A 57671-nucleotide genomic window follows, 5' to 3' on the forward strand; every position below is an offset into this window, starting at 1 on the left:
CGCAAGGTGGACGCGGGGATCGCGAAGGCGATCCAGCTCGGGGGAGGATTGACGCCGACGTATTTCGCGTTCGAAGCCGCCGAATATGAAGCGGTCCTTGATGAAAAAGGCGCGCCGGTGATTAGCGGTTACGGCCTGCCGAAGGCCAAGGTGAAGAAGTTCGAGGCCCGCCCGCTTCCGCATTTCCTGGAAGGCCCGGCCCGATGGATGAAAACCCTGGAGGATCCTGCGGAGGCGAAGAAGGCCTACGAAAATATCCGCCGGAGCGATCTGTTCGACGGCAAGCTGAAGATGTACAAAACGTCGGTCAGTCTGGATCATGAATCCCATGAAATCGGCCGTATCCGCGCGTTTACGCCGGGCTGGCTGGAGCGCGAGTCGATCTTTTTGCATATGAGCTATAAATATTTGCTTGCCCTCCTGAAGAGCGGGCTGAAGGAACAATTTTTCGAGGAAATCCGCACCTCGCTCATTCCGTTCCTGGATCCGGCGGTTTACGGGCGAAGCACGCTTGAAAATTCGTCCTTCATCGCTTCGAGCGTGAATCCCGACCCGCAGGTGCACGGCAGAGGATTCGTGGCCAGACTCAGCGGTTCGACCGCGGAATTTATCAGCATGTGGATTACGATGATGGCCGGCAAAGACATTTTCCGTATCCGGGACGGTGAGCTTCGGCTTTGCCTGAACCCGTCGCTTCCGGGCTGGCTGTTTGACGAGAACGGCGAGGTGTCGTTCAAATTCCTCGGCACCACTAATGTGACTTATCATAATCCGGGGAAACGAAACACTTACGGTGAAGGAGCCGTTTCCATCGTTCGAATCACGCTGCTGATGGAGGATGGTACGAGCTTGAACATCGAAGGCCCGGTGATTCAAGGCGAGCTCGCGCATGCGGTGCGCAGCGGCCGCGTTCACGCGATTCGGGCAGAACTCGCATAAGCAAAGTTACGAGCAGGTTCCCGGAGACTCCCCCGCAAGGGGGAGCCCGGGATTATACATATGGCCTGATATGGTCGAAAAATCATACATAATGCTCGATTTTGGGCCAATATTGACCAATCTGTATGAAATATCGTACAGAAAAGGCTTCAGGATCGGTAATGCGGCCCAATAAGGTCGAAAGATCGTACACAATGCTCCATTTCGGGCGAATTACGAAGATTGTGTATGAAATATCGTACAGAAAGGGTGGCAGGATCGGTAATGTAGACTATTAGGGACCGTGAAAAGGGAGCAGCGAAAATTTCCGTAGTCCTTTCGTTTTAAAATTAGCCCGAAAATTTAGCGGTTTCGCCTTATTTAGTTAAAATATTGAAACATTTCCTTGACCTGGATGTTCGCGGGAAGTAAGAATGGAGATGTAGCAGTCGGACCGCGGCCGTCTGGAACAATTCATGTTCAACGGAGGTTATGTATGAAGAAGCTGATCTCTTGCATGCTGGCGATATTTGTCGGAATCTCTCTTTTTCCGGTTGAATTGAATGCGTTTTCAGGGGAATCCGGCACAGGGCGCGGATCCTATTCCACCGTTCTGCCACCCGGAGCCAATCCGGTTCAGTCCACGATTTACAAAACGTCCGGAGCAACGGGGAAAATGCCCACGAACGACTGGTGGAGCAGCTTGGCCTGGGTGCCTTTTTCCGAAGCGCAATATCCGCATCCCCTGGCAATGAAGCATCAGACGGACGGCATCCGGATTTATAATCCGGGGTCGCGAATTTCCGCGCAACCGGATTTTGTCGCAGGATGGATGAACGATATCCATGACTTTACGGTCGGGCACTCCGGGGTGTCCGCTTTTCCCGATGCCAAGGTGGACGGATTCAGCGATTGGTTCGTCAAAGCGTTGTATCAGCAAAACGACAAGTCGATGAGCGTAACGTACGGGCACGGGTCGCCATATGTGTATTTTACCTTCGGCGGGGGAAATCCGAAGCTGAGCTTTTACACTCCTCCCCAAGTTTGGTCCGGGGGAGCGAACAGCAGCGTGCTCGGAATCACGATCGAGGGAGCGCATTACGGGCTATTCGGCCCTTCGGGAAGCACCTGGACCGGGATCGGCACGGGCTCGCTGACGAACCTGATGAACGGCAAAAATTACTTTTCGATCGCAGTTTTGCCGGAAGCCTCGGATGCGGCACTGAATAAATTCAAACAGTATGCCTATTCGCATGTGACGGATACCAAAGCGGAATATGCGTACAACGAAAGCAACGGAGAGGTGACCACGACATTTTCGGTCAGCACCGCGGCGAAAGAGGGAAACCAGGCGGGGACGATTTTTGCGCTCTATCCGCATCAGTGGAAAAATACGCAATCCTCTTTTATGGCTTACACTTATCCATCGGTCAGAGGGACGATGAAAACGGTGGAGGGAACCTCTTTTCAAACGAAAATGAAATTTACGGGCGTGCTGCCTTCCTTGCCGGATCTCGGATCCTACGATAAAAACACGCTGAATCAATATGTGAACGAAGCCGCTTCGGAAACGTACGGAGACGCGCCCGACACGTACTGGATCGGCAAACGCCTCGGCAAGCTGGCGACGCTCGCCCCGATCGCGGACCAGTTGGGCAACACGACGGCGGCAACGAAGTTCCGGAGCGAAATCAAAAGCAGGCTGGAAGACTGGTTCAAGGCGAGCGACGGCTCCGGCAACCTGAAAAGCGGCAACGTGTTCTACTACGACAACAACTGGGGGACGATGATCGGATACCCGGACAGCTATGGTACCGCCCAGGAGTTGAACGACCACCATTTCCACTACGGTTATTTTATCAAGGCCGCGGCGGAAATCGCCAGAACGGACAAAGCCTGGGCCAGTGACGCGAATTGGGGGGCGATGGTCAAGCTGTTGATCCGCGACATCGCGAGCACCGACCGGCAGGACCCGATGTTCCCGTATTTGCGCAACTTCGATCCGTATGCCGGGCATTCCTGGGCCTCCGGGCACGCCCGTTTCGGCGACGGCAACAATAACGAGTCGTCTTCGGAGGCGATGAACGCCTGGGCCGGGATGATCTTATGGGGAGAGGCGACCGGGAACAAAGCGATCCGCGACGCGGGCATTTATTTGTACACGACCGAGATGAACGCGATCCAGGAGTACTGGTTCGACGTAACGGGGAGCAATTTCCCGCAGGGGTTTGAACGCGAGACGGCAAGCATGATCTGGGGAGGAAAAACGGTCGGCAATGCGACGTGGTGGACCGCCAATCCGACCGAAGTTCACGGGATCAACTGGCTTCCTTTCAGCTCCGCATCCCTCTATTTGACGCAATATCCGGATTATGCCGAACGGAACTACAACGCGCTCCTGAGCGAAAGCGGCGGGAACTTCAGCCCGTGGGAGGATTTGGTTTATATGTACCGCGCCATTTCCAACCCCGGGGACGCCATCGGCAAGATGAACGCTCGCATCCAGGCGTTGACGCCGGAGCAGGGGAATTCCAAGGCGAATATGTATCACTGGATTCACAATCTGAACGCGCTCGGCCATGCGGACCGCACCGTAACGGCGGATTATCCGCTCTATGCGGTATTTAACAAAAACGGGGCCAAGACATACGTTGTCTATAACATGACGGGCAGCGCCAAAGAGGTGACGTTCTCGGACGGACATCGGGTGACCGTGCAACCCGGCAGTTTTAACGTAGGGGGAGGAAGCGGCGGAAAACCGGACCCGGGCAACCCCGGAAACCCCGGAAACCCCGGCAATCCCGGCAACCCCGGTGATCCCGTAACAACGGAAGATTACACGGCAGGAGTGACTCGCATTTCTTCCAACGAGGTAAGCATTTATATTACGCCCGTCGTTCCGGCGGCTTACGTGGACGTGCATTATGTTGCGGATGGAGGCGGACAGCTCAATTACCGCATGACCAACGATAACGGGACTTGGAGGCAGACGGTAGGCGGATTAAGCGCGGGTTCGGTGATCGAATACTGGTTTACCTACGAAAAGTCCGGACCGCAGTACGATTCGCCAAGGTATTCCTATACGCAGTCCTGAGCAGGCAGACTTTCTGGAGCGTCGTGCAGAGGAAAACTCGACAAACCCGGAACCATGAATTGACAAATGGTTCCGGGTTTTATATAACTAATCTATAGACCGACCGTCGGTCGGTAATGAAGCGAAACCGGGGGAAGAGGAAGGAAGGTATCCATGCGAACGATCAAAGATCCCGAAGAAAGAAGAAACGAAATCCTGGATACGGCGGAACAACTCTTTATGAGCAAAGGGTATGACAAGACGACGATCCACGATATTTTGAGTGAAATCGGCATTGCGAAGGGAACTTTTTATCATTATTTCAAATCCAAAGAAGAGGTGCTGGACGCCATCGTCATGCGGATCGTGGATGCCGGGGTAAAGACGGCGAAGGGTATCGCGTCCGACGGATCGTTGACCGTCCATGAGAAGTTTTTACGCATCATGCTGGCTCAACAGCCGGACTCCCATGCCCGGCAGCACCTGATCGATGAGCTCCATCACGCGGATAACGCATTGCTGCACCAAAAGAGCTTGTCCGAAACGGTTCGACGGCTCACCCCCGTGCTGCAGGAAGTCGTGGAGCAGGGGATGGGCGAGAAGTTGTTTAATGCGCCTTATCCGAAGGAATCGATCGAATTTTTGCTGACGACGGCGGTGACGATGTTTGATGAAGGCATTTTCCAATGGCAGCCGGATGAGCTGGGGCGTAAGATTGAGGCCTTTATCTATGCCATGGAGACGTTGCTTGGAGCGGAACGGGGCAGTTTTGCATATATCGCTAAGCTCTTTTTGTCAGGCCATGCCGATGAACCCGAAGGACATACCGCCGGATGAGCGCGAACGCCTACCCGAAATTTCTGATACTATGGCTGGGCGAGCTGGTTTCCGGCATCGGGAGCGGTTTGACCGCCTTCGCTCTGGGCGTGTACGTATTTCAGACCACCAATTCTGCCGCCGCGGTTTCCCTCGTCACGCTTTGCGCGTTTTTGCCGATGATTCTGTTAAACCCGCTTGGCGGAGTGCTCTCGGACCGGTACGACCGGCGGGTGATGATGATGTTGGGGGAAGGCGGATCCGCGATAGGACTCCTCTTTATTTTGGCAATCCTCAGTGCAGGTGATGCGGAGGTTTGGCAGATTTGCGCCGGGGTGGCCCTCAGCAGCGCATTCGCTTCCTTGACGGACCCGGCATATAAAGCAACCATCACGGAATTGCTGACCGAGGAGCAATATGCGAGGGCCAGCGGTCTGGTCCAGCTTGCGGGCTCCTCCAAATATTTGCTGTCTCCGGTGATCGCCGGATTTTTGCTCGGATTTACGGACATCAAAATGATACTCCTGCTCGATATCTGCACATTTTTCTTTACCATGCTAACCCTCGGCATCGTCCGTAGAACCATTGCCGTTCGGGATAAGGCCGGCGGACTGAACCGGCTTGGACGGGATTTGTCGGCCGGGTGGCAATGCATTATCGCCCCCAGAGGCGTTTTCCATCTGACCCTGCTTCTTGCGCTCATCACTTTTTTCATGGGACTTCTTCAAACGTTATTCACTCCACTCGTACTCCCGCTATCCAACACGAAAACACTCGGCATCGTAGAATCGGTTAGTGCCACGGGGCTGCTTGCCGGCAGCCTGTTTATCGGAGGGTTTAACCTTACCGGCTCTTATTCACGGATTTTGGCGGTATCTCTGGGCTTCTCGGGGTTATTTTTCGCGCTGCTCGGGTTATCCGCGGATGTCAGCATGATTACGATTGCGGGATTTTTGTTTTTTGCCGCACTTCCTTTTGTCAATACATGCGCGGATGTGCTGATCCGGAAAAATATCCCGAACGAAGCGCAGGGGAGAGCATGGGGATTGATCGGCGTCATCTCGCAACTGGGTTATGTCGCCGCGTATGCCGTCGCCGGGATTTTGGCGGACCGGATCTTCAACCCGCTGATCATGGAAGGCGGAGCACTGGCTTCTTCCGTAGGAAGGGTGATCGGTACCGGAGAAGGAAGGGGAATCGGCTTCATGTTCATCGTATCCGGCGCGTTGGTTGCGGGGCTTGCGGTCATGATCGGGAGAATGCGGTCGATCCGGGAACTGCAAACCCGGGAGTAATCCATTTATTTTTAAATAGAGGTAGGGATAAGAGATGCTGGGAAGGATGCTTAAGAAAGACTTTGCCCGAAAAAAGACGATGACGTTCGCGCTATTCGTATTCATCATGTTATCCTCGCTGCTTGCTTCCGGCGGAACGAGTGTGATGGTCCAACTGTTCCGTTCCATTGATCACCTGTTCACTGTCTCCGGAGCTCCTCATTTTGTTCAAATGCATCAGGGAGCGGTAGAGGATCTTGGCCCGTTAGACGAATTTACGGCGGAGCATCATCGGCTGATCCAAGACAGGCAAATTTCGGAGATGCTGATGATCGACAACGACCGCATTTTTTTCGGGGACGCCAGGACGGGAAACGGCGGCAGTGTAATGGATAACGGTTTTGTAATGCAAAACCCGTCGTTCGACATTTTATTGAATTTGCAAAATCAAAGGATCGAGGTGGGGCGCGGGGAAATCGCGGTTCCGATCTACTATATGCAGCGGGAGGGGCTGAAGCTTGGCGACCGGATCCGGATCGGCGGCGGCAGCGGCAGCGCGGACATGGAGTTGGTGATCGCGGATTTTGTCCGCGACGTGCAGATGAATCCGTCGATCATCAGCTCCAAACGTTTTGTCGTTCATGCCGCCGACTATGAGGCGTTGAAAGCACGGACCGGCGAGATTGAAACGTTGATCGAATTCCGGCTGCATGACCCGAAGAAGCTGAATGAATTTGCGGCCGCCTACCAATCGGCAGGTCTGCCGTCCAAAGGCCCGGCCGTCGACATCAGCCTTTTCAAAATGCTGAACGCCCTCACGGACGGCGTAGTGGCCGCGGTGATCCTGCTGGTCAGTTTTCTCCTGATCCTGATCTCCGTGCTTTGTTTGAGATTCACCATTCTGACCTCGTTGCAGGAGGACATGAAGCAGATCGGCGTCATGAAAGCGATCGGACTGCCGCCGCGGGACATACGGATCGTGTATTTAAGCAAATATATCGTGTTGGCCGTGGCGGCCTGCATTTGCGGATACCTGTTATCGCTGTGGACCGGAGGTTATTTTGCCGCCAACATTACGCTTTATATCGGCGCCGCGCCAGATCATATCCTCGTTTGGTTCATTCCGGCGGTCGCAGCCGGTATGGTGCTTTTGACCGTACTGTTATTTTGCGCTTTGGTTCTCCGCCGCCTGCATAAAATGACGGCAGCCGAAACGCTGCGGGCCGGCGTGTCCTTTGGAGACAAAGGATATGCCCGGTTGCCGCTGCATCGCAGCCGGATGTCCGGCGTCAACCTTTTTCTCGGGATCAAAGAGATTATCGGACGACCCTCCGGTTATATGCTGCTGTTATTCATTTTTGCCGCTTGTTGTTTCATGGTTCTTGTCCCTGCCCATTTTCTGAACACGGTCCGGTCGCCCGGCTTTGTCGCCATGATGGGAACGGGGATGAGCGACTTGCGGATCGATCTGCAGCCATCGGATGACCTCGCGGCCGAATTTGCCCGTATAGAGGATCGGCTCGTCAATGATCCGGAAGTCGAGAAATTCACATCGCTGATGACCGCAAGGTACAGTGTTGTCGGCAGTGAGGGGGCACTGGAGAATATCTACGTCGAGACGGGGGACTTTTCGGTTTTCCCCCTCACCTACAGCAGCGGCAGGGCGCCGACATCTGATACGGAAATCGCGCTTTCCAGCCTGAATGCGGATAGTTTGGAAAAAGGCGTCGGCGACATGCTGACTTTGGTGGACGGTGGAGGAAAGGAGCTCGTATTCAGGGTAAGCGGGATTTATCAGGATGTGACGAACGGCGGAAAAACCGCCAAGGCCCTGCTTTCTATCCGGCCCGATCAGCTGCTGCGGATCACGATTCAAGCCGATATTACGGCGGGAACTTCCATCCAAGCCAAAATGGAACAATACGCCGGATTATTTCCGGGGGCCAAAGTGACCGATATGAATAACTACTTGTCGCAGACCTTCGGTACGACGATTCGGCAAATCGAAAGAGCGGCGGTTTTGGCTGTCTTGATTGCGGCGTGCCTATCCGTGCTGATCACCTCGCTTTATTTGAACATGCTGCTGGCCAAGGAATCTTCAAGGATTGCCGTCATGAAAAGTCTGGGATTTAGGGACGCCCATATCAGAGCCCAGTATTTAACGAGAATGCTCATCGTGCTGCTGGCCGGGATCGCGGTGGGAACGATCGGAGCGGGGACACTAGGGGAAGGGCTCGCCGGACTCCTGATGTCTTTCATGGGAGCGTCGCGAATCGAGTTTGAAATCCGGCCTATCGTAACGTATCTCGCGTGCCCGCTCGCTTTAGGGCTGTTGGTTACGGCAGCGGCGCTGGCGAGTCTGCGTCCGTTGAAGAAATATAATCTCGCCAATACGGCCATGGAATGAGGGGAAGGGATGTTGAATGAACATGTTGGAGGTCCAAAACCTGTGCAAAACCTATAAGGTCCAAAAAGGCCTTGAGCAAACCGTGCTGTCGAATATTAATCTGCAAATCCGGGCGGGGGAGTTCATTTCCGTGATGGGCGCCTCGGGCTCCGGCAAATCGACCCTGCTGCACAACATCAGCGGCATGGACCGGCAAACGTCGGGAAGGGTATTGTTTGACGGCATGGACATTTCCAAGCTGTCCGAAAAGGAGCTCTCGAAGCTGCGCCGGAGCAAAATGGGTTTTATTTTTCAGCAAATCCATCTGTTAAGCAATCTTTGCATCCTGGACAACATTATTCTTTCGGAATATTTGGCGGGGACGGAAAGCAGGGAGGCGATTCGGCAAAGGGCCCTGCGACTGATGGAAAAGACGGGGATCTCCGAGCTGGCGGAGCGAGACATTACCCAGGCGTCCGGCGGTCAACTGCAGCGGGCCGGAATATGCCGCGCCCTGATGAACCGTCCGAAAATCATCTTTGGCGACGAGCCGACGGGAGCTCTGAACTCCAAAGCCGCCGCCGAAATCATGGACCTTCTCGGGGAAATTAACCGGTCGGGCACGACGATTCTGCTCGTCACGCATGATCCCAAGGTGGCGGCCAAGACCGAACGGGTTCTGTTCCTGGAGGACGGGAAGCTGGCGGGCGAGCTGGCGTTGGGGAAGCATGAAAGAGCGGGAGAGAGCTCGGTCGCAGATACGGATCCGGCGCTACGGGAGCGCGAAGCGAAATTGTCCGCATGGCTGCTGAAGCTGGGAAACTGATTCATGGTATAATAGCATTATGAATAAAACAATAGGAATACTGGCCCATGTGGATGCCGGGAAAACAACATTTTCGGAGCAGCTGCTCTATTATACGAAAAGCATCAAACAACGCGGGCGGGTCGATCACCGGGATGCGTTCCTGGACAGCCATCAGATCGAGCGGCAGCGGGGCATTACGGTGTTTGCCGATCAAGGCAGGTTCGAGTATGGGGGCGACCATTATTTTCTGATCGACACGCCCGGGCATGACGACTTCTCGCCGGAGATGGAGCGCGCGATTCAGGCGATGGATGCCGCCATCGTCCTGATCAGCGCCGTGGAAGGCATTGAAGGCCAGACGGAGACGGTGTGGGAGATGCTGGACAAGCATCGGATTCCTGCTTTTTTCTTCATTAATAAGACGGACCGAACCGGAGCGGATGTAGAGCGAGTGATGCGAGAGATCCGGACGAATTTCACGGCGGAGGCTTGCGGCGTTACGGAGCTGCTTTCCGGTGACGGCGAAATGGGCGGGGAATTGATCGATTTTATCGCCGAGCGCGATGAAGAACTGCTGGAGTTTTATCTGGAGCAGGGCTACGACAAGGAGACTTGGCTCCGGGCGATGCGGCGGATGATCCGGGAGCATCGGATTTTCCCTTGCGCCTATGGTTCGGCCTTGCAGGGAACGGGAATCGAAAGCTTTTTGCGGCAGGTTCATTTGCTGACCGAAACCGATTATTCCGGCGACGGGCCGTTTGCGGGGAGAATTTACCGGATCCGCCATGACGACCAGGGGACCCGGATCACGTTCATCAAAGCGTTAAACGGGACGCTGAAGGTTAGGGATAGCCTGAGCTATGGCGATCCGGCCAACCTGGTCACGGAGAAAATAACCCAAATCCGCATCTATAACGGCAGCGAGTATAAGACGGCGGACAAGGTGGAGGCGGGCGAGCTGTTCGCGGTAACGGGGCTTTCGGCGGCGGCCGTCGGCGACGGGGCCGGGACGCTGCGGGAGAGAGCGGTTTACGAAACGATCCCTGCGTTGAAATCAAAGGTGTTGTTCGAACCGGGCGTAAATGCCAAGGAGATGCTTCCTATTTTCAAAATATTGAACGCGGAAGATCCCTCCTTGAACGTAGTATGGGAGGAAAGGCTTCAGCAAATCCACATTCACGTGATGGGCAAAATCCAGCTGGAGGTTCTGCAGGAGATCGTCAAAGAGCGCTTTAAGCTGAACGTAGCTTTTGAACGGCCGGAAATCATTTATAAGGAAACGATCGATTCCGAGGCGTTCGGTTACGGGCATTTCGAGCCGCTTGGCCATTATGCGGAAGTACACCTGCGGCTTTCGCCGGGGGCAAGGAATTCCGGCATGACCTTCAAAAACGAGTGCCATCCCGATGATTTGCCGGTGGGCAACCAGAACCTGGTGCGCCATCATCTTTTTGAACGCGAGCACCACGGACTGTTGACGGGTTCGTCATTAACCGATATCATCATTACGTTGATTAACGGCAGAGCCCACAACAAGCATACGTCGGGCGGCGATTTCAGGGAAGCGGCATACAGGGCGCTGCGCCAGGGGCTGGAAAAAGCGACGAACGTCCTGCTGGAGCCTTTTTATCGTTTTAAAATCAAAGTCGATCTGGATCATATCGGGCGGGTGATTTCGGATATCGGCCAGGCTTCCGGCAAATTTGACGCTCCGGTTACGGAAGGGGATAAAGCGGTGCTGACAGGAACCGTACCCGTGGCAACATTCGTGGATTATACCAGCCAGCTCGCTTCGTTTACGCAAGGAAAAGGCGTGCTGAGCCTGACGTTGGCCGGGTACGACCGTTGCCATAACGAAGAAGAGGTCATTGAGCGGATCGGCTACAATAAAGACGCGGATCCCGAGTATACGTCCTCCTCGATTTTTTGCGCCAAAGGCCAAGGGTATACGGTGCCTTGGGACGAGGCGGAGGAGCAGATGCACGGGTTATAACGGCCCTGCATCGAGGATTAAGTCATATGGTACTATCATCAATACATTTGGAAGGCGGATTTTATGTCAACTGAGTTAAAGGGATTGTTGGAACAGACGAATATTCAGCATGCGATCGTGGGAGAACCGAATGCGTCGCTGCGCGATATTTTGGGCGGGCTGACGAAGACGAAACTGGCTTCGCTGGCTAAAGTGTACACGATCCCCGGCAGATCAAAAATGAAACAGCAGGAGCTGGCGGCAGCGGTTCTCGAACGGGTCTCGGATCCCGGGCAAATGGAATCGACGCTGCTTGTGCTGGATCCTGCGGAGTGGGCCGTTTTCGATTACGTATATGCAAACCGTGTCATGCAGGACAACTACGTTCCATACGGACATTATCACTTTATGCTGGAGCGGGGACTTGTTTTCTCCTATTTTCATGAAGGGAAATTCATGCTGGTGATGCCGGACGAGGTGAGAGAAGCTTTTTCGCAAGTGAACTCGGAGCGGTTTCAAGAAATTCGCGGCAAATATGCGCTCGTTTACGATTATTTGCTGGCGCTCACCAACCTGTACGGCATGTTCGCGCAGGACAAGCTGTTGGAAATCATCAACGAGCAAAATGCGTCTACGCCGCTTCACGAGGAGGAACTGAACGACTGCCTGGAGCGTTTGCTGCAAAGAGAGCAAAAATTCGTGCGGCATGACGGATATCTGGCGGACACCAGCCTCGTCCATTTTGCGGAAGCCGGAGAGTTCGAAGCACTGCTGAAGCAGGCGGAAGGAAAGCCGTATTTTGTGCCGGAAAAGAAAGAGTTGCTGAAATATGCGGATGACGGCTACTTTGAAATGACTCCGCAGCTCACGACCCTGAAGAGTTACGTGTTAAACCACCTATGCCGGGAAAAAGAGCCGGTCGACGACTTGATCGACGATATTCAGCTGGCCTGCTCGATGGAAGCGCCGATGCAAAAGATCGTCGGCGAATTTGAGCGGCGGGATATCACGTTTGATTCGATGGACCAGGTTCAGCGAATCACGGTCCTCGTCGCCGATGTGATGAATCATACGCGGATGTGGTCCCGCCGCGGCCATACGCCGGCCGAGCTTGGCGAAGAAGTCGCGACGGAAAGCAATCCGGTGCTTGCGGCAACCAAAACGCCGATCCGGGTGGACAAGGTCGGACGCAACGAGCCTTGCCCGTGCGGCAGCGGACAGAAGTACAAAAAGTGCTGCGGGAAATAGAATCATAACTTAAAAGCCGACGGAATTCATATCGTAATCGACGCCGTCATAAGGATTAACTCCTTATGGCGGCTTTTTTTATGCATGACTAATGGCTTCCGGCAAATATACAAGCCTTCACTCAAAACCTCTCATACTTTATTTTATTGGAACGAAAAGGAGGCAGGATCATGGCCGTCATTCAAAACAGAATCGTAAACGGGGGGTTCGAAGCCGGACTCTCGGGCTGGGTTTCGCAAAATGCGACGATTGTCGGCACGCCGACGATCGAGGGATTCTTTGCCGCGCTTTTGCAGGGAGGAAACTTGAATTCGTCCTTGATTCAATCGGTGCAGGCGGGTCCGGGCGACACATTCGAACTTAAGCTGTCGATTACAAGAGACAGCGGCGGAACGACGCCGATTGTGGCTGTCAGCATTGCGTATTTCAATGCCGCGAACGCACTTCTCGGTTATGGGCTGATTGAAAACATTCGGGTGCCGAATGCATCGGTGAGGTTGTACCAAGCGGTATACAATCATGTTTCGCCTGCGCCGGCCGGTACCGTGCGGGCCGAAGTGACCATTTTGCGCCAAGCATCGACCGGGACGGCCGGCATCTTCGTGGATCAAATTATATTGAAGCAGGTTATTAATGATGTGTCCGGGGCGGTTCCCGTTCTGTTTCCGTCCGTTCCGGACGAGGATCAGCAATCCCAAAACGATTTCCGGCTTTTCCCCGGTCCGAATTTCACCAATATTCTTTCGATGAATGCGGTTACGACGCAGCCGAACCAACGGGTAAAAATCGATGCGACGATCGAGCTCAAATTCGAATCCGACCGGTTTACTACGATCTATGAATCCGGAGCTCTCTTCGTACTGCGAAGGGATGGCCAAACGTTGCTAGAGATCCGTCCGTTCGAAAAAATGCAGATCTTCGGCGGAATCAATGCAGAAAAATTGCTGGAAAACGATATATATCCGAACATGACATTTATCGATGTCGTCCCCAATCCCGGGACTCACAACTATACGATCGACGGATTCGTCAACATCGAAAGCGACCCTGGAAATTTCGTCACCATAGAGACCAGAGGGATCAACGCGACGGTTTTCCCTCCCGGCGTCGGTCCCGTCAAAATTTAACCGAAAAGGAGGCATGAGCATGGCTGTCATTCAGAACAAGATTGTCAACGGCGGGTTCGAGGCGGGGCTATCAAGCTGGATCTCGCAAAACGTAACCGTGGTCCAAACGCCTGCAAACGAAGGCTTTTCGGCAGCGCTTTTGCAAGGGGGAGCGTTGAATTCATTTCTGATTCAATCGGTACAGGCGAGTCCCGGCGACACATTTGAACTGATGCTTTCCATGGCGAGAGACGCAGCGGGGACGACGCCGACCGTAAGCGTAAGCATCGCCTATTTCAGCGCCTCAAGTGCTTTTCTGGGTTACGGGCTGATAGATAATGTTCGGGTGCCGGATGCGGCGGTGAGGGTGTACCAGCTGATAGACGGAGTCGCTTCGCCTGCGCCGGCCGGCACCGTTCGCGCCCAGTTGGCCGTTACCCGCCTGGCGGCGACCGGTACGGCCGGGGTCTTCGTGGATCAAATTGTGCTGAAGCAGGTGATTACGGATGCGTCCGGGGCGGTTCCCATCTTGTTTCCGAATGTCCCGACCGCGTCTCAGCAAACCGATTCCATTTTTTTTATGCCTCATTTCCCGGAGATAAGAACCCTTCTTTCGCTGGATGTAACAACGACGCAGCCGAACCAAAGAGTTTTAATCGATGCTTTTATCGAAACGGAGTTTTTTTCGGGAACATCAAATACCGTTGTTTTGGGCGTCACTTATACCTTAAAGAGGGATGGGCAAACGGTGTTATCGATCACGCCCGGCGAACTTTTAACGGTTGGCAATACGCCGGGATTCGCAGTCCAGTTGGATCATTCGATTTATCCGAATATGACGATTATTGATGTTGTCCCCAACTCGGGAACTCACGCCTATACGATCGAAGGAGCTGTCAGTCCAAGCGTTGCAATCGGCGATGAGGTCATCATCCGGACGAGAGCGATCAATGCGACGGTCTTCCCGCCCGGAGCCGGGTGCACTTGCGCATAAGACCCGTTATTCTTGAGTTCATACAAACAAGAAGGAGGCAAAGATATGGCCGTCATTCAAAACAGGATCGCCAATGGCGGATTCGAGTTAGGGCTGTTCGGCTGGAATTCGCAGGATGTGACGATTGTCAATGATCCGGCGAACGAAGGCTTCGCGGCCGCGCTGTTGAAAGGGGGAGGCTTGAATTCGTCCTTGATTCAATCGGTGCAGGCGAATCCCGGCGATACGTTCGAACTCATGCTCTCGATGACAAGAGACACCGTCGGGACGACGCCGCTCGTGAGTGTTAGTATCGCTTATTTTAACGCAGCCAACACGTTGCTCGGTTACGGTCTTCTCGAAAGCATCCGGTTACCTGATGCGGCGGTACAGGTGTATCAGACGGTTTACGGAATCGCCTTGCCGGCACCGACCGGCACCGTCCGTGCCCAACTGGCCGTCGTCCGCCTGGCGGCAACCGGAACGGCTGCGATATTATTGGATCAAATCGTGCTGAATCAGGTGATTACGGATGCGTCCGGAGCAATCCCCGTTCTGTTTCCCGACGTACCGACTTCGGATCAGCAATCCGCGACCGTCGTTCAGTTGCCCTTTATGTTCTCAACCAATCTTCTTACGCTGAACGTGACAACGACGCAGCCGAACCAAAGAGTAAAAATCGATGCCTTTATCGAAACGAGTTTAAGACCCGCTCCCGGAACCAATTTTAGCATAGCTGTCAACTATACGTTGAGAAGAGGTAACCAGACGTTGTTTCGCCTGAGTTCGGAAGAATTGTTCGGTCTGGTGGACGTTTTCTCCGGTCCGGTAGCTAATCTGAACAATACCATTTATCCCAATCTTACCTTCATCGACGTGGTCCCCAATCCGGGGACATATACCTATACTGTCGCCGCATCCGTGGAAGGTACGCCCGGATCGAGCGCATCCGCAGGAGCAAGAGCGATTCACGCGATCGTTTACCCTCCGGGAGCTTGAATGCAAGGTTATGCTAAAAAAGGCATTCCGATAAGAAACGGAATGCCTTTTTTTAATCTATACCAAATCAAACACCAGCACGTTCACCGAATTGGCCGGCAGCGTGATCGTTGCCGATTTGCCCGCGGAACCGTTCAGCGTAATCGAAGCTTCGCTTGGACGGATCGGCTCGTCGTTTTTCCGGTTAACGTTCGGAATATGGAGCAGGGCGTCGTCACCCGTAAGCATGATCCATTTGCCGTCCGCGCCGACGTTCAAACCGTTCAAATGCAGCTCGGTCAATTTGCCGATCGGATCGGCATTGACCAGTTTGATGTACACATGACGGTCGTCTTTGGTGACCGAATGAAAGATTTCCCGGTTGTAGGCCTCCAGCTTGCCTTCCAGCACTTTGCTGGCGAAGCCGCTGCCGTCCGTGTAGGAACAGGTCAGCCGATCGCCTCGCCCTCCGCCGTAATTAACGGTGATCGTATATTCCGTTCCTTCGGCAATCGGCTCGTACACGCAAGAACGCAGATTGCCGGCCGCCGTGCTGGAGGAATAATCGCCGAGCGTATAGGCTTCGACGCCGCGTTTGAACACCTTCAAACCGGTGGCGTTACCGCCGTAGCCGATGGCGTATTCGATCACATCCTTGGATTCGGATCGAATATCCCGCAGGCCCGCACCGACATAAAATCCTTCCACGCCGGCGAGCTTCGTCGCGACGACGTCCACCCGGTAATTCGTCCAGCCGTCGTTCATAATGTACAGCCCGTTGCGTCCGCCGTCCTGCGCTTTTAACACCAGACCGCGTTCAGGATCGAGCGAGTAACCCGACGAGCCCGGAATGACCTGCCACTCCGGCCGCAGCGGTTCCCTGAAGTCTTGGGCAAACAGGACGCGTCCGTCCAAGTTTGAAGTAACCGTGACGCTTTTCACTGCAATATCCGCGTCCCCGGTTGCGATCTCGATGCCGCCGCGCGGAACGAGCGAAACCTGCTCGCCGCCTTCGTAGGTTTTGAAGGACGTTCCAAGCACCTTAGTGCCGATGTACTTGGCGTACAGCTGCTGTACATAATAATTCGGCGTAAACCATACGGTTTCGTCGTCGAACCAGATGCAGTCCGGCGTCCAGCGGTACGTCCCGTCGGTCAGCACTTTGTTGAACAGCGGAGCGGTGGCGGCCAGACGGACGACGTCGGAGCTGTTTTCGAAGTGAGTCATGATCGCGGCCTCGGCGATGGCCCCTGCCAGCGTATTCTTGTCGGTAGACGCGTATTCGCCGACGAACACCTTGGACGTCTGCGCTTCATTCAGGCTGCCGTCTTCGTTATAGGCTCTGTAATAGTAGTTGTAGCGGTCGCAGTTATTCAGCAAATACTCGTTGGAACGATAGTAATGCTCGTCCGCGATCGTATCCATGTAATTCGGCTGCTTGCCGTACCAGGTCACCGTTTCTTCCATGCTCGTTTTGCCGTCGGTGAAGCGGACGACTTCGGAGCCTTCCAGGTTGCCGCTAAGGAATTTCCAGCCTTCCTGGTAAGCATCGTCATCGGCCTGGGCGCCGACCGTGGAAATGATATGGAGTTCATATCCCGGATAGTATTTGTCCATGTGCTCGTCGATGGCGGCTTTGAAAACTTCAAAGTTAGCGAAAAATTCAATGCCCCAGTTTTCGTTGCCGACCCCGAGATAGTGGAGATCGAACGGCCCGGGATGGCCCATTTTCGCGCGAAGCGCGGCCCATTCGTTGTTTTCCGTATCGGTACTGATCGCAAAATCGATCAGATCGGTGAAGTTCTTGATGTAATAATCCCGGAGCTCGCCGCCGGCCGGATTGGCATAATCGGAGCGGGCCTGGCAAAGCACGCCGCAGGCCATGACCGGGAGCGGAGACGCGCCCAGGTCTTCGGCCAGCTGGAAATATTCCATATAACCGAGGCCCATCGTCATCATGTACCCCCAAACGTTGTAGTTCTCCTTGCGCACTTCGATGTCGCGTACCGATTCTTTCCAATCATAAACGTTCTCCCAAATATGCGAGCCCTCCGAAATACAGCCGCCCGGGAACCGGAGAAATTTCGGATGCAGATCGATGAGCGCGTTTACCAGGTCCTTGCGCAATCGATAGTTCGGGTTGCCGCCGTAATTGGCGTGGGCGGTTTTCGAACGCGGTTCTTCTCCCGCGCCCCATACATCCTGAGGAACCAGAGAGACCATATCGATTGAGATTTCCCCGTCCCCTTCAAAAGAGAGTGCCAGTTGTCCCTTTGCCGTTGCGGATCCGGTCAATACGATTTTCGTACCGACACCGTACTTCCGCCAAGTGTCGTCCCCTTCCACCGGAACGGTTACCCGGTCGCTGATGGCGCCGCCATCCTCATCAAGCAGCTGAAGGGCGATAGTTCCGGCGTTCCCGGCTTTGGCCCAAACGGTGAAATCATACTTGGCTCCGCTGCGGATGAACATCGAGCAATAGCCGTTGGAATCGGCAAAGCCGCGGTTGTATAATTTAGCGCCGCTTTGGACCGTCACATAATGCGAGTTGACGTCCCGGTCCGCGATGCCGAAATGTTCGTTCAGGCCGCCTCGATCCCGTACCGTGACGCGGTCGAGATCGCCATACCAGGCATGAAGCGAATCGTAGTTGCGTCCCGTGGAAATGCCGCATTCGCCGCAAACATGGGAGTAGCTGTCGAAGCTGAACGCTTCGAACGAACGGTTTTGCACCAGCTCCGCGTATATTCCGCCGTCGGCCGCATTGTTGATGTCTTCATAGAACAGGCCGTACAGCATGTCGCTGACATCCAGCACGTCCCGGCTTCCGTCCACCGTAATCGAATATGGCGGCAGCTCCTTCGGCAGAACGGAGATCGGAAACGATTTATCCGCGCTGTAAAAGCCTTTGCGGAGCGAAGCGGTGATCGTTACGCCTTTCGGCGTCTTGAGATCCGGATTTACGACGCCGCTGTCCGAAATGGCCTCGCTGTCGCTTGAACTCCAGGTGACCGTTACTTTGCCCCCCATCAGGGAAACCGGCAGCTCAAGGTCCTTCGTGACAATCGCGGACGGGATGGAAAGATATTTGTTTTTCGCCAGCTCCACGATCTCGTCGTCGGTCAATGATTCGCACATCATCTCGATGATTTCGTCCTGCGTCAGCGCATCTTTGTAGATGCGGAAATCGGAAAGCGATCCGGCAAAATCGGCGTCCGCCTCGAATTGGGAGCGTCCGATCCAGTTGTTGGCGTAATTGGCATGGTCGTTGAACGTATCGAACCAGGCGCGCAGCTTGGCGTAGGTTCCGCTGGACGTCTGGCTGATCGAGCCGTCCGCCGCAACCTCCCCGTTGACGTACAAGACCGGGCCCGCGCTGCTCAGCGTTCCGCCCCGGGTGCCCGCGATCGACAAGGCGATATGCATCCATTCCCCGGCCGGAAGCGTCTTTCCGGGATCTACCGTCAATTCTTCATTCACCATGCAGCTTGCCCGCAAATTCCGGGTCCAGAACATAAACGGGCCGGCAGGCCCTTTCCCGAAATCGCATATCCGTTCCCACACGCTGTTGGCTTTATCGAAATAAACCCAGGTCGCAACCGTTATGCCGCCATGATCGCTAATCTCATTCAAAACATCGGACGGCAGACGGAGATATGAAGTCCCGTTCGGCCCGCCGGTCAAGGTGACCGCCGTTTTTCCGGCAACTTGCGAAACGGCGGGGGGTACCTTGCCGGATGCGTTCCCGTCATGGCCGTTTCCTGAGCTGTCCCGGCCGACATGGTTCGGATCATCAAATTTATATAGCGCTATCAAGTTGCCGTTCGATGGGGTTGTTGACTGGTTTTGTGCCATCGGGAGCACAGCCTCCTTTAGAAAAATATAAATTAATTTATAAATATATAAAACATAATAGCACAAGAAAGGATGGACGGAAAAGAGGTTGGCGAAATAGAGGCAAACAGCGCAAAAAAAACACCGCCCTGCGTTCTCGACGCAGGACGGTGTTACAAATATATTATTCTTCTTCCCCGGACAATAGACTCAATATATTTTCCGGAACGTTGAGCTGGCGTTTTTCGATCAGCCATTGAAATTCTTCGGCGAGTCCGGACGGTTTGGATTGTTTGATCTCATTCATCTCATTGTGCAGCCGCTCCATTTTCAGGTCCAGCTCATAGGAGGTATCCGCCGCGTTTTTCAGTTCTTCCAGCAGGTGGGGCGGTACGGATTCCAAATATTTATAAAAGATTTTGTGCTCCAGGCTTGCCCAGAAGTCCATGGCGATCGTGCGGATCTGAATCTCGACGCACACAAGCTCCTCGCGGTCCGACATAAATACGGGCACCTCTACGAGCAGGTGCAGGCTTCGGTATCCGTTCGGCTTCGGATCTTTGATATAATCCTTGACCTCGAGGATGTTAAGGTCCTTCTGATTTTGCAGCATCTGGCTGATCTTGTAGATGTCCGACAGGAACGAGCAGGTAATGCGAATGCCCGCAATGTCGCGAATGATCGTTTTAATGTCCGAAAAGGACTCGGCCCCGCCTTTGCGGATCAGTTTTTTCATGATGCTTTCCGGGGACTTGATTCTCGATTTGGTATGTTCAATCGGATTGTATTCATGCAGCATCTGAAACTCTTCCTGCAAAATGCCGATTTTCGTTTCTACTTCTTTCAGCGCAAATTTATACATCATGATGAATCGGGTCAAGTTTTTTTGGATCGTTTTCATCTGTTCTATCGGGTTTTCCAGTATGTTCATCGCAGGTTCGAACCGTCCTTTGTAAATCAAGATAGTTGAGCTCTTTAATAACTTTCGTACTATCATTATAACGCAGTTGCCGAACAAAGTATAAGTTATGGGGGGCCGGCAGCCGATAATAGAATAGAATGGAGGGAATATACGCAACTTGAAGACAACATTCAGAACGGTCCTGAAAAACCTGCTCCCTTTTCTGATTATGGGCCTGGCCTATTATTTGTATACAAAAACGGGCGGCATGACCAAGCCCCAACTGGAATTTATCCGGGTTGCGCCTTATGCGGTATTTGCGGTCGGCGCGATCATTTCCTGGAAATTCAACCGGAGCAGGGACTTCTTTATAACCGTCATTCTCGCGTTCTGTCTGGCCGCCATGGACCATCTGCCGAAGCTGATCGACAAGCCGGTTCGGGACACCGATATTTATGCGATGGTTTGCTTCATGATCCCCGCCAATATCGCGCTTTTTTCTTTTTTTAAGGAAAGGGGTATTGTTAGTTTATGGGGCGGTATTCGAATGGCTGTCGTCGCGGGCCAAGCATTGTTCGTTTTTTGGATCATGGATTCCGGGCAACAAGAGCTGATTCGCCTGCTGCAAAACCCGATTGCGCCCGTTGACCTTCAATCGGTGACCCCGATTCCGCAAGGGCCGTTGATTCTGTTCGCGGCTGCGCTCGTCATTTTGATTTTGAAGCAGATTTCGTCGCGGTCCTCGCAGGATATTTCCCATATCGGCGTTCTTTGCGGAATGTTTGTCGCTCTGCATATGCATGCGGACGCAGGCCTTCCCGAAACCGCGCTCGTTCCGATTTTGTTTGCGGCTTCCGGCATCGTTTTGGTCACATCGATCATCCAGGATTCGTACTCGATGGCTTTTACGGACGAACTGACCGGCTTGCCCTCAAGAAGAGCGCTCAAACAGGACATGCTGAAGCTGGGCATCAATTACGCGATGGCGATGCTCGACGTCGATCATTTCAAGAAATTCAACGATACTTACGGCCATGATACGGGCGACGAGGTGTTGAAGCTGGTCGCTTCCGAGATGCGGGGCGTGACGGGGGGCGGTAAGCCTTACCGGTACGGGGGCGAGGAATTCACCATTCTTTTTCCGGGAAAAAGCATCGCCGAAGTGCTGCCCCATCTGGAGGAGCTGAGAGAAAGAATATCCAAAAGGGCTTTCACGCTGCGCCGGCCGGGCAGGAAGAAGGGCAATTCCTCCAAGCGCGGAGCCCGGAGCCGGGGTTCGAAAGGCGGAAAACCGAAACAAATCTACATAACCGTAAGCATTGGGGTCTCCCAAAAAAGCGACAAAAACAAAACGCCGGACACGGTCATGAAATCCGCGGATACGGCGTTGTACCGCGCGAAGAAAAAGGGAAGGAACTGCGTCAGCAAATAATCTGTAGAAAAAATAACAAGCGGGTGAGAACGATGTCGGAGAAAATCATCGGTGTTTTAACCTCTGTTCTGGACGGCTTTTATTTCGGAAATATACTGAAGAGCGTGACTCAAAAGGCAAAAGAATACGGCGCCCGCGTTGCGGTCATCGGAACGTCGGCCCGTTATTATGATCAGCTGTACGCCGCAGGCTATGTGGACGGGTGGATCGTCATTATGGATGCGGTCGATAACGACTATGTCCAGGCTTTGCGCAAACAGGGTAAGCCCGTGGTAGGCATTAATACGCTGCTCGACGTCGATTGCACGATTTCGATCGATAATAAGGGGATGCTGGACAAAGCCGTGAAGCATTTGGCCGGACACGGGCATACGCGGATCGCCTATATTGGAGATACCCTGTTTTACGATGCGCAGGAACGGTACCACGGATATATGGAAGCGCTTCAAAATGAGGGGCTCGTGTTTGACCCTAAGGGTTATTTTGATTCCATGCGGATGAGTATCCCTGAGATCGCAGCGTCCATGTTGAACGATGGGCTTCCTTATTCCGCCGTGATCACAGTCAATGATTTGCTGGCGGTTGAATTGATTCATGAATTCAAGACGCACCATGTTCGGGTACCGGAAGATGTGGCTGTGTTCGGGATCGATGATGTGCCGGCGGCCCAATCGATTCATCCGGCCCTTTCCACCTTCAGGTTGCCCGTAAACGAGCTTGGAAATCGGGCGGTTGAACTGCTGATCGATATTTTCGAAAACGGCCGCCAGAAAAAAGAGCCGGTCAAGCTGCCTGTGAATCCCGTGATTCGGAACAGCTGCGGCTGCCGGTCGGAAACGGTGGAGTATAATGTCGTGGATCCGACCGAGACGATACAGTATTTGGGGAATATGATGTCCCGGAATTTCAATCTTGGCGTTTTGATGCAAACTTATAAAAATAACGAAACCAAAGAAATGAACTGGCTCTTGCACACGCCTTTTCGCCGGGGCGTCGTCGGCCTGAATCATCCGAAAATCAAGGACGCCTATCAGGTGTACCGTTTCGACTTGGAGGCTTTCCCCTCGGAAAAGCGGAAACAAAACATGGATCCGGTACAGGCTCCTTTTTTCCCGCCCCGGGCGTTATGGGATGACCCGGAATTTATGGGGGATGACAATGCCGCAATCATCGTTCCGATTGCTTTGGAGGAGCAGGTGCTCGGAGTGATGGCCCTGGTTGGGCTGGGGGATTTGTCGCTGGAGTTAAAGCCTTTTAATACGACGTTTCAGCTGGCGAATTTTTTCGCCTCGGCTTTATTGCGGGAAGAAGTTTATTCCGAGCTCCAATCTTACTCCGAGCAGCTTGAGATTATATCGAATCTGACGCATGACGGAATATGGGAAGTGGATGTAAAAGAGGGGGAAGTGATTTGCAAGGGCGGAATTTTCAAATTGCTCGGTTATTCCAAGGAAAATTTCCCCACGGCGCTTGATACGGTTTCTCTGCTTCTGCACCCCGATGATCTTGCGGAGGCACGCAGCCGGTTTCTGAATCGCCTCAACGAGGATAAGCCGAATTTCGAGGTGGAATGCCGCTGCCGCCATGCGAACGGTTCCTATGTCTGGCTTAAAATCAACGGGTATTCCCAATATGACGATTCAGGAAAAATGATTCGCGTCGTCGGCTCGGTGAAGGATATTTCCGATAGAATGCAAGCCGAAAACCGAATTCGCCAGCTGGCTTACAACGATACATTGACCGGATTGGCCAACCGGAATTCGTTCGAGGAGCAGTATGCGGATCTGCTCGTGGACGCAGCAAAGCATAACAACAAGCTTGCCGTTCTGCTTCTTGATTTGGACCGCTTCAAGCTCATCAACGACAGCTACGGCAATCAGTCCGGCGATCTTGTGCTGCGGCATGCGGCATACACGATTAAATCGTTGGTGAAATCCGGCGATTTGGTAGCCCGGCTCGGCGGAGACGAGTTCGAAATCGTGATGCCGAATGTGCGGGATAAGGAAGAAGTGCTGGAAACCGCCGGTCGGATCCTGTTCAAACTCAGCGAGCCGTTCTATGAAGAAGGCAGAGAATACTACATATCGTGCAGCATCGGAATTGCCTTGTATCCGGAGCACGGAACAGATACGGTTACGCTCAGCAGGAACGCCAACCTCGCCATGCACCAGGCGAAAGAAACAGGGGGGACCTGCCGGATTTATTCTCCGGGCGCGAGCGCGTTCCGCACCCACCAGCTGGATATGGAAATTCAATTGCGAAAGGCGCTCTCCCGCAAGGAGCTTGCCGTTTTCTATCAGCCTCAGTATGATTTGGAGCGCAAAATGATTTACGGGGCGGAAGCCCTTTTACGCTGGAATTCTCCCAAGTACGGGCTTGTAAGTCCGGACGTGTTCATCCCGATTGCCGAAAGCACGGGACTGATCATTCCGATCGGCGAATGGGTGATGAGGGAGGCCTGCTTGCTCAGCAGTTACCGGTCCGGCCAAAGGCATTCCCCGCTGAAAGTATCGGTCAATATTTCGGCAAGGCAGTTGAATCATCCCGATTTTGTGGGCACGGTAAGGAAGGTTTTGGCGGAGACGGGCTGCCGGCCGGACCACCTCTGCCTGGAAATTACCGAAAGCATGATGCTCAAAGACATCGGGTACAGCATGAAAATTGTAAATGAGTTGATCCGGCTAGGGGTTTCCGTTTCGGTCGATGATTTCGGTACGGGCTATTCGTCCTTGTCGATGCTCAAAAGCTTTCCGATCAGCGAGCTCAAAATCGATAAGACCTTCATTAAAGATATGACCGAAAGCGGTGAGGACAAAGCGATTGTGCACGCGATCATCAAACTGTCCCAGATCATGTCGATGAAGGTCGTCGCCGAAGGCGTGGAGACGCTCGAGCAGATGGAAATGTTGAGCGAGCTGGGGGCGGACTACATCCAAGGTTATTACATCAGCAAGCCGCTGCCCGTAAAGGAACTGGAGGGATTTTTGGAGAGCGGGGGTAGGCACAGCGGGGAAATTCGGTGATGTCATGGTTAAAGCGAAGATTTAGGGAGATTCACGGAGAATCACGGAGATTAGAGACGCTCATAGGTGCGACCCAAGCGCGTGATCCCAAGATGCTTCAAGCGGTGAGTGTTGAGGTCCTGAAGCCGCCGTTTTCTCGCAGTTTTTTTGAATACTGTGAATTTTCGCATGTGTACACGGCTACCGACCCCGCGAAACAGAGGCCGAAGCCCATGCTCGACCCTAAGGAAACTACATATTCTTACTGGGCTCATTTTGGCGGGAAATAATAACTAACGAAACGTCATATCGCTATTTGACCTAACTCGGCTTCTCAACCGCCTTTTTAAGGCAAATAACGTTATCCAGTTTCGTTAGAAAATCAAAACCGCTAATTTAGCCAAAATAAGATGATCCAGTTTCGTTAGCCGGCTCGCAAAGCCAAAAAAAGAATGGCGCATCAATGCGCCATTCCGAGTCTTTTGGCCAAATCGCCAAAGGGCAGGTTTTTTTCGTCGTCTCCGCTGGAATAGACCAATTCCGAGCTGGTCAACTGCTCCTCTGCCGCGTTGTTGGTTGCCAGGTTCATCTTCGGGTAAACGACCGTGAAGATTTTTCCGGTGTTGAAAGCATCATCCAAGGCGCGGTGCGGCTGACCGTCAAACGGAAATTCCAGCATTTCCAGCGCCTTTTTCAGGCCGAAGCGCCGCCCGTGGTCCATGCCGTTCAAACGGGAAAAGGCGAGCTGCAAATCGTTGTAATTAAGCAGCCAATCCAGGGCCAACTCATGGTAATGGCATTGCTGCATGAACTGGAATTTGTCATCCGGTCCCCACGCGATCAAATAGTAAGGCTCTTCCCCAATCCACTCCACAAACGATTTCAACGCCTCCGGAAAAGCCGGAGCCCGCTCCACCTGCTCCTGAGTCACTCCCGTAAACGTCGTCGTATCCGGAGTGAGCTTATGATTCCTGGACGGCCTAACGTAAGTGTGGAACTTGTCCACCAAAACGGGAGCCAGCGGCGTACCTTCGGCCTCTCGACAGACACCGGCCACGCCACCATCAGCTACCCGCCCGTCGTCATCGCCACCCTCAGTGGCACGCTCCCCGGGAGCTACCATTTTCACCGCCCCGATTTCAATAATATCCGCCAGATGGTGCTGTTTCCGTACTACCATAAACTCCAGATCGAAAATGATGTATGTTGCCATGATCTGTTCCCCTCTCGAAAGTTGCTGTATGACTATTTTACCAGATTTGCGGAGGATTGGGGGAAGGGGAATGTGTATCGAATATTAATTTACAGATATCAGGAATGAGCGGCGGTGATCCGGATTCATACCTTAAAATTTTAATTAAATTCTATGTAATCCCTTTAACGATATGGATTCTCAGGAAATCTCTGAATTTTTATGTATAAATATGGTTTAGGCATACAGGACTAATTTTCCAAGTTGGCAACCAACCACTTTAGTACTTCAAAAATACGTCGTTTTCTAATATTGAAGTCCCTTTATTGCTAAATATTACCTTGGAATTATCCTCCTTTTAAACTATTTACCTTGAATTACTGGAATAAGATAATTGGTAATGATAGCACCTGGGAACGGAGGGCGTTTTGGTTTTTATGCATCGGTAGGAATAAAGTAGCTGTTTTGACAAAAAAACACTGCTTGATTAGTATTTTTAATGAGTTTGCATCTAAGAGGGGGGGAGAAATGAAAACTTCAATCAAACCCGCGGTCTTTTTTTATGCGGTCGCTTCACTGATTGTTTTTTATTTGTTTAATAGAGTCGCGCTCACGATCGAAGGGCTCGAAGGAAACATTCTGGAGAATATTAATGCGGCAGCCGACGGGATTTTATCCTCGGTTGCGGATCAACCCTTCAAAGTCGGGGGTACCAAAGTAAGCCTGTTGGCGGGGCTATGCGGTGCGATCCTGGTTTGGTTGGCATTCCTATACAATGTGATCGGCTCCAAAAAATATATGAGAGGAATCGAGCACGGGTCGGCCAAATGGGGAACGAAGAGAGACATCGCTCCTTTTATCAATAAGGAGGATGAGGATCAGAATCTGATTTTGTCGGCGACGGAAAAGCTCAGCATGACACCGGCCAAAAAATTCGAGCACGACCGAAACAAGAACGTTCTGGTCATCGGAGGCAGCGGATCGGGGAAAACCTTTTCTCATATAAAGCCGAACCTGATGCAGCTCCACAGCTCTTACGTCATTACGGATCCCAAAGGGACGCTGCTGCCGGACACCGGCCATTTGTTTATCGAGAACGGATATGAAGTCAGAAGCTTTAACACGATCAATTTTACTAAGTCCATGCATTACAACCCGCTTGCATACATAAACAACGAGAAGGATATTTTGAAATTGGTCAATGTGTTGATCGAAAATACGAAAGGCGAAGGCAGGCAAAGCGGCGAGGACTTTTGGGTCAAGGCCGAAAAGCTCTGGTACAGCGCCGCCATCGGATATTTGTATTACGAGGCTCCTATGGAGGAACGAAACATTCCCGCGCTCGTCGATATGCTGGACATGAGCGGGGCCAGCGAACATGATGAGGACTATCAAAGCCCGATGGATCTCATGTTCGCGGAATTGGAACGAAGAAAGCCGGACTGTTTTCCGGTAAGGCAATACAACAAATTCAAACAGGCTGCCGGAAAAACGATGAAATCCATTTTGATCTCCTGCGGCGCAAGACTGGCTCCTTTTGATATCCAGGAGCTGCGGGAAATCATGAGTTACGATGAATTGATGCTCGATGAGATCGGCGACCGCAAAACCGCCTTCTTCGTCATTATGAGCGACACCGACAATACATACAGCTTCATCGTAGCGATGATGTTCTACCAGATGTTCAACTTATTGTGCGATAAGGCGGACGACCGTTATGGAGGTCAACTGCCGGTACACGTGCGCTGCATGCTGGATGAGTTCGCCAATATTGGAAAAATACCGAATTTCGAAAAGCTGATTTCGACGATCCGAAGCCGGAATATATCGGCGACCATCATTCTGCAATCCCAATCTCAGTTAACTTCGATCTATAAAGAAGATGCCGATACAATCACCGATTGCTGCGATACGCTCGTGTTTCTCGGAGGGAAATCTTCCAAAACGACGAAAAGCATATCCGAAATGATCGGCAAAACGACGATCGACAATCAAAATGTGAACGAGACCAAGGGGCAGAATGCCAGCTACAGTCTTAACAATCAAGTCATGGGACGCGATCTTATCGATGCTTCCGAAATCGGGCGCTTGCGAAGGGATGAATGCATTGTGCTGATTTCCGGGCTGCCTCCGTTTAAAAGCCAAAAGTATGACACGAAAAAGCATAAAAGATTTCGGTATCTTGCGGACAGCGGGGCAAAAGGGAAATTTGAAATTACCGCTACGCAATCGTTTGCAACCAGGGTTTGAACGCTGTGTTTAAGCGTTTGAAATACAAATCATAAATTGTTGAAAGGGAGTAATTATCCATGGACTTACTTAATCAAGTATTGGGCTTGGTCACCAAATTTGCGATTATCGGCGGCGGTCTTTGGCTCGTATGGGGAGTTGTCGTTTTGGCCGGTGGCTTGAAGGACAAAAATGGCCCTGCCCTGCAATCGGGAATATGGCAGATTGTTGGCGGAGGACTCATCATCACAGCTGCCGCACTATTCTCTTCGGTAACCGGTGGAGCGGCGACATAGTTACATGGGGCGGCTGCATGGTGCTAGCCGCCCCTTTTTTCATACCTGAGGAGTTGATACGAATTGACGGATGCCATATTGGAAGTCCTGAAATGGATTAATGATTTGCTGTTGGGTGTTGCATCGGACAATTCGAAGCTTACCGGAACGCTGGAAGCCTTTATGCCAACACTCTACAGCTTTTGCGTTGATATTATGAACATTGTCGTCAAACCGGTTGCCTATACGGTGCTTGCTCTATTCTTTGTCCTTGAGCTGTACAAGGCGAGTATTCGAACGGACGGAATGGGAGGAAGCGCCAACAATCTCGGAGCGGAAATTGTGTTCCGCGTGCTGTTCCGGATGGTGCTTTGCAAGCTTGCCGTAGACAGTGTGTCCCTGATCATGAATGCGATCTATGATGCGACCACGCTTCTCACCAAGGGAATTGCCGGGGTTGTCGACAAAAGCAATCCTAGCGGAGGCATTGATACGGCCGCATTGGAACCGGTCATCGATGAGCTGGGATTCTGGAAACAGCTGGTAACGCTCATTGTCTGCATGATTATCTTTTTGGTCGTGCTGGTGGCCATAACTATTTCGTATGTCATCATTACCGCCAGATTTATCGAGCTGTTCGTCTATTTCGCCATATCCCCGATTCCGATTGCCACACTGCCGAACGAAGAAATGTCCCAAATCGGAAAGAGCTTTTTAAAGTCATTTGCGGCCGTGTGTTTGCAAGGGACTCTTATATTTCTTGTCCTGTCCTTCCTACCGGCCTTGTTCAACGGAATGACGACCGGCAAGGAAGGAGCCCTGGAATTATGGGGAAGCCTGATTGGCGTCCTGGGATATTCAATTGTTCTCATTATGGCCGTGATGTCTACAGGCAGATGGGCGAAAGCCATATCTAACGCCATGTAAGGATGGGAGGATGCAAGCTTGGCGATCGAAGTCAGAATACCCAAGGAAATTACGGAGTACAAGGAAAAAATTCTGTTTGGCATGTCGATCCGGCAGCTCATTTGTTTCAGTGCCGCTATCGTCTTGGCTGTCGGTTCTTATTTGCTTTTAACGAAAGTATTCTATCTGTCTATGGACGCGGCAAGTTATGTAATCATTATCGAATCGATTCCCCTGATGGCCATCGGTTTCGTGAAGAAGAACGGATTCCCGTTCGAAAAATATTTCGCTCTGTTTTTACGCCACAAGACGGGAAGAAACAAGCTGCTGTATCAAACGGAGCTTCTCATTGACAAAGTCCCTGACCCCAATAAGGAATCGGAAAGGAAATCGAAATATGCTTGGATTTTTGAAAAAGAAGAAGCCGCAGGAAACGGCGGGCCAAAACCAACCCGAAAAGAACAAAAACGAAACAACTCCGCAAGAGAGTGCGAAGTCTTTACGGTTACAAAAGCAAGCCGCAAAGCAAAGAGCAAAGCAGCAATCCGAAAAATTAAGAAAGCTCGACAGGACTACAGAGCAACAAAACGCAGAATTGCGAAAGAGGCTAAAAAAGGAAGCGGCCCCCAAATCGGTACAACAGCAAATTAAATACAAAAGAATGTTCGAGGACGGGATTTGCGAAATTACGGAAGGTTTTTACAGCAAGACGTTTAAATTTTCGGACATCAACTATCAAACGGCGAAACGTGAAGAGCAGGTGGATATTTTTAGCCGCTACTGCGAAGCTTTGAACTATTGCGATCCCTCGGTCATGCTGCAGATCACGATTTTAAATCGGCGTATTGATAGAGAAGCTTTTCAACAAAACATGTTCTCCCCGCTTGTGAACGACGCACTGGACGATTATCGCAGGGAAATGAACGACATGCTAGGGGAAAAAGCGTTGGAGGGGCAGAACAGCATTTTGCGGGAAAAATATTTGACCTTCTCCACGTACGCAACTACGTATCACGCAGCTATACCGATCTTGGCCAGACTCGAGACCGACTTGGTCGGTCATTTTAAAGCCTTGGGCTGCGACACTCATACTTTGTCCGGATTGGAGCGGCTGGAACTGCTGCACAATCAATTCAGGCCGGATGAACGTTTTACCTTTACTTACGACTATCTTGTAGAAAGCAGTCTGACGACAAAGGATGCGATTGCGCCGGACAGCTTTAACTTTTCGGAAAAGGATACATTCGAATTCGGGAAGTTTACGGGCCAGGTGCTCTACCTGAAAGACTTGCCTCCCGACTTATCTGATAAACTGATCTCCGAACTCTCGGACCTTCCGATCGACATGACGATCACGATGCACATCAAGAGCGTGGAGCAAGATAAAGCTTTTGCCCTTGTCAAACAAAAAATCAGCTTTATGGAACAACAAAAAATAGATGAGCAGAAGAAGGCGCTCAAAGCCGGTTATGACGTGGACATGATTCCTTACGAGTTAAGGTACAGCTTGAATGAAGCCGAGGAATTGCTTGACGATTTGCAAAACAAAAATCAGCGGATGTTCAAGGTAACGCTTACCGTATATACGTTTGCCGAAGATGCCGACGATCTGAACGATAATGTCTATCAAATCATGGCCACGGCCCGGAAAAACAATTGCAAAATGTCGAGGCTCGATTATTTGCAGCGTGAAGCGATGAACAGCGTGATGCCGGTCGGGCGTAATCATGTGGAGATCGAGCGCACGTTGACTACGGCCAGCACCGCGATTTTCGTGCCGTTTACGACACAGGAGCTTTTCCAGAACGGCGGGATGTACTACGGCTTGAATGCGATGTCGCGGAACCTGATCTTTTTTGACCGCAAGACGCTCAAGGCGCCGAACGGCGTAATTCTCGGAACACCGGGAAGCGGCAAATCCTTCGCCGCCAAGCGGGAAATGGTGAACGTCCTGCTAAACGATCCGAACTCCGAGGTGCTCATCATCGATCCCGAGCGGGAATATACTTCGCTGGCGCAAGGTTTTGACGGTGAAATTATCCATATTTCCGCAGGCAGCAAAGCGCATATCAACCCGCTGGATATCACGATGGATTATGCGGACGAGGATGATCCGATCCTGCTGAAATCCGAATTCGTATTGTCCCTATGCGAATTGCTTGTCGGCGGTAAACAAGGTTTGACGGCCGCCCAAAAGACGGTCATTGACCGGGCGTGTAAACTTACATATCAACCCCACTTCATGAATCCCGCCAAAAACCCTGTGCCGACTTTGAAGGATTTTTACCAGGTGCTGCTGATGCAGCCCGAACAGGAAGCCCAAAGTTTGGCTTTATCGCTAGAACTGTATATCAACGGGACACTATCCGTGTTCTCTCATCCGACCAACGTCGATACCCAAAAGCGCCTTGTCGTATACGATATCCGGGATCTCGGCAAGCAGCTTCGGACAATGGGGATGTTGATCGTATTGGACCAGGTCTGGAACCGGATTACCCAAAACCGTGCGATCGGCAAAAGAACATGGATTTATATCGATGAGTTTCAGCTTCTTCTCGTCAACGAATATTGCGCGAACTATTTCTTCGAATTATGGTCAAGAGCAAGAAAGTGGGGGGCGATCCCGACGGGAATTACCCAGAACGTGGAGACGCTGCTTCTTTCCGATCTCGCGCGCCGCATGCTATCAAATAGTGATTTTATTATGATGCTGAACCAGGCAACCTCTGACCGGATGGAATTGGCCGGCTTGCTGAATATCAGCAATAAGCAGCTATCTTATGTAACGAATAGTGAAGCCGGGCACGGGCTGCTGTTTGCCGGAAAGAGCATTATTCCTTTCATCGACAAGTTCCCGAGGGATACACAGCTTTACCGAATGATGACGACGAAGATTGAGGAAGTCACGGATGTGACCGGCAGCAGGGAAAAAGTAGAGGTTTGATTGAAACCCACCATGTCATCCAGAGGGGGGATAGGATATGAATAAGGCATACAGGGTGGTTGACCACAACCAAGCCATACGTAATGACAAGACCGGTATTCATAAGGAATCCGTTCGCACCTCTTTGGATCATTCCGTGAAAGATAATCTGATCAAAAGCCGCGATTATTCCGAAGGAAGGAAAACGGCTGCGGACTCCGGCCAGGTCAATAGAACAAACGGAAATCGGAGCTACAAAAACTATGCACAGCAGCAGCCAACGCCTGAACAGAGTCCAAACCAGTCCGTAAGCCAGGGAGGGCAGCGATACCGCTCGGACGGTTCATCTCCGGGCTCCAAGACGTATTCGGCGGAGAGATCCCGAGAGAGGGAAGACCGTAACCGGGGAGATGTGATCGGCGGAGCCGCAGGCTCAGCAACGGTTGCCGGAATGGCTCATATGCTGGTGAATTCGGATAAAAGCGGTATTCACACCACCTTCGTCAACGATGCCTTCGGGGAGACGGTTGCCAAGAAAATGCTGAACATGACGGCTTTCGAACTGAATAGTCATCAAATCGCCGGATCCCAGGAGGCAAGAGGGATTATTCATTCCGCCAAATCCGCGGGTAGAGGCTTGGCCAGGGAGATGCAGTCCACCATCGTGGATGATGACCAGGGGGTTGCCGGGAGAACCCGGAGGCTCGCCTCCAGATACGGGTACAGGGCAGGAAAATATACGCTGAAGTCCGGCAGAAGCATGGCAGGCGGGACATATCGGCTTGCGAGATATACCAAGCAGCTGGCCAAGGATGTCCAGGCCGGGAATATATCGGTCAAGGAAGCGAAGCTGCTGGGGTTAAAACGCGGAGCCGGCGCCGTATCCGCAGGCACAGCCTCGGTGGGCAAAGTGATTAAGCTGGAAACGATGCGAGGCATGCAGGAATTTGAAGGCTCCGAGGATCTTGGCCTTCAGGCCGTAACCAAAACCAGGGACGCCATATTAACGACCAAGCGAACGGTGACTACCGCAAGACGGTCCGCAAAGGCGGTCGGTAAAGGAATTAAAGGCACGGCCAGGATGGCTCAAAAGGCCGCGATTCAATTGCAGCAGGCGGCCAGGTATGTCGCGGCCGTCGCCAGGAAGGCCATGGCGAGTCCCGTGCTCATCAAGGCCGCAGGGTTAATTATCGCCATTGTTCTCATCGCTGCGCTTGTCATGAGCGTCGCCTCGGCGATTTCCTCCATTATTCCGACGATTTCGTTAAAAAGCGAGGACGAGGAGCTTACCAAGACTTACAAATACGTTACCGAGCTGGATGCGAAGCTGGAGAAGGAACTGCAGGATGTTCCCAAGGAGAATAAAGGGATCGATGAATTTCACTACTACCTGAACGGCTACGAAGTGGATCCGGCCAGCCTTCGGATTGAAACGGACGCGGACCTGATTTTGCTGTTCTTTGATACGAAATACAATGACTATGCATTCAATAAATTAATATACGGCATATTCGGGGGGACGAATGTCCAATCCGAAGTCGAGGAATTGCATAAAAAGCTTTATCAGCTCAAGAAAGAAAAGTGGTCGGAAAAAGTTTCAGTCACAGATGATGACGGAAACACGCATACGGAAACGATCTGGCATATGGACATCAGGCTCGAAATGAAGAGCTTTCAAACGTATTTGACCGAAAACATGGATGAATTGCTTACGGAAGATGAACAGACCCGAATGGAGGCGCTGCAAACCGTCGGGGTTTATACCGTTAAAAAGGAACTGGGTAACCCGTTTCCGGACAAAACCTGGGGGTACTCATCCCGTTTTGGCTGGCGTGTGCATCCGATTTCCGGAAAGCTGGCCGAGCATAACGGAGCCGATATTGCGATGCCGGGAGGCACCCCAATCAACAACGTATTGTACGGCAAGGTTTCGACGGTAGCATACGATGCCGATGGATTCGGCAATTACGCGGTCATTACCTGGGGAGAACGTGAAGTTCTTTATGCTCACATGAGCAGCGTTGCCGTTTCGGAAGGCCAAACCTTGAAAAAGGGCGAGGTGGTCGGTTACGTCGGAACTACGGGCAGCAGTACGGGGAACCATCTCCATATTGAATACAAGAAAAAGGGGTACACGTTAAACCCTCAGTTCTACCTGGAAGGCGCGTCGGCCGGACAAGGAATGACTGACGAAGGGGCCACCAATCTTATTACGTATGCGGAGCAATTTATCGGCCTGCCTTACGTATGGGGCGGTTCCGCTCCGCCGACCTTCGATTGCTCCGGCTTCATTTGTTGGGTATTTACGCATTCCGGAACACGGAATTTACCAAGAACGACCGCGCAGGGCATCTATAACCAAACGGTCAAAATCAGCGAGAGCGAGGCACAGCCCGGAGATCTTGTCTTTTTCCATCATACGTACGATAGTCCCAACCCGATCACCCATGTCGGCATTTATGTCGGCAACGGGCAAATGCTGCATGCGGGCGACCCGATCCAATATACTTCTTTTCACACTCCATACTGGCAGAAGTTTAATCCGGTGTTCGGGAGACTGAAATAATTGTCCAGGAGGTCAACAATGCTGCAAAACAAGAAATTGATTTGGATAGCCGCGGCAGCCGTAGTACTTGTCATTGTGCTGCTTGCCGTATTTATTCCCAAAGGGAAGGATCAGGCCGCCGAGAATGCAAGCGCGACGCCGGATACCACAAAGGTAAGCGAAGCCGGCAATGCCCAAAATGCAAAGGTGGCAGGTACATGGTACAGCGATCGAGAGGATAACGATATTCTTACCCTTTCCGAGGACGGGAGCTACTCTTCAACCGGGTGGCTCACCTCCGGCAAGTACATCGTCGAGGGGGATTTGGTCTCGTTAACGGACCCTTTCGGGACAACGAAGGAATTAACCCTAAAAGACGGAGAAGGCGGGAAGGTGTTATTTTACGAGAATGAGCCTTTATCCCATACGTATTTCCAGAGCGAGCAGCTGGCCAAGCAAAGCCAGGAGGCGCAAAAACCGGAGGAGCTGCCTTTAGGGGAACTGGAGGAAGTGGTTAAGGAAATGACCCTGGGGGATTGGGAAAGCGAGTACCAGCCGCAGGTGCTTTCTATTACGGAAGACCAAATTGCTCATCAATTTAAGGACAAGGACGGAAAGGTTCGGGATGATTTAACGCAGTATTATTCATATAAGATCGTCGAAGTCACCCAAAGTGATTCCAAGTACTATGAGCTCGGTTTTCATGTGAATTTGGAGATCACCAGGCTAGACGATAACTATACGTACACGGCGGATATGTCGATCCAAAAGGATCGAGAGGGCTCATACGCAATTAGCAGCGGATATGCTCCCCTCCAAGGAAACTTTATAAAGATCAGTGCTACGGAGTAGGAGGCAGGAGAATCCGTCGAAGTGTACAATAATTACTAATATAATGTTTCATAGACCGACAAAACATGGGGGTGAGCATTGCATGTGGTGGAAAAAGAAGGATCCGGAAGCGATAAAAGATAAAATGCTAACGTTCCTTGAAGAAAAGTATGGGGAAGAATTTCTGCCAATCGCCTTCGAATCCGGCGGATACGCCTACAGCTTCGATACGCTGTGGGCTTATCCGAAGAACGGGACTCAGGAGGATCGATTTGAGATTCGGGGATCCCGTACGAAAAATGGATACGAGTTCAGTGACGGTTACTTTGGAATTTATATTAAACCGAAGTATGAGGCGCTTTTACGGAGATTTGTAGCTGAAGTTTATCGGGATTTCAAGCTGTTTACGAGCTTCAGCGAGGGCGTTTGGTCGGATGAGTTAAATAAGAATACAAAGATTGAAGATATTCACTCGAAAGATCAACTGTTCGGTTCGAGCACCGTCATTTTTGTGAACGAATCCTCTACGAAGGGAATCGATGATGAGGAAGGGATCAGAAGAATCGCGGAAAAAATGAAGGAACATAAGATGGTGGGCAATGTCCGGGTTTATGTTGTGTTTGACGACAAGTTCGATGCTGTGAAACTCAATGCATTGAATGCGACACCTGACGAAAGGAAAGAACTATACCCTCGTCATCGCCAGATTATTAGGGTCACACAGGAACTTGAAGTGAAGAAATACGGGGAGGGGAGCTAGGTGGCAGCGCTTAATGACAGCCAGTTAATTCTCCTCGATAATTTAATCTATTTAAAAAATGTCGCTAATCGAAATGATATATCCGTTGGCGAAATAGTGCGTGATTTAATAGAGAAGGATTTGGATTTAAGCAAAGACCAGAAAACGGATAAATACCCCGGCTCCATGTCCAGAACAGAATGGATTGATATTCTGAAAGCTATTGAACAGGATCCGCAGCTAACCAATTTAACCGTACAATACGGAGATTCCGGTTATGTTTATGATCAAAGCGGAAGGATCGTTCTTGATGCAGATCGGAAAACCCCGCTGGAAGCCGGGGCTCGTACAGCAACCTTTGTCGATTTGGAGACGGAAGAAGCCGTCGTCGTGTTCCGAGGCACCTCCGGCGATCTCGAATGGCATGACAACGGCACGGGCGGCTACTTATCGGACACCGAAATGCAAAAGCGCGCACTTGACTATATCGAAAGCCTTCCCTACGACAACCTTACGGTAACCGGTCACTCCAAAGGAGGAAACAAGGCCCAGTACGTCGGGATCTTATCGGATAAAGTGAAGCGGGTGGTTTCCTTGGACGGACAAGGATTTTCGCAAGAATTCATGGATAAATTCAAGGACCGCATCGCAGCTAATCAACACAAAATTACCTCCATTTCAGCCGGCAATGACCCGGTTAACAGCTTGCTGATTCCGATTGCAAGCACCATCAGGTATATTAAGACCAGCCATCCCCGCAATCCCTTGGATCTATTTTATTACCACAAGCCAAACATTGTCCTGAATGAGCACGGTATATTGAACGAAGAGACGAACCAAGGAATTATACCGAGATTTATTCATGAATTTTCCGTCTTTGCGAGCGCTACGATGAAAGAACCGTTCCGGAGGTACACGTTCGACGGACTGCTGGGATTTCTGGAGAAGGGAAACCAGGGTTCCTCCAAAGAAAGTTTGGGTCAATCCCTTTTTAGCGTGATTATGGCGATAAGCCAGCTGGATAATCTGGCCTTTTCCAAAATAAACGAGAAGGGCGGAAGATATGCAGAATTGGCCGCTGCCGCAACGGGAACGGTGATTTTCCCTTATATTTTTGCGGATGATTTACTGCGCTCTTCCTGGAGAAACTTAAACGAGCTTAAAGATTACGCGATCGAAAAAGCCGAACAGTTCGGGGAATGGCTCGATAAAACGATGGCTGCGGCGTCGGAGAAATTTAAAGAGCTCGGAACGCAATTTGGGGAGGCTTTTTCGGCTATAGCCGAGCAATTAAAAGCAGCCATGGAATCCCTCATTAAAGAGATCGGAAGTTACAAGTCGTCTCTTGAAAATGCGGTAAAATCAATGATAGAGGCGATTGACCGGTTTAAAGACAATGTGATTCAAGAGGTTAGTGATTTCGGCAATCATGTGATCGAAGGCATGCGAAATGAAACGGTCAGTCTCGAAGATAAGAGCCAGAGCAATAGTGATCTGAACATGAACAAAGAATTATTTAGTTACCAAAAGTGTCGGAACGATTTGACTGCATTGGCTTACGAAACGAAAGACGGAGCTGTCAAGGATTTTTGCCTAAAACAGATAGATGAACTGGATACACTCATTCAACGCAAGAATAACGATAGCTTCGAAAAGGTATTTCATCTGAATGATTTTTATCAAGTCAGTAAGGAAATCGAGAAATTGGATGCAACGGGCAGCCGGACTTCTTCCTTAACCGCGAGGATGGAATTAACGAAAAGGTTGGCGCCGCTGATTAATAGACGACGAGAAATCATGAAGGCCATCGAGGAGATCGGAAAACCGCATGTCGTAACCCTGAATAAAAACACAAATCTGGAAAGATGAAGTACGGACCTATCATAGTACCGGAGGTGCAACTCAGGTTGGGTTATCGGTTGGTGGATGGCGTATATCAGTATAGTGAAAGTCCAAGTAAGGAGGCTGTAGCCTGGCAGGGATACGATAGTTTTCCGGGCATGGATCGTTATGAAGATAAAGTGATTAAGGCCGGGACCGTGTTGGTCAAATTGGAGCCCTCAAGCTCCGGTTACTTTACGACCCTTGAAGTCTATGAAAGCCTTAAAAAGAACGGAAAGGTATCCGCGGTAGAGTTAAGCGAGGGGCTGCAGGTGGCTCCCTGGAGAAATCCGAAAACGGACGAGATCGTATATAGATCAAAGGTTTCATTTACGATTCTTGAGAATGATATCGTAGCAGCCTATGGTGAAAAAACATTAGCCAATCAGGAATACGGGGAAGGCAATTTCGTTCAAATCTACGTTGCCGGCTACGATAAAGATGCGAAAGAGAAAATTGGTCTTAGAGATCATGGCGGCGAAGAATTGGTCGATACGACAATTAGCAAAGAGCAGTGGAATGAAATTCAAACGAGGCATACCCAGCATCTTTTGAAGCGTAATTTGTTTTGTTATTTGAAAAGCCGGGACGTTTTGTCGAGGATTGCGAGCGATACGCAAGATGTGGCCATCAGGGAATTTTGCGAAAAACAATTGCAAAAAGTCGATAAGCGTATTAACACATATATTGAGGATATCCAACTAAGCATAGGGACGGTCGGAAGAATACATGCCCCTTCTTATGACGAGCTGAATAGATACTTAAATAATAAAATTGAAGACAGGCAGGTTATCGGAAGCCTGGAGAAGGAAATAGACGGTACGTTCGAAGGCTTGATGAAAAAGGTAGAAGGAGATTTGGATAAACAGGATAAGAAAAGCATCAATGTTGACGAATTGTCTTTTGTCTATCAACTTCATTGTTTTACGAAAGTGAATAAAGAGATCGGCATGCTAGAAATGGAAAAAAACCGGAAGCCGGCCTCCATGGCCGATCGGATGGAAAAATTCAAGAAGCTGTCTTCCTTATCCGGTTTACAGAAAGATCTGATAAGGTCGATTGGGGGGCCGGGGAAAGAGGTTGCCCGGAAATTAAGCGCAAATTTGGAAAGATAAAAAAAGGAGGATATCCAAATGATTGACCTATCCACTGGAAAATTTACCTTAAGGGAAGGCGTTGAATTATATCCCGGAATGACAAGGGACGAATTTTATTTAACATCGTTATTTCAAACTGAATTATATCGCGAATCCGATAAGGATGATCCTGGAAATCGGAGCTACTACCTTAAGCCCCAAACGGTTGACGGGTATGAGATGAGCGTGGAGGTTTTCTTGTCTGATCATAATTACGTTACTGAAATCGAGCTCACGCGCCCGGACTTTTATGACTGGCCGAACTGGCCGCAAGATATAAGTGAGGCGGATTACGCTTACTCCATAAAAAAATACAATGATGATTTTTTGGAGAATCAGATCAAGAAAAGTATCGGAGAAGGGGATGAAGCGTCGTTCGACTATGATTGGGGCTCGATTACTTCTTCAATTAATTTAAGGCATACTCCTAATGTAAAGATCACCCTTCGTTATAGAGAAGCTCCTTTTCTTAAAGCCAAAGGAATAACTTTTGATCATATCGACGTATTTGGAAATGGAAATCAGTAAGGTCAAACGAATCCTATAGCGTCGCTCATGAACGAAGGGGGGAGGAAATCATAATGTATAATCGCACGAAAGCTATTCTGATTGCTGCCGCTGCGGCAGTCATCGTTATCGTATTGATTGTGGTCGCCATTATTCAAAACGGAAAAGGCAAGCCCATGAATGATGCGCGTAGTGAGGCTTCCTCCGAGACGACGGTAAGCGCGGCTGAGAATACTTCTTTTGAGGCGGATAAAGGGAACGCATCTTCAGAAGTCGAACAGTCTGACAATATCGGAGACTTTAACATAACGGGCACCTGGTACAGCGACAGGTCGGACGAGGATGAAATCACTTTTTCTGAAAACGGAACCTATATTTCTTCCGCATGGCTAGCTCCGGGTAAATACACGGTGGAAGGAGATCAAATCATCCTGACGGATAAATTTGGAACGATGAAAAAGTTGGCCATAAAGACGCAAGACGGAGAAACAACTCTTTTTTCGGATAATCAATCCTATTCCCATACATATTATTCTACGCGGGAAATGGCCTTGTCAGGCTCGGAGAGCGGCCAGGTTGCCGACGGAAAAATACGTGAGGATTATAAAATGGTAATCGGTCAGATTCTTCCTGGTAGCTGGATCAGTTCGGATCAGAGTACCGAGGCAGTTTTTAAGGACCAGGGATTCGTGATTAAAAATATAGAGGAATCTGCAGCATCTAAAGAAGAGAGGTTCTCTTATACGATCACTGGTATAGAGTTCAAAGACAATTCCCATTTTGTGGTTACGATGGACGTGAAGAACCTCGGGAATGGAAGCACCTTCACCTTGGAAAGCTTGAAAATTTATGAAAACCAAATTGGATCTTATTCGTTTGACAGTCCGACATTTCCGTACCGCGATACGTTTGATAAAGCTGGACCGGTTGCGATTAGCGGGTCTTTGACGGATCCTGACCGGGCAAAAGGGGAGGTTACCGAGGTTCCATTATTTGATGCGGAAGAACTTAAAGCGGTTGAAAAAGGCGTTGTCGGCACTTGGAAAGGGTCGGTCGATCCGCTTCGGGACGGAAATGTACTGAATCAGACGTATGTTTTTAAAGCAGATAAAACCTATTCCATTTCTTATGACGGATTTTCCGAATCCGGTACCTATACGGTTACCCATGATGAGAAAAACGCCCTATATCCGCATACATTTATTTTGAAAAGCGGGGAGATGACGACGAAGAAGATTTTTAAAATCGATTCCGGCTATCAAACGATTACATTCGAGGATATGAAATCCCCTGAATTAAAAAAACAGTGATCGGAGACAAATGAAAAAATACGAATAACAACAAGACTGTGTGGATTTTAGAAAAAGCCGTTCCTTTTCATTCTAGCGAAGAGGAGCGGCTTCTTCTTAAGGAACAGTATTTACCGGATTTCTCCGAACCTTAAAAAAAATAAAAAAAGCGTCAAATTTGGCGGCAATGACGAGATCAAGGTATACGATTAGCAAACTTAGCGAAAGCCTTGTGAACCAACCGAATGGGAATGGGCTTTTTTTGCGTTATACAAAGGAAATAACACCATAATATGTAAAAATGATTATTGATGTAATCGCTTACAAAGGCTAGCATAGCTAGTATCCTTCGCAGGAAAAAGGAGGTGGGCCCGGCATTGGGAAGGCGGAGGATCAGGCGGCTTTATTTATTTCATTAAAAAATGGGAGGTTAATGCAATGAACCGTACAAGTTCCATAGGAATTGGAATCGGTCAACAACGTCTTATTCATGGTTTTTCGAAAAAGATCGCCGCAATTTGTTTGAGCTTTGCACTTGTCATCCCGTTCCTGCCCGGAGGGCAGGCCAAAGCTGCCGGACTCTTCAGCGACAATTTCGAAAGCGGGAATGCCGCGAACTGGACCGCAACGCAAGGCTCTTGGTCCGTGGCGACGGACGGGAGTTCCAAAGTGTATTCTCAAACGGGCACCAGCGAAGGCCGGACCTCGGCCGGTAATGCGTCCTGGACCGATTATTCGGTAGAAGCCGACGTGAAGATCGACAATTTCAACGGGACGAATCGAACCTATGTTGCGGGCCGTTATAAGGACGGCAACAACTATTATGCGGCATCCCTTTACAATAGCAGCGGCGGCAAGCTGGAAATCCGCAAAAAGGTCGGTGGCTCCTCTTCCACGCTGGTGACGAAAAACTATGCTTTATCCACCGGAACCTGGTATAAGGTGAAGTTAGAACTATCGGGATCCACGCTGAAAATGTACGTGAACAACACGCTTGAGCTAACAGCGACGGATTCCAGCTTGACGGCGGGCGCAGTTGGTCTCGTGACGCAGAAGACGGTTGCCAAATATGACAACGTGGTCGTCACCGACGGCGGCGGCACGAACCCGACGGATCCTACGGATCCGACAGATCCAACCGATCCAACCGATCCGACGGACCCGGTAGATCCGACGCCGGCGGAGGGCGACCTGTTTGTAGCGCCTAACGGATCGGCCAGCAACCCGGGAACGCTGCAAAGTCCAACGACGCTTGCCAACGCCATCGCCAGAATCGCCCCGGGCAAAACGATTTATATGCGCGGAGGAACCTATTCCTTCAATTCGGCGATTACGATTGAACGAGGCAACAACGGTACGGCAAACGCCCGTAAAAACCTGGTCGCTTACGGCAACGAAAAGCCGGTGCTGGATTTCTCCGCCCAAGCATTTGCCTCCACGAATCGGGGGCTTCAACTGTTCGGCCACTACTGGCTGATCAAAGGGCTTGAAATCAAAGGCGCAGGCGATAACGGCCTGTACATCGGCGGCAACTATAACCGGATCGAGCAGGTGGAAGTCCATCATAACCGCGATACGGGCATCCAGATCGGACGATATGCATCTTCTGCGCAGTACACCGATTGGCCAAGTTACAATGAAGTCATTAATTCCTATTCCCATGATAACTATGATCCGGACAACGGAGAAGACGCGGACGGCTTTGCGGCTAAATTGACGGTCGGCCCGGGCAATGTGTTTGACGGCTGCATCGCGGCTTATAACGTGGACGACGGCTGGGATTTGTACACGAAGTCGGACACCGGAGCGATTGGTGCGGTCACGATCCGGAACAGCATCGCCCATCATAACGGACAAACCTCGGACGGCACGTCCACGACGAACAGCGACGGCAACGGCTTTAAGCTCGGCGGGGAAAAAATCGCGGTCAATCATATCGTGGAAAACAGCATCGCATATCAAAACAAAAAGCACGGCTTCACGTATAACAGCAACCCGGGCTCCATTCAAATGAAGAACAACACATCCTGGGCCAATGGCCAAAGCAACTTCGCTTTCGATACGGGAACGCATGTGTTTACGAACAATCTGTCCTTCCAAGGCGGTTCCAGCGATAAAACCAGCGGGACGGACGTCTCCGGTTCCAACGTGTGGTGGAAAAACAACAAGAGCGTGAACGAAAAGGGACTTCTCGCGAGTGCGGAGGACTTCGTTAGCTTGACGCCTTCCGTTACCCGGAATGCGGACGGCTCTCCAAACCTGGGCAATTTCCTCAAGCTAGCTTCAGGTAGCGATCTGATCGGCTCAGGAACGCCAAGCGGGAAAAACATCGGCGCAAGATAAAAATAGTGTAATCGGCGGTAATCCCCCCGCAAACCTGAAACGATTCAGGGGCGGGGGGATGTTTTTGTCGACGTTTGTATTATTATGTAATATCTATTAAATAAATATATTTTTTACAAAATTTCAAAGGATAATTTACACAATTATAGAATACATATTGTATTCAACCAGTTAGCGACTCTATGACAAAAAAATAATAGGGAGATGAGAGGTTTGAGCAGGAGAGTTACCGCAGGAATATTAAGTTTTTTGCTGGCGTTTTCCTTGCTCCTTCCGGCCGCGGCGGCACAGGAGGAGTCCGGCTCGAAGGCAGGGCGCAGCCCGTTTGGAGTCGTGTCCGGTCTGGATCCTGACAAGGTATCTTTGGACGGACTGCATTTGGAGCAGGGGACTGTTCTGAAGAGAGAGAACACGAATCCGCAAAGAAAGTCTTCGGCAGCATTGAACGGTGGAATAACACTCGAACAGCAGAACTCCCAAGCAGAGGCAGCTATAGAACCGCAGAATTATGTCCCTCTATCCGACAGCGATGAATGGATCTCCGTGATCGTAGAATTGGAGACAACGCCCGTTAAGGTGTTTGAAGCGGGGCAAATTCAATCCAAGTCGCGTTCTTTTACAAGCTCATTAGCTTCACATCAGCTGAAACTCAAACAAGAACAGCAAAATTTCAAAAAACTTGCTCTTAACGAGCTGAACGTCACATTCGGCCGGGAATACTCCGGCATTTTCAACGGGTATTCGTTAAAGATCCCGGCCAACGAGGTAGAGGATTTGCTTCAGATTCCGGGAGTGAAGGCCGTCTACCCGAATAATACGGTATACGCCACCGCGGTGACAAGCGGTCCGGGACAGCCGGAAGGAAGCGTTCCGTTTATCGGCAGCGAATCGTGGTGGAATGCACAGGTGACCGGTAATGGGATCAAGGTCGGCGTCATCGATACCGGCGTAGCTGAGGATCATCCCGATTTGGATGCGGCGGTCCCGAATGTGAATTGGGGCTACGACTTTGTCGATGACGATAGCATCCCTTACGAAACGACGAAACAGGATTTTTTGGATGCAAAAGCGAATGATCCGACCATTCCCGAATTTCATCCGGTAACCGGCAAGCCGTATTATACGTCTCACGGTACCCATGTGGCCGGCATCATCGCCGGGCGGGGCGTAGGCGCGGGGGGACAACCCGGTATCAAGGGCGTTGCCCCTGAAGCGGAAATTTACGCTTACCGGGTGCTCGGGCCGTATGGCAGCGGGTCTTCGGAAGATGTGATCGCCGGGATCGAGAAAGCGGTAGAAGACGGCATGGACGTCATCAATCTCTCGCTCGGCTCGGAAACGAATAACGAAGGGTCCGCGGATTCCGTCGCCGTCAACAATGCGATGGCGGCGGGCGTCATCGCGGTCGTGTCCAGCGGAAACGAGGGGCCCGGCGAAGCGACAGTGTCCGACCCGGGTACCTCGGAACTGGCGATCACCGTGGGGGCTTCCAAACCTCCGTTGACTACGCCGATTATGAGCGTTTCCGGATTTTCCGAAGAGTTCTTTATGGAAACCTTCGATAAATCCGAAGGCATCGAGACCTTGACGGGATCCTATGAATTGGTCGATGTCGGCTTGGGCTCCGAAGCGGAGTATGCGGGCAAAGATTTGACCGGCAAAATCGCCTTTATCAAGCGGGGCGAATACTCCTTCGCGGATAAAGCGACCAATGCCGTCAAATCCGGTGCGCTGGCCGCGATCGTTTATAACAATGCACCGGGAACGATCGAAAGCGGTACGTTGGGAGACGCCAATGTGACGATTCCGGTTTATGCGATTTCCGGCGCATACGGTGATCAAGTCAAAGCGGCGTTGGCCTCCGATCCTTCGCTGAAGGTTTCTTTTGCTACCACGATCGAGGCGGACTTGGTCGCGGATTTAAGTTCGCGCGGGCCGTCCAAACCTTCCTATGACATCAAACCGGATATTTCTGCGCCGGGATTAAGCGTGTACTCGAGCGTCCCGGAATACGAAGGCTGGTATAAGGCCCAAAACGGCACCTCCATGGCCGCCCCTCACGTTGCGGGTGCCGCCGCACTGGCGGAACAGAAATTCGGGGGGATTTTGGACCAATATGAAATTAAAGCCTTGCTGATGAACAATACGGTGAAGCTCAGCGACCGCAGCGGCAACCGTTATACGCATATGGATCAAGGCGCAGGGCGCGTGGCGCTTGATAAAGTCATTCAGGCCAAGGCGGTAGCCATGACCGAGGAAACGACCGAACATGTAAGAGATAATGCTCCCACCAAGCATTATACGGGCAGCGTTTCTTTCGGGTATGTCGATTTTGGCGCAACGGCTAACCGGACCATCCTTGTAAAAGATATCGTTGGCCAAAATTCAACGTATTCGGCAGTAACGAAATGGTATACGCCAGGTTCCAACGCGATCGGAATCAGCCTCTCGGATAGCAGCATTACCGTACCGGCCGGCGGAGAGCAATCGCTGGTTGTCTCGGTAGACGTCCCGGCAGCTATTGCGGATATCTACCATGAAGGCGAGCTGATCCTGACGGAAACGGGAAGCGGGCATGTGATTCAACTGCCGATCTCGCTTTATATCGGCGAGGCGCCGCAAATCGATGTCGTTACGGATTTGGCGCTGACCCCTGACATTTTTTCTCCGAATGGAGACGGAGAATCCGATACTTCCGATATTACGTTCAAAGTGAATGAATATACGGAATACTTTGCCCTAGTCGTTTATAGCGAGGATGGCACTCCAATCGGAGCATTGCTGGAGGAAACCGCGGGTGTACGTGCGGGTAGCTATAGGGTTAGTGGCTGGGATGGTTCCGGATTACCGGATGGCTTGTATTTCCTGGCCCCATGGGTTGGCAACGCCCCGGATTCGGCGTTGCCGCTCGAAGAGCAAATCGCGTACTTTATTATCGATACGGAAGCTCCGGTTTCCAAGCTTGATGATCCTGGCATCAAGATAGATTATGAAAATATGACGGGAACGGTATCCGGAAAAGTAGAGGCGGAATTGTTAGTTGATTTGCTTGTTTCAAGCGATCCGGTGCCCATTTCCGACTTGATTGGTGTTGGAGTATTATTTGATGCAAACGGAGATGGAATTCCTGAACAAGTAGATGGAACGATTGACGATGATGGGCGGTTCACGATTACCGTACCGGTTATCCCGGGGAATAACTATTTTGAAGTTTACATTTATGATTTGGCGGGAAATGGATTGGTTGAACCAGCCCATACTTTGGATTTTTCATTGGATAATTCAGTAGCTCCTTCCGCGCCATTGAAAGTTAAAGCAAACGATCCATTTGCGATTGATATCCGGTTCTCAGTTGTTACCGATGCGGTATACTCCGCTAAATTTGACCTGTTGTACAGCAAAAAGTTACAATTGGATACCTTGACTAAGAGCCCGGAATTAACGGGACACCAAGAACGGCATAATCCGAGTGAGAGCCTGACAGTGACAGAACAGGTTTACGAGCAGGATGCGGATATAAGCAGACATGAAGTATTAATCAAGCTGAACGGTACGCCGGGTTATGTTGGAACAGGATCGTTAGCGGAATTTGCATTTACGGGAACGGAACCCGGAAATTACGGATTTGAACTTACGAATGCGACTTTGTATGATGCGCAAGGAAATGAAATTGATGTTCATATTGGCGAGAAGGTACGAGTTACCGTGCTCGAACAGCCGGCACTTGAAGTTGCGCCGCAATCCTTATCCGTCCAGGACGGACAGTCCGCGAAGCTGAAAGTCACTTACAAGAATGAGGACGGAAAGGTAACGGAAGTAACGGAGGATGCGAAGTATAAAGCGGCCAATCCTTCCATAGCCAACGTTACGAAGGGAACGGTTCGCGGTAAAAAGCCGGGCCAGACTACCGTTGAAATCAGCTACGAAGACTTGAAGACGGAAGCCGTGATCACGGTGACGAAAGCCACATCGCCGGGCGGAGGTAGCAGCGGCGGAACAGGCGGAGGTGGCGGTTCATCGAATCCGGCACCGACTCCAAAACCGGAACAACCTGCACCTACTGGTGGGGTAAAAGCTGCCCTGAAGGCAAATGAGCCTACGACGCTTACTTTACCGAACGGACTGACGCTAACAATTCCGGCAGGTGCGGTCACCTCGGCGGAAGCGGCCTTCGTCCAAGCGACTCCGGCCACCGAGGAAGCAACGAAGACGCTGTTGTCCGGCCTGAAGCTCGGCTCCGAATGGAAGCCGTTCGGCATCTATTACGATTTCGAGATTTTGGATAAAGACGGTAAACCGTTGGCTGGCGTGACGTTCGGCAAACCCGGGGAACTGGCCGTTCCATTAAGCGCGCTTGCCGCGAGCGGAGTCAACGGGGAGAAAATCAGCCTGTTCGAACTCGGAGCGGACGGAAAACTCACGCGCCAAAAAACTCGCCTGATCGACGGGAAGCTCGTTTCCCGCCTGAACGGTTCAGGCCGTTACATCTACCTGGCGAAGGATATTTCGTTCATGGATGTGACCAGTGCCAACTATAGCTGGGCCGTCAACGAAATCGGCGTGCTGGCTTCCCAGGACATCATTACCGGTCAAAGCGCGGATGTGTTTGCCCCCGGCAAGCAAGTGACCCGGGCGGAGTTCGTTTCACTGCTTGTTCGTGCGCTGGAATTGAATCGGAACGGCGCGGCGGCAGCCAGCTTCACCGATGTGTCCGCCGACAGCTGGTACAATGATGCGATTCAAGCCGCGGTTGCGAATGGACTTGTGAGCGGATATGCGGATCAACGCTTTGCTCCGAATCAGAACATCACGCGGGCCGAAATGGCCGTGATCTTGTCCAAGGCGCTGAAATTTGCGGGAGCTCAGGACAATGCGGGCTTACAACCGGCCGCATTCGCGGATGCGGACAGCATCCGGGACTGGGCGAAGGAAGCGGTCGGCAAGGTGACCGAATCCGGACTCATGCAGGGCCGGAGCGGCAACCGGTTTGAAGCCGGCAGCTTCACCACCCGAGCCGAAGCAGCCGTCGTCGTATACCGGTTGTATAAATTGAATACAAAGTAATGGATGGCTGAAATGAAGAAAAGCGCGAGTGCGGGGAATTCTCTCCCTGCGACTCGCGCTTTTAATTTTTACCCGATGGGCGCCCGCCGCTTATTGCGGGAGCGTCAAGGCATTTTCGTCGGCGGTCACGATGATGACCTTGGCGTTCGTCATGCCCGGCAGCGACCGGGTCATGATCGGGGAATGGTAGGCCTTGATTTTCATGCCTGCTTTCAAAGTCGTATCTCCGCCAAGCGCCGGAAGGATGACGGTGTCTTCCGAAATGTTCAGAATCACGTCATTATTCTTCGAGTCGTCGGATCCGACGTTCACATATACTCGTCCTTCCACGGTAAAGTCGGAGGCCTCGATGGTACCTTCCACCTTCGGAAGCTCCGCCGTTTGAACGATGATTTTTTCGGCATGAGAGCGCGGAGGGTAACTCAAAGCCATAAATTTGGAATAGAACACCTTCACCGCGAGGTCGGCTTTCAGCGCATCCTTTGTCAGGGCCGTTCCGTTTTCGTCCACGATTTCGGTGTCTTCGTCCACGGCCAGCATGATATAGTTCGTTCCGCCTTGCTCCAGCGGCTGCCCAACGACCGTCATTTGATCATCGGACATATTCGTGATCACGCCGTCCGTTCCGGGCGCCTCATCGTTAACGGCCGATTCCGTATTCACCATCACGTAGCTGGCGTTCGATTGCGCCGGCAAGCTCATCATGACGGCAGGGCCATAGAACGCTCTGACAGTCATGCCGGATTTAATATCGAACGCGGCAATGTTGTTTCCGTTTTGATCCAGCAGCACGGTTTTCTCCGAAAAATGCAGCACGATGCTATCTTCGATCCCGGAGGAAATGTCGGTGCCTTGCACGAAAATACCGTTATCCCGAATTTCCGAAACGGTCCCGTCGATGGCGGCAAAGGATTGATCCTGAACGACCAGGGTCAACGCCGTCCCGCGGGCTGGCAGGCTTTTCGTAATGTTCGGGCCGTAAAAGGCCTTAACCGCTTTCTTTTCGTCAATGATCGTTTTCAGCGCGACCTTTTGTCCTTTCGCGTCCACGATCTTTGTATCATTGGTGATATTCAGCACGATTTCGCTTTGATCCGACTTGGCGAGTCCCCGGCCTTTTACCGTAATGAATTTCCCGGTGTGATCATTCACGAAATGGGTGATAAGTCCGAGTGTCCCGGGCACAACCGCTTTCTCTTGTTGAGCTGCCTTGGCAGGTGCTTGGGCGGGCAAAGACGGCAGTCCGTCTTGAGCAAACGCGGCAAGCGGAAGGGCGGTCATCGCGAGCAAGGATGCTGTTGCAATCGTTTTGGTCATTTTCTTCATCATGTCAGTCCTCCAAGTGAGTTTTCTTCCTCTTCTTCCCACTCTCAGACGTAAAATGTGGCAAAAGGTTGCATAATTCGCAAACTCCCTCCTACAATGGGGGAAAAGAGTGCAGAGTGACGATTTATCGAAAGGGGGCGTAACCCATGACTTTGCAGCAACTCAAATATGTCATCGAAGTCGCGAGCCGCGGCTCCATGAACGAGGCGGCCAAACGGCTGTTCATTTCCCAGCCCAGCCTTTCCAACGCGATCCGCGATTTGGAGGAAGAAATCCGGATCACGATTTTCGAGCGGACGAACAAAGGGATTTCGCTAACGAACGAAGGGGCGGAGTTTCTGGGCTATGCGCGCCAGGTCGTGGAACAGGCGGAACTGCTGGAAAACCGGTATATGTACGGAAAGCTGTCGTCGCAGCATTTTTCGGTATCGACGCAGCATTATGCGTTTGCCGTGAACGCCTTCGTGGATGTCGTCCGGGAATTCGGCCTGGAGGAATATGAACTGGCGCTCCGCGAGACGAAAACTTATGAGATCATCGAGGACGTAAAGTCCCGCCGCAGCGAAATCGGGATTCTGTATCTGAACGACTTTAACGCCAAAGTAATCAACAAACTGCTTAAGGATGCGGGACTTCAGTTCAACAGTTTGTTCGTGGCCAAGCCGCACATCTTTATCAGCATTCAAAATCCGCTGGCCAAGCAATCGGTCGTTACGATCGATCAGCTCCGGGAATATCCGTATTTATCGTTTGAACAAGGGGAGTTCAATTCGTTTCATTTTGCCGAAGAAATTCTCAGTACGCTGTCTCATCCGAAAAGCATCCGGGTCAACGACCGGGCCACGTTATTTAACCTGCTTATCGGCCTAAACGGGTATACGATATCCACCGGCGTGCTGAGCTCCGATTTAAACGGGAACGAGATCATTCCGGTACCGCTGGATTGCGACGAAACGATCAATGTCGGCTGGATTTGCCACAAACATGCGACCCTTTCCGAGCTGGCGCTGGCCTATGTCCGGGCTTTGGAGGCGTCGGTCGGCCCTTCGGAGGCGTCGGATCATGCAGAGGATGCAGGCTTTGCCGAAAGCGGCGGGGATCTGAACGGCTCGGCGGTATGATGATAACGACATAAAAGGGCCTTATTTTGCGGAAAAGGATCTATTCCATCCAAATAGCGGCCCAAAAGGGCCTTATTTTGAGAAGAAGGCACCCGATGACCAGAATTTTGCGCTCTTTCCGGAAAATAAGGACGTAAAAGGGCCCTATTTTACGACTACAAACCCAAAACGACGAAATAAGGCCCAAAATGGCCCTTATTACCAATGAACCGCGCGTCAAATGGGCTAATCCAAGCCCCTTCCGCATATCCATGGGATATGAAGGAGCGTGACGATGATGGACAAGATCGTAGAGCGGTTTTATGAAATCAAGCAAGCTCAAAAGGAGCTGGAACAGGAACTTGCATCCTTACGGCAGGAAATTTTGGATTATTGCGGCGAGCGGAATGTGACGAAACTTGAAGTCGGCGGACATGAAGTCAAGCTCGTCCAGCAGCAGCGCAGGGAATACGATGAGCATAAGCTGTACGAGGCGCTGCCCGATCCGGAATTGTGGCGGATGCTTTCCAAACCCGACTCCTCCAAGATCGCGAGCCTGGTCAAGCTGAAGGTGATCCCTGACGAGAAGCTGAAAGACACCTATACGCTAAAAAATATAACTCTCGTGCAAGTAGATAAGAAGTAGCCGAAGTTTTAAATTGATTTTGAATTGACAGAATTTGCAAACCCGGGTACATTAGTAAACAATAGAATAGGAAGTCCACTAGGGGAGCCGTCGGCGGCTGAGACAAGAGTACAAATCTTGGACCCTTTGAACCTGATCTAGTTCGTACTAGCGTAGGAAAGTGGAGCCGGTCTTAGCTGTATCTGCAGACGACTTGCCGTTTGGTTGTTAGCTAGCGATATGTATGAGCCGCTCCGTTTTCGGGGCGGCTTTTTTGGTGTGATCAAACCCGGTTTATAGTGCATGGAATCGGGACATGGGGATCCGCCGCCTCCTTCCCAGGGCTTCCTGATCTTTCATTTGACTCTAATCTTGAAAGGTGGAGAAAACATGAGCTTTACGGAGGAATTGCGCAAGGAGACGGACGGGTTGTTCGAGGCGATATTCGAGCATCCGTTCGTTCAGGGGATTGCGTCGGGCAACCTCGGAAGAGAGCAGCTGATTCATTACGTCAAACAGGATTCCGAATATTTGAATGCATACATGCGGATTTACGGGGTGGCCATTTCAAAATGCGCGAACCGCGAGGACATCGCCATGTTCAACGAGCAAATTTCTTTTATCCTGAACCGGGAAATCCATCCGCACGGGAATTTTTGCAATGTTGCGGGGGTTCGTTATGAAGACCTGCAAGGATTTCCGCTTGCGCCAAGCGCCCATCATTACATTCGGCATATGCTGACGGTCGCGCATGAGGGAAGCCTCGGGGAGATCATGGCCGCGCTTTTGCCTTGCCCGTGGACCTATTTGGAAATCGGGAGAAAATTGATGGACGAAGTACGGCCGGATGAGGGGCATCCGTTCTACGAATGGATCCATTTCTACGGGAACACGGCGGGAGGCGCGACAAGCAAGTTCCGCCAATTGGTCGATGCGTGGGCCGAAGGGGCCACCGAGGCGGAGCGCGGGCGGATGAAGGAGTATTTTGTGCACAGCTGTCAGTTGGAGTACATGTTCTGGGATATGGCCTACAAGCTCGAAGAATGGCCGGTGCCGCTTGCGGCTGCTGTATATTGATGCGACTACGAGGTTTTGACGAGTGAAAAATAGCTTGGGAAATGGGGTTTGAACGGACATGAGCATGCTGGAAAAAGAGTTGTCCGCCCTGCTGACGCAGGTGCAAAATACGAAACCGCTCGTTCATAATATGACGAATGTCGTGGTGACCAACTTTACTGCGAACGGCCTTTACGCCCTTGGCGCCTCGCCGGTCATGGCCTATGCGCCGGAAGAAGTCGCGGATATGGCCAAAATCGCGGGCGCGCTTGTGCTGAACATCGGCACGCTATCGAGCGAACTGATCGACGCGATGATCGTCGCCGGAAGGTCGGCGAACGAGCACGGCGTGCCGGTGCTGCTCGATCCGGTCGGGGCCGGGGCGACCCGGTTCCGGACGGAATCCGCGCTAAGAATACTGAGCAAGGTCCACGTATCGCTGGTACGCGGCAATGCGGCGGAGGTCGCGAACCTTCTTGGAGAAGGAGGCGTCATCAAAGGGGTTGACGCCGGAGATAGCGACACCTACGAGAATGCTTCCCTCGCCGTAAGGGCCGCTCGGCAGTTCGGCGCGGTCGTGGCGATCACCGGACGGGAGGATGTGATTGCCGACGGGACGGCTTGCCGCGGCATTAGCGGCGGGGATGCGCTGCTGACCCAAGTGACCGGCACGGGATGCTTGCTGACGTCGGTGCTCGGAGCTTTTGCGGCGGTTTGCCCGGATATGCTGCTTGCCGGGACGGCAGGACTGGCCTTTTACGGAACGGCAGCGGCCCGTGCGGCAGAGCGTACGGCGGCCTTCGGTCCGGGCAGCTTCCAGATTGCTTTCCTGGATGAACTTGCGAAGCTGCATCCGCATTCGCTCAAAGGCTATGCCGCCGTCCGCGACATCGAGACGGCGACAACCGGGGGAGCTGTATGAGTATGAGCATGAGCATCACCGGGACGGGGAAGGACTTCACTGGCAGGGCGTTGACGATCGCCGGATCGGACAGCGGCGGAGGAGCCGGTATCCAGGCCGACCTCAAGACGTTTCAGGAGCTTGGCGTTTACGGCATGTCGGCGATCACGGCGGTGACCGTGCAGAATACCCTCGGCGTCAGCGGCGTTTATCCGCTGCCGCCCGAGGCGGCGGCCGAGCAAATCGCCGCCGTGGGCGAGGATCTCGGCGTCGACGCGCTCAAGACGGGCATGCTGTTCAGCGCGGACATCATTCGCGCCGTTGCGGCCGAAATCCGGCGCTTCGGCTGGGACCGGGTCGTCGTCGATCCGGTTATGATCGCGAAGGGCGGCGCGGAGCTGCTGCTGCCGGAAGCGGTCCGGGCGCTGAAGGAGGAACTGCTGCCGCTCGCGATGATCGTTACGCCGAACATTCCGGAGGCGGAGGCGCTGTCGGGCATGGCGATCCGGTCGATGGAAGACCGGAAGGAAGCGGCTTGGCGGATCGCGAGCATGGGGCCGAAGCTGGTCGTAATCAAGGGCGGGCACGATCAGGCCAGCCCCGGGGTGGCCGTCGACGTGCTGTACGACGGCTGCGGCTTCACCGAGCTGGCCGGGCGGCGGATCGAAACCCGGCACACGCACGGGACCGGGTGCACGTTTTCCGCCGCATTGACCGCCGGCCTGGCGAAGGGGCTGCCGGCCGCCGAGACGGTGCGGGCGGCCCGGGAATTTATCCAGGCTGCCATCGAGGACAGCCTCGAGCTCGGTCAGGGCCACGGGCCGACCAACCATTGGGCGTACCGCCGCCGCCAGCGCCTTGAGGTGCGGCGATGATGGGCGCCCGGTTAGCGCCCGGGCGCGTGCGCGAGCTGCTGCGGATGTACCTGGTCATCGGCAGCGTGAACTGCGCGGCGGATCCGCTGCGCGTCGCGGAGGAGGCGCTGGCCGGCGGGGCCACGCTGGTCCAGTTCCGCGAGAAGGGCCGCGGAGCGCTCGCGGAAGAAGCCCGGCTGAAGCTGGCGGTTCAGCTGCAGGCGGCTTGCCGCCGCGCGGGGGTTCCCTTCATCATCAACGACGACGTGGACCTGGCCCTGTATATCGGGGCCGACGGCGTCCACATCGGTCAGGATGATGATGAAGCGGGCGCCGTCCGCGCCCGCATCGGGAGCGGCCGACTGCTCGGCGTGTCGGCACACAACGTCCGCGAAGCGCAACTCGCGGTAGAGCACGGCGCGGATTATCTGGGCATCGGCCCGATCTATCCGACCGTGTCCAAGGACGACGCCCATGCCGTGCAGGGCGTCAGTATCCTCCGCGAGCTGCGCGCCCGCTGGCCGGATCTGCCGCTCGTCGGCATCGGCGGCATCACCGCGGCGCGCACGTCCGAAGTCGTGCGCGCCGGAGCCGATGGCGTCGCCGTCATCTCGGCGATCACCGGCGTGCCGCTCGGCGAAACGCAATCGGCGACCCGCGAAATCAAATCCCAGGTAGAGCGAAACTTACGTTATTGACATTAAAAAACAGGATTATTAATATAGAAGTATAAAATTAGCACTCTAAATGTTAGAGTGCTAAAATCATGTTGATTAATGGAAACGGAAAGGAGCCTCCATCACTCATGGCAAAGAAGGAATTCAAAGCCGAATCGAAACGATTGCTGGAAATGATGATCAACTCCATTTACACCCAACGGGAAATTTTCCTCAGAGAGCTGATTTCCAACAGCAGCGACGCCATCGACAAAATTTATTACAAGGCGCTCACCGACGAAAATTTGACGTTCAACAAGGACGATTACTATATCAAGTTGACGGTGGACAAGGACGGCCGCACGCTGACGATTTCCGATACCGGGATCGGCATGACCAAGGAAGAGCTGGAGAACAATCTCGGGATTATCGCCAACAGCGGCTCGTTCGCCTTCAAGAACGAGAACGAGGCGAAAGACGGCCATAACATCATCGGCCAGTTCGGGGTCGGCTTCTACTCCGCCTTCATGGTTGCGGATCATGTGACCGTCGTGAGCCGGGCGTTGGGAAGCGGCGAAGCGTACAAATGGGAATCCACCGGAGCCGACGGCTATACCATCGATCCTGCCGAAAAGGCGAGCGTGGGCACCGATATTATTTTGCATATCAAGCCGAACACCGAGGACGACCAATACGACGAAATTCTGGAAGAGTACCGCCTGAAATCGATCATCAAGAAATATTCCGACTTTATCCGTTACCCGATCAAAATGGATGTCACGTCCCACCGTCCGAAAGAAGGAGCCGAGGGCGAATTCGAAGAGGTCAAGGAAGAGCAGACGCTGAACAGCATGGTGCCGATCTGGCGCAAAAACAAAAGCGAGCTGAAGGACGAAGACTACGAAAACTTCTACATGGAGAAACGGTACGGTTTCGACAAGCCGGTTTCGCATATCCACATCAAAGCGGACGGCGCGGTCGTTTATAACGCGATCCTTTTCATTCCGGAAAGAACGCCGTTCGATTACTATACGAAGGAATATGAAAAAGGGCTTGAGCTTTATTCCAACGGCGTGCTGATCATGGACAAATGCGCCGATTTGCTGCCGGATTATTTCAGCTTCGTGAAAGGGATGGTCGATTCCGAGGATCTGTCGTTGAACATTTCTCGGGAAATGCTGCAGCATGACCGTCAACTCAAGCTGATCGCGAAAAACATCCAAAGCAAAATCAAAAGCCAACTGCAAACCCTGCTCAAGGACGAGCGCGAAAAATACGAGAAATTCTATGAGTCGTTCGGACGCCAGCTGAAATTCGGAGTATATAATGATTACGGCATGAACAAGGACATGCTGCAGGATCTGCTGATGTTCACGTCTTCCAAAGAGAAGAAGCTGGTGACGCTGGACGAATACGTTTCCCGGATGCCGGAGGATCAGAAGTATATTTACTACGCGGCCGGGGAATCGGTGGATCGCCTGGAAAAACTGCCGCAAACCGAGCTCGTGCTCGACAAAGGTTACGAGATCCTGTACTTTACCGACGATATCGACGAATTTGCGATCAAAATGATTTTGAATTACAAGGGCAAAGATTTCAAATCGGTATCGAGCGGCGATCTCGGCATTGAGCCGGAGGCCGATGACCAGAATGAAAGCGGAGAAGAAAACAAAGACCTGTTCGAGGAAATGAACAAGCTGCTCTCCGGCAAGGTGAAATCGGTCAAGGCTTCCAAACGTTTGAAAACCCATCCGGTCTGCCTGTCCGCGGACGGCGAAGTTTCCATCGAAATGGAAAAAGTGCTGAACGCCATGCCGAACGGCCAGGACGTGAAAGCGGACAAGGTGCTGGAAATCAACGTGAACCACGACGTTTTCCGCTCCTTGAAGGAAGCCTTCGAGAAAGATAAGGAGAAGCTAGGCCTGTATACCAGCCTTCTGTACAACCAAGCCTTGCTGATCGAAGGATTGCCGATCGAGGATCCGGTTGAATTTACGAACAATATTTGCAAAGTGATGGCCTAGGCCGCGCAAATCGTTTATATTGGTAATAACCCGTCGCGGGCTTGTCCTTGGCGGGTTATTTTTTTATACATAGTATTTTAGAGAGTTGGAGAGACAGAAGCGATGTGGGCGATTATAGCGGTTTTGGGATTTGTGCTGTTTTTGATCTGTATCCCGGCATTTGTCTATGCTTTGAAAAGAAAGAAAAAAGGCGGGATTGCGGTTTATGCCGTTATGGCGGGGATCAGCTACTGCATTTTACTGTTCGGGGGACTTGAAGCGGTCAGCGAACATCAAGCCGCGAAGGCCGAAGAGGCGAAAAATATAGCGGCTGTCGCTGAGGAGGAACCGGCCGGCGGCATGGCCGGAGAGGTAGCGGGGAAAACCGGGCAGGCGGAATCGGAAGCCGAGCTTTCCGGCGCTGCCAAGCCTGACGAAACAGCGAAGCCATCGGCCGAAAAAAAGGCGGAGCTGGACGCCCGGACGGATGAAGCCGGAACGAACCCGGACGGACCGGACGAAATCATCGGCGACGAAATTCCGGATGAGGAGGAACCTGCCGGGGAACC

General features: G+C 51.8%; 38 protein-coding genes, 2 pseudogenes and 1 riboswitch (2 of these 41 cut by a window edge). Of the genes and pseudogenes, 36 read left to right on the forward strand and 4 right to left on the reverse strand.

The window, feature by feature from the left end:
* The 11 genes from ACSFXJ_RS05545 to ACSFXJ_RS05595 form a co-directional block, all read left to right on the forward strand.
* Positions 1-939: the 3' portion of a cellobiose phosphorylase gene (locus tag ACSFXJ_RS05545; RefSeq protein ID WP_435924213.1), read on the forward strand. 2283 nt of this gene lie to the left of the window's left edge; 939 of the gene's 3222 nt are visible here — the last part of the coding sequence; its start codon lies beyond the left edge, outside the window; the stop codon is at positions 937-939.
* Positions 940-1414: 475 nt separating this feature from the next.
* Complete coding sequence (locus tag ACSFXJ_RS05550; protein ID WP_435924214.1) at positions 1415-4012, forward strand: glycosyl hydrolase; 2598 nt, start codon at positions 1415-1417, stop codon at positions 4010-4012.
* A gap of 153 nt (positions 4013-4165) precedes the next feature.
* Positions 4166-4828 carry a TetR/AcrR family transcriptional regulator gene (locus ACSFXJ_RS05555; protein ID WP_435924216.1) on the forward strand — a complete coding sequence of 221 codons (663 nt, stop codon included), beginning with the start codon at positions 4166-4168 and terminating at the stop codon, positions 4826-4828.
* Positions 4825-6102: an MFS transporter gene (locus ACSFXJ_RS05560; protein ID WP_435924217.1), complete on the forward strand. Its 1278-nt coding sequence runs from the start codon at positions 4825-4827 to the stop codon at positions 6100-6102. The genes ACSFXJ_RS05555 and ACSFXJ_RS05560 overlap by 4 nt, the downstream gene beginning before the upstream one ends.
* A 46-nt stretch (positions 6103-6148) precedes the next feature.
* Positions 6149-8488, forward strand: a complete 2340-nt coding sequence (locus tag ACSFXJ_RS05565; RefSeq protein WP_435924218.1) for an ABC transporter permease — start codon at positions 6149-6151, stop codon at positions 8486-8488.
* Between the two features lie 16 nt (positions 8489-8504).
* Positions 8505-9293 (forward strand): ABC transporter ATP-binding protein, encoded by a 789-nt coding sequence (locus ACSFXJ_RS05570; protein ID WP_435924219.1) that lies wholly within the window; start codon positions 8505-8507, stop codon positions 9291-9293.
* Between the two features lie 19 nt (positions 9294-9312).
* Positions 9313-11268, forward strand: a complete 1956-nt coding sequence (locus ACSFXJ_RS05575; protein WP_435924220.1) for a GTP-binding protein — start codon at positions 9313-9315, stop codon at positions 11266-11268.
* 63 nt (positions 11269-11331) lie between these two features.
* On the forward strand, positions 11332-12495 hold the full coding sequence (locus ACSFXJ_RS05580; protein ID WP_435924221.1) for an SEC-C metal-binding domain-containing protein: 1164 nt from the start codon (positions 11332-11334) through the stop codon (positions 12493-12495).
* A gap of 170 nt (positions 12496-12665) precedes the next feature.
* A complete protein-coding gene (locus ACSFXJ_RS05585) occupies positions 12666-13622 on the forward strand; it encodes an NTTRR-F1 domain (protein ID WP_435924222.1) in 957 nt (318 codons plus the stop codon).
* Between the two features lie 19 nt (positions 13623-13641).
* Complete coding sequence (locus tag ACSFXJ_RS05590) at positions 13642-14595, forward strand: NTTRR-F1 domain (protein WP_435924223.1); 954 nt, start codon at positions 13642-13644, stop codon at positions 14593-14595.
* 45 nt (positions 14596-14640) lie between these two features.
* Complete coding sequence (locus ACSFXJ_RS05595) at positions 14641-15573, forward strand: NTTRR-F1 domain (protein ID WP_435924224.1); 933 nt, start codon at positions 14641-14643, stop codon at positions 15571-15573.
* Positions 15574-15630: 57 nt separating this feature from the next.
* Here ACSFXJ_RS05595 and ACSFXJ_RS05600 read toward each other — a convergent pair whose 3' ends face one another.
* Both ACSFXJ_RS05600 and ACSFXJ_RS05605 read right to left on the reverse strand, forming a co-directional pair.
* Positions 15631-19407, reverse strand: coding sequence for an alpha-L-arabinofuranosidase C-terminal domain-containing protein (locus ACSFXJ_RS05600; protein ID WP_435924225.1), 3777 nt, complete (start codon positions 19405-19407; stop codon positions 15631-15633).
* Positions 19408-19570: 163 nt separating this feature from the next.
* The gene (locus ACSFXJ_RS05605) at positions 19571-20317 is read right to left on the reverse strand and encodes a GTP pyrophosphokinase (protein WP_435925680.1); all 747 of its coding nucleotides are present in this window, start codon (positions 20315-20317) and stop codon (positions 19571-19573) included.
* Between the two features lie 148 nt (positions 20318-20465).
* On the opposite strand from ACSFXJ_RS05605, the gene ACSFXJ_RS05610 reads away from it, so the two are divergent.
* Complete coding sequence (locus ACSFXJ_RS05610; protein ID WP_435924226.1) at positions 20466-21719, forward strand: GGDEF domain-containing protein; 1254 nt, start codon at positions 20466-20468, stop codon at positions 21717-21719.
* 32 nt (positions 21720-21751) lie between these two features.
* The gene (locus tag ACSFXJ_RS05615) at positions 21752-24742 is read left to right on the forward strand and encodes an EAL domain-containing protein (protein WP_435924227.1); all 2991 of its coding nucleotides are present in this window, start codon (positions 21752-21754) and stop codon (positions 24740-24742) included.
* A gap of 439 nt (positions 24743-25181) precedes the next feature.
* Here the strand turns inward: ACSFXJ_RS05615 and ACSFXJ_RS05620 are convergent, their stop codons facing one another.
* On the reverse strand, positions 25182-25934 hold the full coding sequence (locus ACSFXJ_RS05620; protein ID WP_435924228.1) for an exonuclease domain-containing protein: 753 nt from the start codon (positions 25932-25934) through the stop codon (positions 25182-25184).
* A gap of 507 nt (positions 25935-26441) precedes the next feature.
* Between ACSFXJ_RS05620 and ACSFXJ_RS05625 the strand changes: the two genes are divergently transcribed.
* The 15 genes and pseudogenes from ACSFXJ_RS05625 (at position 26442) to ACSFXJ_RS05695 (ending at position 48581) form a co-directional block, all read left to right on the forward strand.
* On the forward strand, positions 26442-28163 hold the full coding sequence (locus ACSFXJ_RS05625; RefSeq protein ID WP_435924229.1) for a VirD4-like conjugal transfer protein, CD1115 family: 1722 nt from the start codon (positions 26442-26444) through the stop codon (positions 28161-28163).
* 59 nt (positions 28164-28222) lie between these two features.
* Complete coding sequence (locus ACSFXJ_RS05630) at positions 28223-28438, forward strand: hypothetical protein (protein WP_435924230.1); 216 nt, start codon at positions 28223-28225, stop codon at positions 28436-28438.
* Positions 28439-28501: 63 nt separating this feature from the next.
* Positions 28502-29344, forward strand: coding sequence for a type IV secretion system protein (locus ACSFXJ_RS05635; RefSeq protein ID WP_435924231.1), 843 nt, complete (start codon positions 28502-28504; stop codon positions 29342-29344).
* An 18-nt stretch (positions 29345-29362) separates the two neighbouring features.
* Positions 29363-29974, forward strand: coding sequence for a PrgI family protein (locus ACSFXJ_RS05640; RefSeq protein ID WP_435924232.1), 612 nt, complete (start codon positions 29363-29365; stop codon positions 29972-29974).
* Entirely contained in the window at positions 29919-32267 is a 2349-nt protein-coding gene (locus ACSFXJ_RS05645) for a VirB4-like conjugal transfer ATPase, CD1110 family (RefSeq protein ID WP_435924233.1), read from the forward strand. Before ACSFXJ_RS05640 ends, ACSFXJ_RS05645 begins: the two co-directional genes overlap by 56 nt.
* A gap of 37 nt (positions 32268-32304) precedes the next feature.
* Positions 32305-34812 carry an NlpC/P60 family protein gene (locus tag ACSFXJ_RS05650; RefSeq protein WP_435924234.1) on the forward strand — a complete coding sequence of 836 codons (2508 nt, stop codon included), beginning with the start codon at positions 32305-32307 and terminating at the stop codon, positions 34810-34812.
* An 18-nt stretch (positions 34813-34830) separates the two neighbouring features.
* Entirely contained in the window at positions 34831-35643 is an 813-nt protein-coding gene (locus ACSFXJ_RS05655) for a hypothetical protein (RefSeq protein ID WP_435924235.1), read from the forward strand.
* A gap of 82 nt (positions 35644-35725) precedes the next feature.
* Positions 35726-36382 (forward strand): hypothetical protein, encoded by a 657-nt coding sequence (locus ACSFXJ_RS05660; RefSeq protein ID WP_435924236.1) that lies wholly within the window; start codon positions 35726-35728, stop codon positions 36380-36382.
* The gene (locus ACSFXJ_RS05665; RefSeq protein WP_435924237.1) at positions 36383-38230 is read left to right on the forward strand and encodes an Mbeg1-like protein; all 1848 of its coding nucleotides are present in this window, start codon (positions 36383-36385) and stop codon (positions 38228-38230) included.
* A gap of 38 nt (positions 38231-38268) precedes the next feature.
* The gene (locus ACSFXJ_RS05670; protein ID WP_435924238.1) at positions 38269-39357 is read left to right on the forward strand and encodes a hypothetical protein; all 1089 of its coding nucleotides are present in this window, start codon (positions 38269-38271) and stop codon (positions 39355-39357) included.
* Positions 39358-39375: 18 nt separating this feature from the next.
* A complete protein-coding gene (locus tag ACSFXJ_RS05675; RefSeq protein ID WP_435924239.1) occupies positions 39376-39906 on the forward strand; it encodes a hypothetical protein in 531 nt (176 codons plus the stop codon).
* A 53-nt stretch (positions 39907-39959) separates the two neighbouring features.
* Complete coding sequence (locus tag ACSFXJ_RS05680) at positions 39960-41195, forward strand: hypothetical protein (RefSeq protein ID WP_435924240.1); 1236 nt, start codon at positions 39960-39962, stop codon at positions 41193-41195.
* A gap of 417 nt (positions 41196-41612) precedes the next feature.
* Positions 41613-42251, forward strand: a pseudogene (locus ACSFXJ_RS05685) (LamG-like jellyroll fold domain-containing protein); the annotation flags it as partial.
* 96 nt (positions 42252-42347) lie between these two features.
* Positions 42348-43517, forward strand: a pseudogene (locus ACSFXJ_RS05690) (right-handed parallel beta-helix repeat-containing protein); the annotation flags it as partial.
* A 213-nt stretch (positions 43518-43730) separates the two neighbouring features.
* Positions 43731-48581, forward strand: coding sequence for a S8 family serine peptidase (locus ACSFXJ_RS05695; protein ID WP_435924241.1), 4851 nt, complete (start codon positions 43731-43733; stop codon positions 48579-48581).
* Between the two features lie 90 nt (positions 48582-48671).
* Here ACSFXJ_RS05695 and ACSFXJ_RS05700 read toward each other — a convergent pair whose 3' ends face one another.
* Positions 48672-49910 (reverse strand): peptidase, encoded by a 1239-nt coding sequence (locus ACSFXJ_RS05700; protein WP_435924242.1) that lies wholly within the window; start codon positions 49908-49910, stop codon positions 48672-48674.
* 143 nt (positions 49911-50053) lie between these two features.
* Here ACSFXJ_RS05700 and ACSFXJ_RS05705 point away from each other — a divergent pair, with 143 nt between their 5' ends.
* The 8 genes from ACSFXJ_RS05705 to ACSFXJ_RS05740 all read left to right on the forward strand — a co-directional run.
* A complete protein-coding gene (locus ACSFXJ_RS05705) occupies positions 50054-51028 on the forward strand; it encodes a LysR family transcriptional regulator (RefSeq protein ID WP_435924244.1) in 975 nt (324 codons plus the stop codon).
* A 277-nt stretch (positions 51029-51305) separates the two neighbouring features.
* On the forward strand, positions 51306-51653 hold the full coding sequence (locus ACSFXJ_RS05710; RefSeq protein ID WP_435925681.1) for a hypothetical protein: 348 nt from the start codon (positions 51306-51308) through the stop codon (positions 51651-51653).
* Between the two features lie 70 nt (positions 51654-51723).
* Positions 51724-51829, forward strand: a riboswitch (TPP riboswitch).
* Positions 51830-52022: 193 nt separating this feature from the next.
* On the forward strand, positions 52023-52709 hold the full coding sequence (gene tenA, locus ACSFXJ_RS05715) for a thiaminase II (RefSeq protein WP_435924245.1): 687 nt from the start codon (positions 52023-52025) through the stop codon (positions 52707-52709).
* A 58-nt stretch (positions 52710-52767) separates the two neighbouring features.
* On the forward strand, positions 52768-53610 hold the full coding sequence (thiM, locus tag ACSFXJ_RS05720; RefSeq protein WP_435924246.1) for a hydroxyethylthiazole kinase: 843 nt from the start codon (positions 52768-52770) through the stop codon (positions 53608-53610).
* Positions 53611-53612: 2 nt separating this feature from the next.
* Positions 53613-54464 carry a bifunctional hydroxymethylpyrimidine kinase/phosphomethylpyrimidine kinase gene (gene thiD / locus ACSFXJ_RS05725; protein ID WP_435924247.1) on the forward strand — a complete coding sequence of 284 codons (852 nt, stop codon included), beginning with the start codon at positions 53613-53615 and terminating at the stop codon, positions 54462-54464.
* The gene (thiE, locus tag ACSFXJ_RS05730) at positions 54464-55141 is read left to right on the forward strand and encodes a thiamine phosphate synthase (RefSeq protein ID WP_435925682.1); all 678 of its coding nucleotides are present in this window, start codon (positions 54464-54466) and stop codon (positions 55139-55141) included. Before thiD ends, thiE begins: the two co-directional genes overlap by 1 nt.
* A gap of 107 nt (positions 55142-55248) precedes the next feature.
* On the forward strand, positions 55249-57123 hold the full coding sequence (gene htpG / locus ACSFXJ_RS05735; protein WP_435924248.1) for a molecular chaperone HtpG: 1875 nt from the start codon (positions 55249-55251) through the stop codon (positions 57121-57123).
* 102 nt (positions 57124-57225) lie between these two features.
* On the forward strand, positions 57226-57671 hold the 5' portion of the coding sequence (locus tag ACSFXJ_RS05740; RefSeq protein WP_435924249.1) for a hypothetical protein. The gene runs 415 nt beyond the window's last position; 446 of the gene's 861 nt are visible here — the first part of the coding sequence; the start codon lies at positions 57226-57228; the stop codon falls past the right edge of the window.

Source organism: Paenibacillus salivarius, assembly GCF_051307165.1.
Lineage (GTDB): Bacteria > Bacillota > Bacilli > Paenibacillales > Paenibacillaceae > Fontibacillus.

Excerpts from the sequence above, each read along its gene's own strand:
- ACSFXJ_RS05655 (WP_435924235.1), top strand. The coding sequence starts at position 34,831 with ATGCTGCAAAACAAGAAATTGATTTGGATAGCCGCGGCAGCCGTAGTA.
- htpG (WP_435924248.1), top strand. The coding sequence starts at position 55,249 with ATGGCAAAGAAGGAATTCAAAGCCGAATCGAAACGATTGCTGGAAATG.
- ACSFXJ_RS05570 (WP_435924219.1), top strand. The coding sequence starts at position 8,505 with ATGAACATGTTGGAGGTCCAAAACCTGTGCAAAACCTATAAGGTCCAA.
- ACSFXJ_RS05620 (WP_435924228.1), bottom strand. The coding sequence starts at position 25,934 with ATGGCAACATACATCATTTTCGATCTGGAGTTTATGGTAGTACGGAAA.
- ACSFXJ_RS05660 (WP_435924236.1), top strand. The coding sequence starts at position 35,726 with ATGTGGTGGAAAAAGAAGGATCCGGAAGCGATAAAAGATAAAATGCTA.
- ACSFXJ_RS05555 (WP_435924216.1), top strand. The coding sequence starts at position 4,166 with ATGCGAACGATCAAAGATCCCGAAGAAAGAAGAAACGAAATCCTGGAT.
- thiD (WP_435924247.1), top strand. The coding sequence starts at position 53,613 with ATGAGCATGAGCATCACCGGGACGGGGAAGGACTTCACTGGCAGGGCG.
- ACSFXJ_RS05710 (WP_435925681.1), top strand. The coding sequence starts at position 51,306 with ATGGACAAGATCGTAGAGCGGTTTTATGAAATCAAGCAAGCTCAAAAG.
- ACSFXJ_RS05560 (WP_435924217.1), top strand. The coding sequence starts at position 4,825 with ATGAGCGCGAACGCCTACCCGAAATTTCTGATACTATGGCTGGGCGAG.
- ACSFXJ_RS05650 (WP_435924234.1), top strand. The coding sequence starts at position 32,305 with ATGAATAAGGCATACAGGGTGGTTGACCACAACCAAGCCATACGTAAT.
- tenA (WP_435924245.1), top strand. The coding sequence starts at position 52,023 with ATGAGCTTTACGGAGGAATTGCGCAAGGAGACGGACGGGTTGTTCGAG.
- ACSFXJ_RS05615 (WP_435924227.1), top strand. The coding sequence starts at position 21,752 with ATGTCGGAGAAAATCATCGGTGTTTTAACCTCTGTTCTGGACGGCTTT.
- ACSFXJ_RS05605 (WP_435925680.1), bottom strand. The coding sequence starts at position 20,317 with ATGAACATACTGGAAAACCCGATAGAACAGATGAAAACGATCCAAAAA.
- ACSFXJ_RS05700 (WP_435924242.1), bottom strand. The coding sequence starts at position 49,910 with ATGATGAAGAAAATGACCAAAACGATTGCAACAGCATCCTTGCTCGCG.
- ACSFXJ_RS05595 (WP_435924224.1), top strand. The coding sequence starts at position 14,641 with ATGGCCGTCATTCAAAACAGGATCGCCAATGGCGGATTCGAGTTAGGG.
- ACSFXJ_RS05675 (WP_435924239.1), top strand. The coding sequence starts at position 39,376 with ATGATTGACCTATCCACTGGAAAATTTACCTTAAGGGAAGGCGTTGAA.
- thiM (WP_435924246.1), top strand. The coding sequence starts at position 52,768 with ATGAGCATGCTGGAAAAAGAGTTGTCCGCCCTGCTGACGCAGGTGCAA.
- ACSFXJ_RS05550 (WP_435924214.1), top strand. The coding sequence starts at position 1,415 with ATGAAGAAGCTGATCTCTTGCATGCTGGCGATATTTGTCGGAATCTCT.
- ACSFXJ_RS05600 (WP_435924225.1), bottom strand. The coding sequence starts at position 19,407 with ATGGCACAAAACCAGTCAACAACCCCATCGAACGGCAACTTGATAGCG.
- ACSFXJ_RS05580 (WP_435924221.1), top strand. The coding sequence starts at position 11,332 with ATGTCAACTGAGTTAAAGGGATTGTTGGAACAGACGAATATTCAGCAT.
- thiE (WP_435925682.1), top strand. The coding sequence starts at position 54,464 with ATGGGCGCCCGGTTAGCGCCCGGGCGCGTGCGCGAGCTGCTGCGGATG.
- ACSFXJ_RS05630 (WP_435924230.1), top strand. The coding sequence starts at position 28,223 with ATGGACTTACTTAATCAAGTATTGGGCTTGGTCACCAAATTTGCGATT.
- ACSFXJ_RS05590 (WP_435924223.1), top strand. The coding sequence starts at position 13,642 with ATGGCTGTCATTCAGAACAAGATTGTCAACGGCGGGTTCGAGGCGGGG.
- ACSFXJ_RS05565 (WP_435924218.1), top strand. The coding sequence starts at position 6,149 with ATGCTTAAGAAAGACTTTGCCCGAAAAAAGACGATGACGTTCGCGCTA.
- ACSFXJ_RS05705 (WP_435924244.1), top strand. The coding sequence starts at position 50,054 with ATGACTTTGCAGCAACTCAAATATGTCATCGAAGTCGCGAGCCGCGGC.
- ACSFXJ_RS05625 (WP_435924229.1), top strand. The coding sequence starts at position 26,442 with ATGAAAACTTCAATCAAACCCGCGGTCTTTTTTTATGCGGTCGCTTCA.
- ACSFXJ_RS05585 (WP_435924222.1), top strand. The coding sequence starts at position 12,666 with ATGGCCGTCATTCAAAACAGAATCGTAAACGGGGGGTTCGAAGCCGGA.
- ACSFXJ_RS05680 (WP_435924240.1), top strand. The coding sequence starts at position 39,960 with ATGTATAATCGCACGAAAGCTATTCTGATTGCTGCCGCTGCGGCAGTC.
- ACSFXJ_RS05575 (WP_435924220.1), top strand. The coding sequence starts at position 9,313 with ATGAATAAAACAATAGGAATACTGGCCCATGTGGATGCCGGGAAAACA.